The organism is Streptomyces sp. NPDC007901, assembly GCF_042959465.1.
Lineage (GTDB): Bacteria > Actinomycetota > Actinomycetes > Streptomycetales > Streptomycetaceae > Streptomyces.
On record NZ_JBIBKW010000036.1, the window covers coordinates 1 to 56,625 of the forward strand.

Annotated in this window: 50 protein-coding genes and 7 pseudogenes (1 of these 57 only partly in view); 30 read left to right on the top strand and 27 right to left on the bottom strand. The window is 69.3% G+C overall.

The window, feature by feature from the left end:
* Positions 1-131: 131 nt before the first annotated feature.
* Positions 132-320: pseudogene (locus tag ACFZDK_RS51925) on the top strand (IS256 family transposase); the annotation flags it as partial.
* Positions 317-892, top strand: a complete 576-nt coding sequence (locus ACFZDK_RS51930) for a GNAT family N-acetyltransferase (RefSeq protein WP_390985387.1) — start codon at positions 317-319, stop codon at positions 890-892. The pseudogene ACFZDK_RS51925 and the gene ACFZDK_RS51930, both read left to right, overlap by 4 nt.
* 152 nt (positions 893-1,044) lie before the next feature.
* Here ACFZDK_RS51930 and ACFZDK_RS51935 read toward each other — a convergent pair whose 3' ends face one another.
* Complete coding sequence (locus ACFZDK_RS51935) at positions 1,045-1,584, bottom strand: hypothetical protein (RefSeq protein ID WP_390985389.1); 540 nt, start codon at positions 1,582-1,584, stop codon at positions 1,045-1,047.
* A 672-nt stretch (positions 1,585-2,256) separates the two neighbouring features.
* On the opposite strand from ACFZDK_RS51935, the gene ACFZDK_RS51940 reads away from it, so the two are divergent.
* Complete coding sequence (locus ACFZDK_RS51940) at positions 2,257-2,760, top strand: N-acetyltransferase (protein ID WP_283461651.1); 504 nt, start codon at positions 2,257-2,259, stop codon at positions 2,758-2,760.
* 1,107 nt (positions 2,761-3,867) lie between these two features.
* Here ACFZDK_RS51940 and ACFZDK_RS51945 read toward each other — a convergent pair.
* A complete protein-coding gene (locus ACFZDK_RS51945; RefSeq protein WP_390985392.1) occupies positions 3,868-5,127 on the bottom strand; it encodes an MFS transporter in 1,260 nt (419 codons plus the stop codon).
* Positions 5,128-5,260: 133 nt separating this feature from the next.
* Between ACFZDK_RS51945 and ACFZDK_RS51950 the strand changes: the two genes are divergently transcribed.
* From ACFZDK_RS51950 to ACFZDK_RS51970, 5 genes and pseudogenes are all read left to right on the top strand, one after another.
* Positions 5,261-6,481 (top strand): ISAs1 family transposase, encoded by a 1,221-nt coding sequence (locus ACFZDK_RS51950; protein WP_390985394.1) that lies wholly within the window; start codon positions 5,261-5,263, stop codon positions 6,479-6,481.
* A gap of 682 nt (positions 6,482-7,163) precedes the next feature.
* Positions 7,164-7,997: a calcium-binding protein gene (locus tag ACFZDK_RS51955; RefSeq protein WP_390985397.1), complete on the top strand. Its 834-nt coding sequence runs from the start codon at positions 7,164-7,166 to the stop codon at positions 7,995-7,997.
* A 969-nt stretch (positions 7,998-8,966) separates the two neighbouring features.
* Positions 8,967-9,092 carry a hypothetical protein gene (locus ACFZDK_RS51960; RefSeq protein ID WP_390985400.1) on the top strand — a complete coding sequence of 42 codons (126 nt, stop codon included), beginning with the start codon at positions 8,967-8,969 and terminating at the stop codon, positions 9,090-9,092.
* Between the two features lie 617 nt (positions 9,093-9,709).
* Positions 9,710-9,976 (top strand): annotated as a pseudogene (locus tag ACFZDK_RS51965) (tetratricopeptide repeat protein); the annotation flags it as partial.
* A 36-nt stretch (positions 9,977-10,012) separates the two neighbouring features.
* Positions 10,013-10,513, top strand: a complete 501-nt coding sequence (locus ACFZDK_RS51970; protein WP_390985402.1) for an NUDIX domain-containing protein — start codon at positions 10,013-10,015, stop codon at positions 10,511-10,513.
* A 109-nt stretch (positions 10,514-10,622) separates the two neighbouring features.
* Here the strand turns inward: ACFZDK_RS51970 and ACFZDK_RS51975 are convergent.
* The 3 genes and pseudogenes from ACFZDK_RS51975 to ACFZDK_RS51985 all read right to left on the bottom strand — a co-directional run.
* Positions 10,623-10,946: pseudogene (locus ACFZDK_RS51975) on the bottom strand (transposase); the annotation flags it as partial.
* A pseudogene (locus ACFZDK_RS51980) lies at positions 10,933-13,578 on the bottom strand (sugar-binding protein); the annotation flags it as partial. The pseudogenes ACFZDK_RS51975 and ACFZDK_RS51980, both read right to left, overlap by 14 nt.
* A 95-nt stretch (positions 13,579-13,673) precedes the next feature.
* Entirely contained in the window at positions 13,674-13,994 is a 321-nt protein-coding gene (locus ACFZDK_RS51985) for a hypothetical protein (protein WP_390985404.1), read from the bottom strand.
* A gap of 129 nt (positions 13,995-14,123) precedes the next feature.
* On the opposite strand from ACFZDK_RS51985, the gene ACFZDK_RS51990 reads away from it, so the two are divergent.
* On the top strand, positions 14,124-14,342 hold the full coding sequence (locus ACFZDK_RS51990) for a hypothetical protein (RefSeq protein WP_390985406.1): 219 nt from the start codon (positions 14,124-14,126) through the stop codon (positions 14,340-14,342).
* 713 nt (positions 14,343-15,055) lie between these two features.
* Here the strand turns inward: ACFZDK_RS51990 and ACFZDK_RS51995 are convergent.
* Positions 15,056-15,550: a hypothetical protein gene (locus ACFZDK_RS51995; protein WP_390985408.1), complete on the bottom strand. Its 495-nt coding sequence runs from the start codon at positions 15,548-15,550 to the stop codon at positions 15,056-15,058.
* A 120-nt stretch (positions 15,551-15,670) separates the two neighbouring features.
* Positions 15,671-16,348 carry a transcriptional repressor LexA gene (lexA, locus tag ACFZDK_RS52000; protein WP_390985411.1) on the bottom strand — a complete coding sequence of 226 codons (678 nt, stop codon included), beginning with the start codon at positions 16,346-16,348 and terminating at the stop codon, positions 15,671-15,673.
* Positions 16,349-16,814: 466 nt separating this feature from the next.
* On the opposite strand from lexA, the gene ACFZDK_RS52005 reads away from it, so the two are divergent.
* The 3 genes from ACFZDK_RS52005 to ACFZDK_RS52015 all read left to right on the top strand — a co-directional run bounded on the left by ACFZDK_RS52005 (position 16,815) and on the right by ACFZDK_RS52015 (position 19,580).
* Positions 16,815-16,967 carry a hypothetical protein gene (locus ACFZDK_RS52005; protein ID WP_390985414.1) on the top strand — a complete coding sequence of 51 codons (153 nt, stop codon included), beginning with the start codon at positions 16,815-16,817 and terminating at the stop codon, positions 16,965-16,967.
* Positions 16,968-17,414: 447 nt separating this feature from the next.
* Positions 17,415-18,077, top strand: a complete 663-nt coding sequence (locus ACFZDK_RS52010; protein WP_390985416.1) for a hypothetical protein — start codon at positions 17,415-17,417, stop codon at positions 18,075-18,077.
* Between the two features lie 501 nt (positions 18,078-18,578).
* Positions 18,579-19,580 carry a DUF6215 domain-containing protein gene (locus tag ACFZDK_RS52015; protein WP_390985419.1) on the top strand — a complete coding sequence of 334 codons (1,002 nt, stop codon included), beginning with the start codon at positions 18,579-18,581 and terminating at the stop codon, positions 19,578-19,580.
* Between the two features lie 89 nt (positions 19,581-19,669).
* Here the strand turns inward: ACFZDK_RS52015 and ACFZDK_RS52020 are convergent, their stop codons facing one another.
* The 6 genes and pseudogenes from ACFZDK_RS52020 to ACFZDK_RS52045 form a co-directional block, all read right to left on the bottom strand.
* Positions 19,670-20,335 carry a DUF3566 domain-containing protein gene (locus ACFZDK_RS52020; RefSeq protein ID WP_390985422.1) on the bottom strand — a complete coding sequence of 222 codons (666 nt, stop codon included), beginning with the start codon at positions 20,333-20,335 and terminating at the stop codon, positions 19,670-19,672.
* A gap of 472 nt (positions 20,336-20,807) precedes the next feature.
* Positions 20,808-21,111, bottom strand: a pseudogene (locus tag ACFZDK_RS52025) (GNAT family N-acetyltransferase); the annotation flags it as partial.
* A 132-nt stretch (positions 21,112-21,243) separates the two neighbouring features.
* Positions 21,244-22,101, bottom strand: a complete 858-nt coding sequence (locus ACFZDK_RS52030; protein WP_390985424.1) for a dioxygenase — start codon at positions 22,099-22,101, stop codon at positions 21,244-21,246.
* Positions 22,102-22,159: 58 nt separating this feature from the next.
* On the bottom strand, positions 22,160-23,002 hold the full coding sequence (locus ACFZDK_RS52035) for a citryl-CoA lyase (protein WP_390985426.1): 843 nt from the start codon (positions 23,000-23,002) through the stop codon (positions 22,160-22,162).
* Positions 22,995-24,185, bottom strand: a complete 1,191-nt coding sequence (locus ACFZDK_RS52040; protein WP_390985506.1) for a CoA transferase — start codon at positions 24,183-24,185, stop codon at positions 22,995-22,997. The genes ACFZDK_RS52035 and ACFZDK_RS52040 overlap by 8 nt, the downstream gene beginning before the upstream one ends.
* 72 nt (positions 24,186-24,257) lie before the next feature.
* Positions 24,258-25,079: an IclR family transcriptional regulator C-terminal domain-containing protein gene (locus ACFZDK_RS52045; RefSeq protein ID WP_390985429.1), complete on the bottom strand. Its 822-nt coding sequence runs from the start codon at positions 25,077-25,079 to the stop codon at positions 24,258-24,260.
* A 274-nt stretch (positions 25,080-25,353) separates the two neighbouring features.
* On the opposite strand from ACFZDK_RS52045, the gene ACFZDK_RS52050 reads away from it, so the two are divergent.
* Positions 25,354-26,802: an amidohydrolase family protein gene (locus tag ACFZDK_RS52050; protein ID WP_390985432.1), complete on the top strand. Its 1,449-nt coding sequence runs from the start codon at positions 25,354-25,356 to the stop codon at positions 26,800-26,802.
* Positions 26,803-27,242: 440 nt separating this feature from the next.
* Here ACFZDK_RS52050 and ACFZDK_RS52055 read toward each other — a convergent pair whose 3' ends face one another.
* Positions 27,243-28,967: a tannase/feruloyl esterase family alpha/beta hydrolase gene (locus tag ACFZDK_RS52055; RefSeq protein WP_390985434.1), complete on the bottom strand. Its 1,725-nt coding sequence runs from the start codon at positions 28,965-28,967 to the stop codon at positions 27,243-27,245.
* Positions 28,968-29,386: 419 nt separating this feature from the next.
* On the opposite strand from ACFZDK_RS52055, the gene ACFZDK_RS52060 reads away from it, so the two are divergent.
* On the top strand, positions 29,387-30,352 hold the full coding sequence (locus ACFZDK_RS52060) for a DUF1152 domain-containing protein (protein ID WP_390985437.1): 966 nt from the start codon (positions 29,387-29,389) through the stop codon (positions 30,350-30,352).
* Positions 30,353-30,377: 25 nt separating this feature from the next.
* On the opposite strand, the gene ACFZDK_RS52065 is transcribed toward ACFZDK_RS52060, so the two are convergent.
* From ACFZDK_RS52065 to ACFZDK_RS52075, 3 genes are all read right to left on the bottom strand, one after another.
* The gene (locus ACFZDK_RS52065) at positions 30,378-31,010 is read right to left on the bottom strand and encodes a methyltransferase domain-containing protein (protein ID WP_390985509.1); all 633 of its coding nucleotides are present in this window, start codon (positions 31,008-31,010) and stop codon (positions 30,378-30,380) included.
* Positions 30,920-31,528 (bottom strand): hypothetical protein, encoded by a 609-nt coding sequence (locus ACFZDK_RS52070; protein WP_390985514.1) that lies wholly within the window; start codon positions 31,526-31,528, stop codon positions 30,920-30,922. Before ACFZDK_RS52070 ends, ACFZDK_RS52065 begins: the two co-directional genes overlap by 91 nt.
* Before the next feature lie 245 nt (positions 31,529-31,773).
* Positions 31,774-32,589: an SAM-dependent methyltransferase gene (locus ACFZDK_RS52075; protein ID WP_390985511.1), complete on the bottom strand. Its 816-nt coding sequence runs from the start codon at positions 32,587-32,589 to the stop codon at positions 31,774-31,776.
* A gap of 344 nt (positions 32,590-32,933) precedes the next feature.
* Here ACFZDK_RS52075 and ACFZDK_RS52080 point away from each other — a divergent pair, with 344 nt between their 5' ends.
* Positions 32,934-34,040: a hypothetical protein gene (locus ACFZDK_RS52080; protein ID WP_390985439.1), complete on the top strand. Its 1,107-nt coding sequence runs from the start codon at positions 32,934-32,936 to the stop codon at positions 34,038-34,040.
* 272 nt (positions 34,041-34,312) lie between these two features.
* On the opposite strand, the gene ACFZDK_RS52085 is transcribed toward ACFZDK_RS52080, so the two are convergent.
* Positions 34,313-34,993: an SMI1/KNR4 family protein gene (locus ACFZDK_RS52085; protein WP_390985442.1), complete on the bottom strand. Its 681-nt coding sequence runs from the start codon at positions 34,991-34,993 to the stop codon at positions 34,313-34,315.
* Between the two features lie 493 nt (positions 34,994-35,486).
* Here ACFZDK_RS52085 and ACFZDK_RS52090 point away from each other — a divergent pair, with 493 nt between their 5' ends.
* Positions 35,487-35,762, top strand: coding sequence for a hypothetical protein (locus ACFZDK_RS52090; protein WP_390985444.1), 276 nt, complete (start codon positions 35,487-35,489; stop codon positions 35,760-35,762).
* A gap of 13 nt (positions 35,763-35,775) precedes the next feature.
* Here the strand turns inward: ACFZDK_RS52090 and ACFZDK_RS52095 are convergent, their stop codons facing one another.
* Positions 35,776-36,333 carry a hypothetical protein gene (locus tag ACFZDK_RS52095; RefSeq protein ID WP_390985447.1) on the bottom strand — a complete coding sequence of 186 codons (558 nt, stop codon included), beginning with the start codon at positions 36,331-36,333 and terminating at the stop codon, positions 35,776-35,778.
* Positions 36,334-36,446: 113 nt separating this feature from the next.
* On the opposite strand from ACFZDK_RS52095, the gene ACFZDK_RS52100 reads away from it, so the two are divergent.
* Positions 36,447-37,136 (top strand): TetR family transcriptional regulator, encoded by a 690-nt coding sequence (locus ACFZDK_RS52100; RefSeq protein ID WP_390985450.1) that lies wholly within the window; start codon positions 36,447-36,449, stop codon positions 37,134-37,136.
* A gap of 205 nt (positions 37,137-37,341) precedes the next feature.
* On the opposite strand, the gene ACFZDK_RS52105 is transcribed toward ACFZDK_RS52100, so the two are convergent.
* The 3 genes and pseudogenes from ACFZDK_RS52105 to ACFZDK_RS52115 form a co-directional block, all read right to left on the bottom strand.
* Positions 37,342-37,563, bottom strand: a complete 222-nt coding sequence (locus ACFZDK_RS52105) for a hypothetical protein (RefSeq protein WP_390985453.1) — start codon at positions 37,561-37,563, stop codon at positions 37,342-37,344.
* A gap of 538 nt (positions 37,564-38,101) precedes the next feature.
* Positions 38,102-38,904, bottom strand: a pseudogene (locus tag ACFZDK_RS52110) (maleylpyruvate isomerase family mycothiol-dependent enzyme); the annotation flags it as partial.
* A 267-nt stretch (positions 38,905-39,171) separates the two neighbouring features.
* Positions 39,172-40,221, bottom strand: coding sequence for an EamA family transporter (locus ACFZDK_RS52115; RefSeq protein ID WP_390985455.1), 1,050 nt, complete (start codon positions 40,219-40,221; stop codon positions 39,172-39,174).
* 128 nt (positions 40,222-40,349) lie between these two features.
* On the opposite strand from ACFZDK_RS52115, the gene ACFZDK_RS52120 reads away from it, so the two are divergent.
* Positions 40,350-41,270 (top strand): LysR substrate-binding domain-containing protein, encoded by a 921-nt coding sequence (locus ACFZDK_RS52120; protein WP_390985458.1) that lies wholly within the window; start codon positions 40,350-40,352, stop codon positions 41,268-41,270.
* 350 nt (positions 41,271-41,620) lie between these two features.
* Here ACFZDK_RS52120 and ACFZDK_RS52125 read toward each other — a convergent pair whose 3' ends face one another.
* The gene (locus tag ACFZDK_RS52125; protein ID WP_390985460.1) at positions 41,621-42,001 is read right to left on the bottom strand and encodes a winged helix-turn-helix transcriptional regulator; all 381 of its coding nucleotides are present in this window, start codon (positions 41,999-42,001) and stop codon (positions 41,621-41,623) included.
* Between the two features lie 142 nt (positions 42,002-42,143).
* Between ACFZDK_RS52125 and ACFZDK_RS52130 the strand changes: the two genes are divergently transcribed.
* On the top strand, positions 42,144-42,551 hold the full coding sequence (locus tag ACFZDK_RS52130) for a Rid family hydrolase (RefSeq protein WP_390985463.1): 408 nt from the start codon (positions 42,144-42,146) through the stop codon (positions 42,549-42,551).
* Between the two features lie 592 nt (positions 42,552-43,143).
* On the top strand, positions 43,144-44,172 hold the full coding sequence (locus ACFZDK_RS52135; protein WP_390985465.1) for an NAD-dependent epimerase/dehydratase family protein: 1,029 nt from the start codon (positions 43,144-43,146) through the stop codon (positions 44,170-44,172).
* On the opposite strand, the gene ACFZDK_RS52140 is transcribed toward ACFZDK_RS52135, so the two are convergent.
* Positions 44,169-45,407 (bottom strand): RNA-guided endonuclease TnpB family protein, encoded by a 1,239-nt coding sequence (locus ACFZDK_RS52140; protein ID WP_390985468.1) that lies wholly within the window; start codon positions 45,405-45,407, stop codon positions 44,169-44,171. The two genes, ACFZDK_RS52135 and ACFZDK_RS52140, sit on opposite strands and share 4 nt — an antisense overlap.
* 185 nt (positions 45,408-45,592) lie before the next feature.
* On the opposite strand from ACFZDK_RS52140, the gene ACFZDK_RS52145 reads away from it, so the two are divergent.
* From ACFZDK_RS52145 to ACFZDK_RS52155, 3 genes and pseudogenes are all read left to right on the top strand, one after another.
* Positions 45,593-46,405 carry a helix-turn-helix domain-containing protein gene (locus tag ACFZDK_RS52145; protein ID WP_390985470.1) on the top strand — a complete coding sequence of 271 codons (813 nt, stop codon included), beginning with the start codon at positions 45,593-45,595 and terminating at the stop codon, positions 46,403-46,405.
* Positions 46,406-46,644: 239 nt separating this feature from the next.
* A pseudogene (locus ACFZDK_RS52150) lies at positions 46,645-46,815 on the top strand (transposase family protein); the annotation flags it as partial.
* A gap of 208 nt (positions 46,816-47,023) precedes the next feature.
* Positions 47,024-47,221, top strand: coding sequence for a hypothetical protein (locus ACFZDK_RS52155; protein ID WP_390985517.1), 198 nt, complete (start codon positions 47,024-47,026; stop codon positions 47,219-47,221).
* 406 nt (positions 47,222-47,627) lie between these two features.
* Here the strand turns inward: ACFZDK_RS52155 and ACFZDK_RS52160 are convergent, their stop codons facing one another.
* The gene (locus tag ACFZDK_RS52160; protein ID WP_390985473.1) at positions 47,628-48,539 is read right to left on the bottom strand and encodes a LysR substrate-binding domain-containing protein; all 912 of its coding nucleotides are present in this window, start codon (positions 48,537-48,539) and stop codon (positions 47,628-47,630) included.
* 198 nt (positions 48,540-48,737) lie between these two features.
* Here ACFZDK_RS52160 and ACFZDK_RS52165 point away from each other — a divergent pair, with 198 nt between their 5' ends.
* The 6 genes from ACFZDK_RS52165 (at position 48,738) to ACFZDK_RS52190 (ending at position 53,814) form a co-directional block, all read left to right on the top strand.
* Positions 48,738-49,472 carry an SDR family oxidoreductase gene (locus tag ACFZDK_RS52165; RefSeq protein ID WP_390985476.1) on the top strand — a complete coding sequence of 245 codons (735 nt, stop codon included), beginning with the start codon at positions 48,738-48,740 and terminating at the stop codon, positions 49,470-49,472.
* Positions 49,473-49,670: 198 nt separating this feature from the next.
* A complete protein-coding gene (locus tag ACFZDK_RS52170) occupies positions 49,671-50,294 on the top strand; it encodes an NAD(P)-binding domain-containing protein (protein ID WP_390985479.1) in 624 nt (207 codons plus the stop codon).
* 152 nt (positions 50,295-50,446) lie between these two features.
* The gene (locus tag ACFZDK_RS52175) at positions 50,447-50,644 is read left to right on the top strand and encodes a hypothetical protein (protein ID WP_390985482.1); all 198 of its coding nucleotides are present in this window, start codon (positions 50,447-50,449) and stop codon (positions 50,642-50,644) included.
* Between the two features lie 52 nt (positions 50,645-50,696).
* Entirely contained in the window at positions 50,697-51,638 is a 942-nt protein-coding gene (locus ACFZDK_RS52180; protein ID WP_390985485.1) for an NAD-dependent epimerase/dehydratase family protein, read from the top strand.
* Positions 51,639-52,251: 613 nt separating this feature from the next.
* A complete protein-coding gene (locus tag ACFZDK_RS52185; RefSeq protein ID WP_390985488.1) occupies positions 52,252-52,617 on the top strand; it encodes an NAD(P)-binding domain-containing protein in 366 nt (121 codons plus the stop codon).
* 75 nt (positions 52,618-52,692) lie between these two features.
* Positions 52,693-53,814, top strand: coding sequence for an IS630 family transposase (locus tag ACFZDK_RS52190; RefSeq protein ID WP_390985490.1), 1,122 nt, complete (start codon positions 52,693-52,695; stop codon positions 53,812-53,814).
* Positions 53,815-53,837: 23 nt separating this feature from the next.
* Here the strand turns inward: ACFZDK_RS52190 and ACFZDK_RS52195 are convergent, their stop codons facing one another.
* Complete coding sequence (locus ACFZDK_RS52195) at positions 53,838-54,899, bottom strand: saccharopine dehydrogenase NADP-binding domain-containing protein (protein WP_390985493.1); 1,062 nt, start codon at positions 54,897-54,899, stop codon at positions 53,838-53,840.
* 125 nt (positions 54,900-55,024) lie between these two features.
* On the opposite strand from ACFZDK_RS52195, the gene ACFZDK_RS52200 reads away from it, so the two are divergent.
* Positions 55,025-56,008 (top strand): cupin domain-containing protein, encoded by a 984-nt coding sequence (locus tag ACFZDK_RS52200; protein ID WP_390985496.1) that lies wholly within the window; start codon positions 55,025-55,027, stop codon positions 56,006-56,008.
* A 544-nt stretch (positions 56,009-56,552) separates the two neighbouring features.
* Here the strand turns inward: ACFZDK_RS52200 and ACFZDK_RS52205 are convergent.
* Positions 56,553-56,625: the end of a nuclear transport factor 2 family protein gene (locus ACFZDK_RS52205; protein WP_390985498.1), read on the bottom strand. Its footprint extends 284 nt past the window's final position; the window shows 73 of its 357 coding nt (coding positions 285-357); the start codon falls outside the window, past its right edge; it ends in the stop codon at positions 56,553-56,555.

Here is a 56,625-nt window from a genome sequence, read left to right on the forward strand (position 1 = left end):
GGGCCCGTTCTCTCATGCCCGCGACCGCACCCGAACCTCAGTCCAGACGACCACCCGCTGCCGCTCGAACAAGATCCGGTTTGCCACAACGCACTAAGTTCTCGGCGCCACACCCTCAACTGCGAAGAGCCGTCCAACTCCGCACCAAGGTCACCCGCGGCGCCGGCAGCCCGGCCGCAGCACTCGCGATGGTGTTCAAGCTCGTCGGATCGGCCCAGGCCCGCTGGCGCGCAATCCGCGGAGCCCACCTCGTCGCCCTGGTCCGCTCAGGCGCCAAGTTCGAGAACGGCGTCCTCGTCGAACGCGAAGGGGCAGCATGAGCCGGCCCTCGCAGACGCAGTCGAACAGCCCGGACATGCGGCTGCACCCCTTGACCGAGACCGGGGCGCACCAGATCGAGCACTGGTTCGACCACCCCGAGGTCCACAGGCGCCTGGGCGGCCGGTCCTGGATCCACCGTCAGCTGCGGCTGATCAGCCAGCACCCCTGCACCGCCTTCCGCGGCGCGATGGTGCTGCGCTCCCACGGATGGATCGGCCTGGATCAGGCCGGGACACCGGTCGCGTTCATCGGCGGCGACGTCTATGACCGCTGGGTCCGCTACCACGGCGAAGGCCCCGAGGGCCCCATCCTGTCCGACACCGACCCCAGGCTCGCCATGGGCCTGGCCTACCTGGTCGACCCCGACCGGTGGCGGCACGGATACGGCCGCTCCGCCCTCCAAGCCGTCCTCGCCCACCCCGACGTCGGCGATGTCCAGACGTTCTTCTGCGGGATCGACGCCGACAACCACGCCAGTCGCAACTGCGCCGAATCCGCCGGCTTCACCCTCCCCGACCTCGAACCAGACCACGAAGCGATGCTCTACTACCGCCGCACCCGACCAAGTTGATCACCGAGAACACGCTGATCCACAACTATTGACAATTACTCGGCATGGTGAAGCGTGAGAGTGATCCGGTTTCCCGTTCGGTTGGGCGTCAATGGACGGGCAGCCGAACGGCAGTGAAGGACCTTTTGGGCGGCGGCCGTCGGGACAGCGAGTCATGAGGGTGTCGGACTGACAGGGGCGTCGGCGCTGGCGATGAGGTGCTCCGCATCGGGGAGGAAGACCTTGAGGTCGGCTTGGTCTCTCCCTTCGATCCCGATGGCGAACAGATGGTTCGTGCCTCCGTATCTCACGTCGGACAGGTAGAGCCGTAGCACCGCAGGCTCGGCGATGCCATAGACGTTGTCTCCAGAGTTCGGCCAGGTCAGAAAGTCTACGCAGGCCCGCACCGGGCAGTCGGAGGCCTCATTCACCGCCTTGCTGGAGATTGCGATATCGACCAGCTTCGCAGGGAGAGCGTCGGTACCGATCGTGTCGCTCCGGGGTTTGGAGACCTGTAGGTTCGGGCGGGTTGTGAGCCACGCCATCAGCCCCGATGCCGTGCTGGGCACTCCGGCGGCACGTTTCCGGTCCTTGCCTACCGGGATGAGGTCGGACCAGAACAGGACCCGGTGCAGATCCCAACTGCCGTCCGGCGCCGTGGAGAACTCGACGGGTTGGTCCTCATGGCTCTCCCACCGCCCTGTGAAGGTCACCGTCAGTTGCCCGTTGAAGAAGTGTGACGTCCGATATGGGCCCGCAGGCAGGCTTCCGGGATCCGAACCCCCCGAGAGGCACTCCGGGGCGCAGCCTGGGATCCCCGCCGATGCGGCAGCCGTGGCCGTCGGAGTTCTGGATGCACCACCCGAGTTGCCCGAGCCACTGGAGCTGCCGCATCCGGCGACGAGGATTGCGGAGAGCGGGACCGCGAGGAGCTTGAGAGCGGATTTCACGGCAGACCCCCATTTTGATCCGACGCCTAGATCGGCCTAAATGCTCCCAGAATCTGATGCACCGGCATAGGCGAAAGCGCAGGCGGTGCACCGGCATTGCTGCGACGGCAGCCAGGTCGGGGGCTGTCAAGCGGTCAACGATCCGTGTGACTGATCCGTGTTTCCTCTTTTCGCAGCTCACGCGGGCTTCGAGGGCGGCAGCACGGTGATCCAGGTCGCGATCCGCATCCGGGCTTCGGCGCGGGTCGCGAAGGCATGCCGGTGGACGTACTCGACCTTGAGCACGCTGTTGCCATACCGATCATGGAGTCTGTCGATCGAACGGGACTCTCGATCGGGTGATCGCGGGCCCTGCCCGGCATGAGAGCAGAGCCTGGCGGTATGCGGGCAATATCCAGGGGAGCGGACGGCCGTGCGCTGCCACGGTCGGGCGCCATGAGCTGGCTTCCCGATGACTTCGTCCACCCCGTCCTGGTACCGCTGCCGGGCGGTGGTCATCACCTGCGGCCGATCCGGGAGGTGGACACCCCGCTCGACTATCCGGCTGTGATGGGTTCGCGCGAGCGGCTGTGGACCATCTTCGGCCCGGCCTGGGGCTGGCCCGCGGACACCATGACCTACGAGGCCGACCAGGCCGACCTTTTGCGGCACGAGAAGGAGATCGCCGCGCACCAGTCCTTCAACTACGCGCTGTTCGACGCGGCGGAGACAGTTCTGCTCGGCTGTGTCTACATCGACCCGCCGGAGAGGGCCGGCGCGGACGGCGAGATCTCCTGGTGGGTGGTGGACGAGCTGGTGGGCAGCAAGGTCGAGCAGGCCCTCGACGCGCTGGTGCCGCAGTGGATCGCCGCCGACTGGCCGTTCGAGCAGCCGCGCTTCCTCGGCCGTGAGATCTCCTGGTCGGACTGGCTCGCCCTGCCGCAGCATCCCGACACGTAAGGGGTTGTTGCCCGTACCGATCTCGAAGGCTGTCGGTCGAGCGGGAGCTCGATCGGGTGACTGCGGCGGTTTGCGCGCGTGGCAGCAGGGCCTCCTGGTAGCTCGGGGGTGCGATCCCATTCCGAGTGGTTCCCGGAGGCCCTGTTGTCTTTGTTGTAGGTGCCCGGGCACGTTGACTTCAACTCGCCCGCCGTGTCGTGCGATTGCCTCGCGCATGCGTCGGCAACGCGGCCGACCATCCGGACCGGGTGCGCCGGTATCCGTCGGACATGACGGACACTGAATGCCCCCGGCGCCTCCAGGAGGAGCCACCCGCGCTCCGCCAGGCGCCGGGCTTTCGACCGCAGCCCCTCGACCTTCGCCGACGTCGCCCCAAGGCCCGGCTCCACCGCGATCTCCTTGGCCCGAAGCGGTCCGTGACCCGTGGATCGCTGCTGTTCCAGCACGCCCAGAATGCGCTGATACCCGGCGCCACAACCGTCACCGGCAGCCCTTCCCGCCAGGGCGGCACCCTCGAGCCCGGCACCGGCGCGAGCGACAGCACCGCTTTCTCCTCGGCCTCGGTCCCGGCGGTGGTCTCGGCGGTGGTCTCGGCAGCCGAGGCCGCCAGGGCCTCGACCAGCTCTTCCCGCGCGATCACCCACCGGTCCAGCTCGATCTCGGCGGCCTCCAACACCTCAGCCAGCCGGGCGGCTTCCTCCCGTAGTCCTTCCAGCCGCACACGGCCGCTGTCTCCCGCTCCTCCGGCATTCCCAGCACCGACGCCATCGCGCACCCCTCGCTCACGGAGCGGAAACAAGACGCCGGATGCCTCTCTCATTCCGAGCTACACCATGCCTGACCAGCAGAAATCAACAGATCACGTTCGGTTGAGATACGGCTTCTGAGATCAGGCGGCCCGCTGATGAGGCTCTCTGGATCTCCCCACCGGGTGATCGGGTGGGTCTCGGAGTTGCTCGGCTTGGCTCCCCGGGCAGATTCACGCTGGCCCTCGGACGGCAGTCACAGGGGCAGGTGTGATGCGTGCTCGGCGCAAATGCGAGGACGCGGGTTCAGTCCTTGTCCGAGAGCTGGGCACCACCGCAGGCGGTCTGTTCGTTCAGCCGCTCAGCCTGGTGCGGCCGCCGGGGACTCTGCGTGCCGAAATCCTGGCAGGGTCAGGCACAGGAGGGCTGCGGCGGCGGTCGTGGCGGCGAAGGCGCCTACCGCCCAGGCGCCGGACATGTGCTGGATGATCAGGCCGGCGATCAGTGGCGCCAGTGCCGCCAGCGCGGTGGCCGCCATCACCACGGTGCTGATGACTCGGCCGCGCATTTCCTCCGGCGCGCTGCGAAGCACCACGGCAACGAGCGCGGCGTTCGCGGCCGGTGCGAGCAGCAGCGCCAGGGCGACCGGCGCCGCCACCAGCGGTGACGGGATGAGCAAGGCCGCAGCGCCGAACAGCAGGGCCCCGGCCACGGTGATGGTGGTGGCCAGGGTCGCCAGGCGCATGCGCCCTTGCAGCCGGGGTGCGACCACGGCGCCCAGCAGCCCGCCGGCCGCGATGGCTGCCTGCACCAGGCCGATCACCGCGGCGGAGGTACCGCGCTGTCGCATCGCGAGGGTGATGCTGAAGATCACGCCGCTGAAGGCGAAGTTCAGCAGGGGTGTCTGGATCAGCGCCGCGCGCAGAATGGGCACCTGCCAGACGACCCGCAGGCCATCGGTCACCTCGCGCCACAACGCCTTGCGCTCGGCCTCGTTCTGCGGGCGGAACCGCCCGCGGATCCGGCTCACCGTGCCGAACGAGATGGCGAAGGAGACGGCGTCGGCCAGGAACGGGACGGCCCGGCCCACCCCGAACAGCACCCCGCCGAGCGCCGGGCCGGCCAGGCTGGCACCGTACGTCCGGGCTTCGGTGGCCGCCCACGCCTGCTCGAGTTGCCCGTCCGGCACGATTGCCGGCAGCGCGGCGGCGGCGGACGGGTCGAAGATGGCACCGGCAGCCCCCTCGATCAGGCTTACGGCCAGGACCACCGGCCAGGATGCGAAATCCAGCACGATCAGGATGCCGAGCAGAGCCAGCAGGACGGCGCGCACTACGTCGCAGATGATCATCGTCCGTCGCCGGTCGAACCGGTCCGACAGCGCCCCGGCGGGCAGCTGCAGGCAGAGCAGGGTAATGGCCCGCACCGTGCCGACCACCCCGGCGAGCACCACCGAGTGGGTCAGGGCCAGGATGAGCAGCGGGTAGGCGATCCCGCTGATCTGCGTGCCGGTATCGGACAGCAACTGGCCGATCCACAGCATCCGGAAGCCCTTGTTGCGCCGGAGCGGAACCTGTCCTGGCACATCGGTGGCTATCTCGATTCCGCTGGCGTCGCTCACCCTTAATACGATATGCGCCGAGGTCGTCACCCAGGTGTCGGATCTTGGACAGGGGGCCGGGTAAACGTCGAAGGGCGCGACCATCCATGATCACGTTGATTCCACTCAGCATGATCATGAAGGCCGCGCCCGCATGCCATCCTGCCCGACCCTGCCCACGTCCCGCCGACTTGCCAAGCAACACGGCCTCGCTGCCGAGGAGTTGTGCACGCCCGAAAGGCTCCCCGCGCTGCTGGACGCGGTCCGTACCGTCCCCGATCCGCGCAGGGCGCATCTGGTCGCCCACCCCTGGCCGATGCTGCTCGGCCTGGTCGCCTGTGCCCTGCTGTGCGGCGTGCGCTCGGTACGCGGGGTGATCCGCTGGGCGAGCGGCCAGGGCGCCGGCATCCTCGCCGCCCTTGAACTCCCCGCCGGCGACCCGGGCAAACTGCCGGTGGCCACCACACTCACCCGCGCGCCGGCCCGGGTGGACGCCGACCTGCTGGACGCCGCCGTCGGTGCGTTCGTGCAGGCCCATACCGCCGACCCGCTGGCCGGTATCGCCAGGGATCCGGTGCTGCGGTTGGCCGCGGACGGCAAGACGGTGCGCGGCGCCCGCGACAGCGAGGGCCTGCAGCTGCACCTGCTCGGCGTCTACCAGGTCGACCCGGGCGTGATGCTCGCCCAGCGGGAGATGCGCCACAAGCCGCACGAGACGGTGCACTTCACCGCCGCGCTCGACCTGATCGCCGACATCACCGGCGCGATCGTCACCGCCGATGCCCTGCACACCGTCGCCGGCCATGCCCACTACCTTCACCGACGCGGCGCCTTCGGCCTCTTCCCCGTCAAGGAGAACCGTTCCACCCCGTTCGCGCAGTTGGACGCCCTCGACTGGGACGAGACCACCAACCCGCACATCACCGTGCACCGCACCGAGGAGACCAACTCAGGCCGCCACGAAATCAGGATCGTGCGCGTGCAGCCCCTCGCGCCAGGGCAGGCGAACTTCCCGCACGCCCCCCGGGCCCTGCTCGTCGAGCAGTACACCACCGGACGCGGCGACGGAAAGATCCACGCGGATGCCGAACTCGGCATCACCACTGCCCGGCTCGACGTCGCCGACACCGCCGCCCTCGCCCGCTGCATCCGCGGCCAGTGGGCCATCGAGGCACAGCACTTCGTCCGCGACGTGACCTTCGGTGAGGACGCCTGCCGCGCCCGCACCGCCAGCCTGCCCAGGGCCCTCGCAACCTTCCGCAGCCTGGCGATCAGCCTCGCCCACCTCGCCGGGTGGACGAACAACGCCGCCGCTCACGACCACTACCGCAACCACCCCGCCGACGCCCTACGCGAACTCGGTCTCACCGGATGAGCACGCATCACGCCTGGCCCCCCAGGTGGCGTACCGACCGCGTGGAAGGCATGCGGTGTGACGTGGCAGTACGTCCAGTCCTCCTTCCGCCCCGACGGTCTTCACCGCGGCCCGTACGGCGATCGTCAAGAGCTGTGGTTCGGGTGACGCGTGATCAGCCAGCGACGGCTTCTGGGCGCTCAACCAGGACGCCGTATTCGAACGTGGCGTCCGCCCGGACCGGGGCGACGAGGTGGGCGCCGGTGACCGTGCGCCAGCGGGTGTGGGCGGACTCGACGAGCTTGAAACACCATCGCGAGGGCCGCGGCCGGGCTGCCGGCGTCGCAGGTGGGCGCCAGGGTGCCGTCGACGACGAGGAACACCCTGTTACCGCGGTCGTCCTCGATCCAGTAGTCCTCACCGAAGCCGAGGAGCCCGTCGCGTAGCTGGAATCTCATGACCCACCGCTCCGGCCGCCGCCCCGAAACGCCGCCGGTAGGCCGACGGGCTGAGCCCGGTCCGGCGACGACGGGACGCGCCCCCGCCATCCGCCGGGCCGAGAGGTGTCCTGAAGGTGAACTTCACGTGTGTGTAGGGAAGTTGACCAACCAAACAGGTGTGCCCCGAGTCTGATCCTGCACAACCAGCGCTTCACGTTCCTCTCGGAGGTCTCGCCATGCTCTCTCGTCCAGCCAGTCGCCGGGTGACACGCGCCGTCTCAGCGGCGACGGCGGTTCTCGGTACAGCCCTGGCCGTTCCGCTCAGCCTGGCCGGCACCGCGGACGCAGCGCCGGCGTCGGCCACCGCCGCGGTCAACCAGAACGACTGGCAGCTCGTCTACAAGGCCGCCCCCGGCCAGACCAACAAGGCCACCGTCACTGCGTCGCTCACCTCGGACCGCACCGGCATCACCTACCTGATCGACGACGTCGTCCCGATCAGCGCGGGCCACGACTGCGCCTACCCGGTAAGCGCGGACCACACGAAGGTCTCCTGCACGGTCACCTTCGTGGACAGCCAGGATCCGTACCCCGCCCTGGTCACGGACCTCGGCGACCGCAACGACACGCTCGCGTACGACAACGCCACCGACCAGATCTACTTCTACGCCGAGATCTCGCTGGGCGCCGGCAACGACAAGGCGACCGACTCGGGACGTCTCGACGGCGCCTACGTCTCGGGTGACGCCGGTAACGACACGATCACCGTGGGCAAGGAGGGCCTGGCGTGGGGTGGTGACGGCAACGACACGATCAACGCGAGCGGCGGCGACAACATCGTGCAGGGCGGCAAGGGCGACGACACGCTGCACGGCGGCTCCGGAGCCCAGAATCTGTCCGGCGACGACGGCAAGGACACGATCACCGGCGGAACCGGCGCCGACACCCTGAACGGAGGCAAGGGCAACGACGTCCTGTACGGCAACAGCGGCGACGACAAGCTGTACGGCAACAGCGGGAACGACAAGCTGTACGGCGGCGCGGGCAGGGACACGCTCTCCGGCGGCCCCGGTTCGGATGTGGTCCACCAGGACTGACAAACTCGCCAGGGCAGGCGGGCGGTGGCGGTGGCGGGTGGCACCCTTGATGACCGCTTCCACAGGGTCATGGCGGAGCAGTGGCCGGCCCACTTTCGCGTTCGATCTCGTGCGACTGTCCGGGACGGATACGACCAGGTGGCCGTACCGGCGGCGCAGGGCCGCGCTGGAGTCGGTGTACGCCGCGCGGAGGTCGTCCGCGAGTGGCTGACGTGGGCGTCGGTCGGCATGAGGCGTCTACGAGCCGTCGGTCAGGGGCTGGTTGAAGTACAAGGTGCGCGAGACGGCCGAGGCGATCGTGGGTGCGGTGACCGGCCCGGTGGCGGCTCCCCGCAGTCTGCTGCTCGGCAGGTACGACGATCACGGACGCCTTCAGTACACCGGCCGCACCGTCAACCTCGCCCGGACGGCCAGCAGCGCGTTCGCCGGCCTGCTTACTCCGGCCCGGCGCGGCCACCCCCGGGCGGGCTGGTCGTTCTCCGCCGGACGGGGCAGCCGGGCAGACGCTGAACGTCACGCTGGTGGAAGTCGGCGTCGATGTCGCCCGCGCCGCCTCCGGCCGTTGGCACCACCCCGCACGCTGGCACCGCGCCCGCCCCGACCTCCAGCCCACTGACATCCCCCCGCCTGACGTCACCGCACTGACGTCGGCGCAGCGCGGCGGCACCGGCCGACGCACGAGCCACACCAGCGGCGCCCGATCCCCTCCCGCGCCGCCCTGGTCCTTTCCCACCCACCCACTTGTCTGTTCTTCCTGCTGTGGGACGTGGACTCGGGGGCGTAGAGGGGATGTCGGCCTCCCGACCATGGTCGGACCAGCATGGTGACCTGCGGTTCCACGGACAGGCCGCGGACGGTTGTCGGCGGGGTTGTCGGCGAGGATGCGGGCCTGGTCCACGGAGGCGTTGCCGCTTCGTGACCGCGGTCGGGCCTTCGTGGTCGGGGTTCTGGTCGGGGCCGGCTGCTGCTGTGACCGGTACGCGCGGCGCCCGGCAAGGACGGTGCCGCACCGGACGGGAAGCGAGCAGATCCGTGATGATCGGCGTGGACGCGGGCAGCGGGGACCGGCTGGCGCTGGGCGTGCTGACCCAGTAGCGGATGGCTACCACTGGCCAGATGCACCGGGTGATTGCCCCCGAGGTGCGCATCGAGCAGACCCGGCGGCGGCTGGCCCGGCCGCGCGTGGCGGGGCTGGTCGATCGCATCACCCTGCCGCAGGCCGGGCGGCCCGGGTGTGGTTCCCCACCTCGTACGGCGTGCAGTTCGCCTGTGAGTGGCCCGAGCTGCGCGGGCACCGGCCGTCCAGGACCATGTCCGATCCGACCGCCGTGCGGCTTAGGGCCGGCCGGACCCATGGTCGGCGTCGCACACCGAACATCGCGGGAACCAGGCCCGAGGGGATGACGGGCGGTGCGACGTCCGAGCGACGGGAGCGGTGGCTCCACGGGTTCGTGGCCATGAACTCCTGGAGCCACCTCTCTGCGTGGCATACGGACTCAGCGCCTGCCGAGGCTTTGGGCAGTGTCGTGGTCGGCATAGAGGCTGCTGCGATCACTCGCATCGGCCTGGATCAGTTGAGGGCTGGCGTCGACGCCCGGGTCCGCCAGTGTTCCTACCGCCCGCGCTCGCCTCTTTTTCCGCGCACGCATCCACGTGGCTGCCGCAGACGCTACCGCGGCAGTGATCAGCTGCGCGGGCAACTGCGGCAGTCCCATGCCCTGACACGCTGGGACCCCCAAAAGTACAAGCGGGTCCACGCACTGACCTACGCCGATCTGGGCGACAGTCTCGCCGCCCAGGCCCGCGCGGGCAAGGCCGCAGCCGCATGGGCTCAGGCTGTGGCGCTGATGGAAGGCATGGCCTCCGACCGCACTCGCAAAGGGATCACCTCGCTCCGCTCGACCCTTGCCGTCCACCAGGGCCGCAAAGTGCCCGGAGCCGCCGAACTCGCCCACCGCGCGCGCCAGGCACTGGCCTAAGCTGCCCACCAACCGGCCGGCGAAGGGACCCCAGTCGTGGTTCAGCGGACAACCGACGACCAGCCCAAATCCCTGCCCCCGGCAGTCGACTCCATGACCCTGCTGGTCGCCGCCGTCATCGTCCACGACAAAGCCACCGACCGGGTCGTCCTCCTCCAGCGCAGCCACAACGCCAAGTTCGCCCAGGGCATGTGGGACCTTCCCGTCGGCAAGAGCGAGCCCGGCGAGCCGATCACCGAAACCGCGGTACGCGAGTTGTACGAGGAAACCGGCCTGACCGTGAAACCCGAGTCCCTCCAGGTCGCCCACATCATCCACGGCGCCTGGGGCGTCGAAGCACCCAACGGCTTTCTCACCGTCGTCTTCGCCGCACACGAATGGAGCGGCGAACCCGAAAACCGCGAACCCTGCAAACACACCCAAGTGCGGTGGGTCGACGCGAACGCCCTCCCCGAAGACTTCGTCGACACCACCGCCAGTGCTCTGCGGCGCTACCTCACCAGCGGCCCACAAGTGTCCCTGGCCGGCTGGCAGTAGCGGCCGTACGCCCCAGCAATCGGTGGCGGTGCTGCAACGTTGGTGCGGCAGCCAGACCTGCGGCTGGCTTCGGGGGTGTCAATTTTCAGGCTGATCTGGTTGTTGATGGTCAGTTGTTGCTCGGGGTCAGGCGGCCTTCGAAGGCGATCTGGAACGCGTTGAGAGGTGCTTTCCAGCGCATGGTCCACCGCTTGCGGCCCTTCCCGGTCGGGTCCAGGCTCATCAGCGCCATGTAGATGCACTTGAGGGCGGCGGCCTCGTTGGGGAAGTGCCCGCGGGCCCGAACGGCCCTGCGGATGCGGGCGTTGACGCTCTCGATCGCGTTCGTGCTGCAGATGACCTTGCGGATCTCGACGTCGAAGGAGAGGAAGGGCACGAACTCGGCCCAGGCGTCCGACCACAGCTTCACGATCGCCGGATACGCGCGCGCCCATCAGGGTGAGTCCGGAGAGTGTCTCGCCGGAGCGTTGCTGGGCGCCGAGCCAGCCGTAGCGTGCGGGCACGCTGCTGGCGCGGACGTTGCCGTATTCGTCGGTGTCCTGGACGGTGGGAGCCTTGCTGGTGTCCAGCGGGAGCTGGACGGAGATGTCGCCGTGGATGTCGCTGAGCTGCAGAACGGTGCCGCCGGTCTTGCTGGTGGTAGCGGCGATGCCGCCACCGAGCGACTCCACGTAGCGGGTCACGTTGCCCTGGCTGTCCTCCGTGATCCACGCGGGGCTGTCGCAGCCGCAGTCATAGTGGTTGACCTTGGACTCCGTGGTGCCCCAGGTGCCGCCGCTGCTGGTCTCGACGGTCCAGGAGCGGAGGCGCTGGGTGCCGTCGAGCTGCCAGGTCTGTCGCTTGGTGCCGACGGTCTCCTGGCGGATCAGGTCGTTGTTGTAGTAGGCGAGGGTCACACCGCCCGGCTGGGCGGTGGTGCGGCCGAAGGCGTCGTAGGTGTAGCCGGTGTCGACCTGACGGTCGGCGCTGTCGTAGGAGTAGTTGGTGGTGGTGCCTCCCGAGGTGGGGCAGTTCGTCCCGGGGGTACCGGTGGCGCTGGTGAGACTCTTGCGGTTGGAGCGTGCGTCGAAGGTGTAGGTGCGCTTGGTGCACACCGTCTCGGCAGTGTCCTCGACGGAGGTCAGGCGGCCGATCGCGTCGTAACGGTAGTTCTGCCCGGTGATCTGCGCGTCTGAGATGACCTGGCCGTGGATGGAGCGGGTGACGGTGTCGGACTGCACGAGAGTGCCGTCGCTGTCGCGGGTGTAGGTCCGCTCCAGTGCGTTGCCGTCCGCGTCGAGGGTCTGGGCCAGGGTGTAGCCGCCGGGCAGCTCTTCCTCAGTGAGGTTGCCGTCCGCGTCGTATGAGGCGAGGAACGTACCGGCGACCGAGTCGACCACCTTGGTGGCCAGGCCCCGGGGTTCGGCGGTGTGGTCGTAGGTGAAGTTCACCGTGGACGGGATGTTGTTGCTGCGCTTGACCTGGCGGTCGAGCAGGTCGTACTCGGTGGTGGTGGTGCCACCGTCCGCGTCGGTGTACGAGATGACGCGGCCGAGCTTGTCGTAGCCGGTGGTGATGGTGCCGTCGGTCGGCGAGACGGTCCTGGTCGGCCGGCCGGTGGCCGTGTCGTAGGTGGTGCTGGCCTCCGGTGCGGCTGTGCCGACGCCGCCGGTGATCTTCACTGAGGTGGTGCGGCCGGCATTGTCGGTACCGATGGTGGTGGTTCGGGTCGAGCTGTTCGCGGTCTCGGATGTCTTGGCCGGGTTCCCCCACCAGTCGTATTCGGTGGTCTTGGCCGGCAGTTGTGTCGGGTTGGAACCGCCGCCGGTGATCGCCCCGGCCGGACCGGTCGAGCACACCAGGTCGGCCCACTCGGGGCGGCCGGCACAGGTGCCGGTGCCGCTCGCGGACCAGTACGTGGTCACCCGGCTGGTGGCGTCGGTGCCGCCGGCGCCGGGCGCAATGCGCTTGGTCTCACGGCCCTGTGCGTCGTATTCGACCGTGGTGGTGATCGCCAGGCCGCCCGGGTCTTCCACGGTCTTGGTCTGCAGGCCCTTGGCCCAGTCGTAGGCCGTCTGAACAGCACGGGTCTCGCCCTGGACGCCCGGGTGCTCACGGACCTCGGCGCCGGTGGTGACCTTGGTGAGCTGGTCCCGGATGACGGCGCTGCCGTCGGTCGGACGCCCCTCGTCGTAGTCGTGGACCGTCCAGGCCCGCGCCGTCACCGAGGCGCCGGCGGCGGCCAGCGTGGTGGTGCCGGATTTCAGGTCTGCGGCCAGGTCGACCCGGCGCAGCGGGCCGAACTCCTCCAGCAGGCGGGTGCCCTTGCCGCTGAAGGTACGGGTGGTGGACAGCAGCTGGGCGCGTTCGGCGGTCGGCAGGGCCGCGATGCCCAGGTCGCTACGGGCCGCGGAGCCAGCGGCACTGGTGCCGATGGCCACGTCGCGGTTGGCGGGAGTCAGTTCGCGCACGGTGTTGCCGAACTGGTCGTACTCGGTGGTGGCGATGTGCCCGCCGGGGGCGGCGGTGTTCACCGTGCGGCCGGAGGCGTCCAGGTGGTGGAGGGTGGCTCGCTTGTAGTCGGCGGCGGTCAGTGCGCTGCCGGCGTTCGAGGCGGGCACGGCGTCCGCCGGGAAGATCGCGGTCGCGTCCGTGGGCGCTTCCCTCTGCCCCCATGCCTTGACGCTGGACGAGCCCATGCTGTTCGGGGCTGCGGTGCCGGTCAGCGGTACGTCGTAGACCACGGACGTGACCGCCTCGCCGGACACGGTGTCCGCGCTGCCTTGCGCGAGCGCCGGGCGGGATGCCTTGAGCAGCATGCCCTCGCCGGCCGCGCTGCTGGAGCCGGCCTTTCCGTAGGTGAAGGTCCACGGCAGTTCGCCAGGCGGGGTCAGCCTGGTGACCCGGCCGCTGCTGTCGTAGGCGTACTCGGTCTTCAGTGACGGCGAGATCTGCGGGTGCCATGCCTGGCGCAGTCGCGCGGAGCCGTCGTACAGGTACATCTGCACCGACTTGGAGGTGGCCGTGGTGGCGCCGGGCGCTGTCGACCACAGACGGATCTCCTTCACCTGCCCGGAGATGTCACCGTGTTGCCGCCCCCGGCCGGGCCCCCCTGGCCAGCTGTCCAAGATCGCCGCCGCGCCCACCTGAACTTCCCGACCACCCACGGCCGCCGAGACGGCTACAACACCCAGCGCCCTGGCGACAAGTGCTGCGGCAAACGCAGCAACTTGCAGCGCACGCCCAGCTGGAGATCCTCCACCAGGTCCCGGACGGATTCGGCGCCTATCCCGGCCGCACCGAGCTGGTCCTCGAAGCCGGGATACCCGTAGCCGACCAGTTCGACGGCAGCGGTCGCGTCCGGGACGGCCAAGTCGGCATCGCGGACGACCTCGGGACCGAGACGCGCGGCCTCCGCGCGGGCCAACGTGCCGCCGGGCGCCGCGACCACGAGCGCGACGGTGACCACGGCGGCCGGGGTGAGCGCGGGGTGCAAGAGCAAGGCGACGGGCTCGTGCCGACTTTAGGAGCTGTCCGGTCGATCACGGTCTCGACTGCCCCGGGACCTGAGTTGCCCGGTCCAGAGGATGGCTGCTGACCAGGTGCTGGCAGGCTTTACGATCAGTCAGTGATGGATACCCCGACGCATTGGACCGTGCGCCATTTCTCGCAGGCCAACCCCGCCGGCCCTGGCTGCGACAGCGTTCCGGCTCTCCTGCGACGGCTGGCAGACGCCATCGAGGCGTTGGGCCCGGCGGAGATCCAGCACGTGGTGATCGAGTCAGAGCCGACCGAGCACGGCCCTTGGCGGTCGGGCACCGTCTACTTTCACCTGCCGGAGGACGAATGAGGACTGATCCTGACGCTCACGAGCGGAGCCAGATCACCAGTGCCGCGGCGGTGGCGGTGCCGAGGTAGACATAGCGTCGCTTGCCGTAGCGAGTGGCCACGGTCCGGTGCCGCTTCAGTCGATTGATGGCCCGTTCAACGGTGTTGCGCTTCTTGTGGTGCTCTTCACCGAAGCCCGGTGGGCGTCCGCCGCGAACCCTTGCGTAGGCGGGCGGCCTGGCTGTCAGTCTTCTCCCGGATGGTGTGCCGGATGCGAAGCCGGCGGGGTGCACCTCATACCATCGGCCTCCGTCTGCGGCCCTCCCGCGCGACACCGCCCCGCATCGCGTTGCTGCCGGTGTGACCGCACCACCGGCTTCCGCGGCGCCGACACCTGACAGGAAGTCCGCAGCGCCCAGTCCACTGCCCCGGGAACCCCAACCTCCCGGGGCTCGTCGGCCCCACGTTCACACCGGGATCGGGGCAGGGGCCGTATCTCTCGCGAGTGCAGCGGAGCACGGCGGCGCCGCTCGACCCAGTTCTTCGCCACTGCACCGGTTCGGACCGCCGCCGATGCCGAGCACCCGGTCATCGCGAGATGGAAGCGGAAGTCCAAGGGAAGAAATGATCAAGGAGTCATGTAGGGCCGGAGTCATGTACGGCAGGGCTCCTCTCGGGCTTGCGCGGATCCGAATCCCCGCCGGGCCTTGGGCCGTCTCGGTCCTCAAGCAGCAGTCATTGCTGACCGATCTGTCGCGAAAGACCCTCGAAGAACTCCTCAAGACCGGCCGCAGCGAGGTCGAACTGGCTGGACCACGAGGCGGTGGTCGACCTCCAGACCCGCCCTGAGCCTGCAAGTGCGAACAGATGGCCGCCGCCGTCGCTGGCGAAGACCAGGGCAGGTTCTTCCCCGTCGATCCGGACGGACCCGTAGGCGCGGAAGTGGTCCGCGACCAGCGACGCTGGATGGACGAAGCAGCCGCTCTCCACATCGGGGAAGGAGACCTCGGCGATCACCCAGTACATCGTTGTCAGGTCCGAGGGAATCGGTGTCAGCGCCACGAGCGCATCGGTGGCCTCACGGCTCGCGTCCGTAGCGAGCACGACGACGTTGCTGTCCGGCTCGAAGCCATACCGTGCGCGGAACGACTGCATCAGCTTCACGAGCTCCGTGTCCGCCCGCTCGCACCACCCCTGCAGCCACTCGGCATCAAGCCGTTCGTCAGCCAACACCGCTCCCTGCCGCATCGGCCTCGGACCCCGCAGGAGCACTTGCGCAGTTCCGGTCAGAGCCGTCTCCCACCATCCGCCCGTCCGCTGGATCACGGCGCGCAGGCACCGTGGTTGCGGTCACAGCAGGCGGAGCACGCCGACGACCTTGCCGAGGATCCGTGCCTCGTCGCCGGGGATCGGCTGGTACGACGGATTGCGCGGCATGAGCCACACCCGCCCGTCGCCTTCTTGCCGACGCAGGACCTTCACGGTGGCCTCGTCGTCCAGCAGCGCGGCGACGATGTCTCCGTGGTCTGCGCTGTCCTGGCGCTTCACGGTGACGATGTCGCCGTCGCAGATCGCCGCGTCGATCATGGAGTCGCCGGAGACGGTCAGGGCGAAGACTTCGCCGTCGCCGACGATCTGCCGGGGCAGGGCGTAGACGTCCTCGACCATCTCCTCGGCGAGCAGCGGGGCACCGGCTGCGATGGTCCCGACGAGCGGGACCTCGACGGCGGCGTCGCTTCTGTCGCTCAGATCGGGTGCCCATGTGGGCCTGACCTGGTAAGCGCGCGGGGTGTGCGGGTCGCGGTAGATGACGCCCTTGTTCTCCAGCGCCAACAGCTGGTGGGCGACCGAGGACGTGCTGGCGAGGTGTACGGCCTGGCCGATCTCCCGCATGGACGGCGGGTATCCCTGCCGGGCGACCGTTTCGGCGATGTAGCGAACGATCGCCTCCTGGCGGCTCGTCAGCTTTCCGTCCGTGGTCTGCGGGCCTGGGGGCCGGCCCCGGCGCGGGGTCATGCTGTCGTTCATGCCGGCGCCTCCGTATCCGCGTGTTCGCACAAGATCCGCTGGCGCGAGCCTAACCCGCCGCCCCCGGTAAATAAAACACTCTTTCGGGTAGTGCGCGGGGTGAGCTGATCACGGCCCTGCGGCTTCGAGTGCTGGGCACGGACCCATCGAGCGCCGAGGCGTTGGTCCTTCAGGGGATGAACGTCGCCTCCGTTGCTTGGAGTTGGGTTCGTCTCGTCCCAGCGGCGCCGGGACGAGACGAACCCAACAGCCGCTCATCTGGCGTGCCCGACATGCGGAACTGCTTCTCGGTGCGTCCGCGGTGGAAGCGGGGCCCTGGTGGCTTGTCGGGTCGAGGCTGTGCGTGCCGGAGTGCCTGCGCCTGAGGCCTGCCGAAGGGCCTCGCCGGTGTGGGGTCGGAGCGGTGCACGAGTAGCCCCGGGCGCAAAGCTGCCGTGTGCACCGGCCGTTGCCGTGTCTACCACGCGTGCCAGAGCTCACCGTGACGGTGGCGGACCGGGGGGACGTCTACGTCGTCAAGGTCGTGGCCTGCGTGATGCAGTCCGCGGATCCGTTGGACTTCGAGTCGGCCCCGGAGCCGGGCACGACGTTCAGCCGTAGCGATCTCTGCGGAGAATGAGCCCCTTCTACAGGAGAGCACCAGCGGCTGCCAGGAAGTGACGCGGCGCAGCGTCTTCGTCGGAGCAGGGCGACGACCTTCGCGGGCGGCTTGGGCCAGTTCGGCGTGTGTGTAGCGCAGGTCGTACAGGAACATGGACTCCGACGCGCCGTCCTGGACGCGGAGTCGCCAGGGAGTCGTGCGAACAGTCCTGGACATCGAGAGCCTCCGTAGGGCCCTCTGGGCTCTCCAGAGGTACCTACGGCGGGTGCGAAGTGGTGAGCACAGCTCAGCCCCTCCCCCTCGTCGGTGAACGATCCAGCAGCAGCACAGTAGTCGCGCAGAGGAGTAGGGCCGAGTCGTTTACTGGCCCCCGTCCCCCCTCGTCGTCACGCACCCCTGCTCCTGCGCTCCTGATCGGTGCGGCACAATCGCGGTCAACGGGTGGGCAACGGTGGGAGTGGGAACGTGGGGCTTTTTGGCTCACGAGGTCGACGTGAGGGCATACCGAACGAGCCGGCACTACTGGCTGCGGCTGCCGAGAATCCTGGTGGCAGTGTCGCCGAGATCGACCCGACATATATCGACGACCCGAACGGCTACGTACCTCCCGAGGCAGTCCGCGGCGCGTGGTTGGTGGACAGCAGCGGGAAACTGACAGGTGAGTACCAGGAGAATCCCCGTCACGGGGTGCCCCAGGACGACTTCGGCAAACTCACCGATCCTGATCACTGGCTGGGCTGGCTCGGCGACGATCCCGCGGCCGCCGTCCGGAAGGGCATCGAAGAGTCCTTGCGCGCCCAAGTGGCAGACGCGGTGGTCGAATGGGTCAAGATCCTTGAAACACCTCGGTTTCTCACGGGTGGGCGTCGACATACCGAGGACAAACAGGTCATGTTGGTCACCCGCGCGGCACTCGCCGCGCCGTTTGCGTTGTCCGTGCGCACGGCGCGGCACGGGCGTTCCATCCTCCTGGGGGTGTTCTCCTGGGTGGCGGTGAATCTCTCATCGCCCGAAGTCCGCAAGGATCGGCACTGGTTCGACCTGGGCGCCGGGCTGGACTGGGCCGGTGAACGGCTTGAGGAGCGGATCTACGAGATCGGCGGCGAGGAAGGCACCGCCGAGCGGTAGAGCGGCGGCCACCGGCCTGGCTCCCGGCCCCGCCCGTTCGGGTGTCCGTCGCATGGCCCACGACGCCGGCCCAGCCGGTCGAGCACCGTCACAGTGGCGTGCCGAGGGAGGCACGCACGCCTCCACGCGGTCGCGGGCAACGCCGGCCAGGGCGTGCCTGATCGGGGGTCTGTGCGGAGCGCCGGCGAACCAGCCGCCGACTGCGCTCGGGGGTTCCTCGCCCTCGCAACCGCGGGCTGGTCCGGTTCAGCCAAGTGCGACAACGGCCACCGGAGTTCGCCGCTGCCGTCGACGACCGGGAGAGCCGGTGCCGCGCCCGTTTCGTCGCGGTCTGCGCAGCCGGCGATGCCCTGTACGAGCGATCTCTGGAAGAGGCCGTGCCGGTGCGATCACGTGCTGGGATCCCCGGCTTGGCGGCTCTTGCTTCGGCAGGCACTGCACGTGCCCGGAACTGTGGCTTCCACCACGGCGCATGTGGTCTTGATCTGCTGTGATCACCGGGTGCTCGGTCTCCTCCTCCGTCTTCTGCCGTTCTGGGTCCGTGAGCCCCTGCTCATCATGCTCGGGTCCGTTCTCGGCGTACGCCTCATGTATCTCGCCGTCCGCGATCACGACTGGGCCGTGGCCGGTTTCGGCGTTGTGTTCCTCGTGTTCACCGCGGTACGCGTCCACGCAGTGGTACGAGCCCTGCGCGCACGCCGGAACCCGAGTCCGGCGCCCTCCGCGGACGCGGCGGCCGTCGTCGCTGCTCCCCAGGTCCCGACCACCGGAGCCGTACCACGTCCCGGGCCGGTCACTCCGGAGAAGGAGCCCAACGCATGGGGCCAGGCCTTCGCGGCCGTGGCCGTGATCGGGGCACTCGCGGGCGTGCTGTGGGTGGCCCCACACGTGCTGCCGTCGGACGACACCACACCGCAAGCCGCCTCGTGCCCGGGCGGGGAGAACGAGCAGTTGCCGAAGGCCTACAAACGGACACCCCGGCCTGTGACCGGTGAGGAACTGTGCACGGCGCTCAACCGGCCGGAGCTCGCCCAGCTTCTCGGAACGCCCGGAGAGATCGCGACCTCTGCTTCGGGCACGAACGACACCGCCGCTCTCACCGATGGGAAGGTCGCCCAACCAGAGGCCCAGGTCGCATTCGACACGTACACCGTGAACGTCTCGGCCACGTACAACAAGCTCACGACCGACCAGTACGTGAAGCTGATGAACTACGGGGACGAGACGGACATCAAGACGCTTTCGGTTCTCGGCCGGCCCGCGGTCCTCTCCTCGGATCACACCATGAAGATCGAGATCAATCTCGGGAGCGGCACATCCGGCGGACCGGTCGAACAGGGTCCCCTGGCCAGGACGCTGTCCGTGGCCCTGGACCGCCATGACCGGGGCGGCTACTGCGAAATCACCGTGTGGAGCACATCCGGAGCCCTCCCGAACGACAGCGCCCTCCTCGACATCGCCGAGAGGGTTCTCCCGGGGATCCCCGAACCGCCTGTGCGATGAGACGCCGGCCCTTGTTCGCGCTCGTATGTCCTCGCGCGTACGGCCATGGTGCGTGTCGTCGCCCGGTCCGGTCTGCTCGGGGACGGAGCTCAAGTCCGGGACTGCCGCCTCTGAGGGCGGTCTTCGGCCTCGGCCGAGAGCGGGGGCGAGTCGCCATGACGTCGACGGGAAAAGCGCTCACGCACACGGGAGTTGACCGGGAGGAAGACGTCCAGACGCCGCCGGGCCAGGGCATGCAGCCGCGTCATGAGCTGCAGGGCCTCAGCGGCCGGTGTCGGATCGGTCAGATCGTCGGTGAGGGCCACTTCGACGCCGCCGCTGAACCGCGCGGTGTAGTTGTACATGAAGCTGCACAGGCACCCCAGGGCGGTGCCCAGGACGATCTCCAGCGTGACGACCCCGATGGCGGTGACCATCGTCTCCCACGGTGTCGGCCACTGGCCCGGGGCCACGACCTGCAACATCAGCGATGTGACGAGGGCGGTGCCGAGCACGCACACCCCCAGGCCGGTCAGGAAGAAGAAGCTCATCAGCGTGACCGACCAGGGGTTGGTCTCGGATATCCGCAGGTGGGTGGGGCGGCCCGGCGGACCGTGCGGGAGGGTGCGATCGGAGGTGGGCGGCGCGGTCTCCGGTGATCCGAGCGGGGGTGCTGTCGGAATGGGCGGCGTCGGTGCCGTCACGGCGCGGGACGCGATCCTCGGCGCCCGCTTACGGGGTGTGCTGCGGGTCCTGCTGCGCTTGGTTCGGCTCATGTCCGCTCCCTGGCTCTGCCCCCACCTGCGACGTTATGTGCATGTCGTCAGCCGCGCATCCCTGGCGATGACGGTGAGTGAGCAGGATCGCGTCGACCCTCAGCGACGCCTCGCCGCCCGGCCATGCCTCCGTACGACATGAGGTCACCCCGTCGGCCTACAGGGGCCCAGAGGACAAGGCTTCTCCTACCATTCGGGCTGACCGCTGTCCGAGCTGCCGGCCAGGGCGGGCTGAGCCCGGCGGGAGGGCCGCTCACCGCGCGGTCGGCTGTCTCCGACCTGGTTCCGACTGGACTGGTGTGACCGTCGGGGTGTGAGCAACGCCGAGATCGCGCGCTCACACCGTGCTCTCCTGCTCAAGGTCGCCATGCAGACCGACCGCTGGGCGGCGATCGGCCTTTCGGCCGGCGATCTGATCAGGACCAGAGTGAAGACGCAGCCGTGCTTCCCACTGGGCCTGCCGCCCAGGGTTGGAGGGCGTGACCGGGGCCCGCAGGCCGAGCCACTGCTCGGCGTCCCACGCCCGGAACCGCTCCACTTCGGCGAACCCCAGCTTCACCGCGAGTCGCATCGGGCCCACGGCGGCGGTCTGGGTAGCAAGCATCACCGGCTCACCGAGATCCCCACGCCCGCGGCAGGAACAGGTGGCCGAGAGCGGCCTTCCCCACAGCAGCCGGGCGACGGTGCTGCTTGGCTCTCCTGAGCAGAATCTGACCGATCATCACCCCGTCGAGATCGACGACGAAGCTCCCGGGCCACCGTTCGGGCACCTCGGGCGACGCCGGCAGCCCAGACATGTCAGCCGGCCAATCAGCAGGCTCAGCAGCGATCAGGACTCGCGGACCCGCGTGACTTCGTGTCCTGGCGAGTCGTTTGAGGGATCCCCTCCGCGGTCGACCGTCCGCTGGTCAGCCGGGCTGCAGGATGAAGTCGTACTCGGCTTGCAGGTACGGCACTTCAATCTTGCTGCCGTCAGGGGCGGCGCCTGCCGGCCGTTCGGCGAAAGAGGTGATCAACGCGTCCTTGGTACCGAAGACGACGTCGGATTCCAGGTACTCGCCGCCCTCCTGGAACAAGTGGGTGATCAGCTTGCGGTAGTCGGGTTCGTCGATGAGGAAGTGGACATGTGCGGGCCGGAAGTAGCTGATGTCCGTCTTGCGCATCAGGTCGCCGACGGGGCCGTCCATGGGGATGGCGTAACCGCGCGGCGCGATGGTGCGGATGCAGTACGTGCCGTCCTCACAGGTACGGTACTTGGCCCGAAGACGGGCCTCGTCGACCTCGGGGAGCTGGGCTTCGTAGGCGCCGTCGGCATCGGCCTGCCAGACGTCGAGCACGGCGCCCGGGACCGGCCTGCCCTCGATGTCCGTCACCTTGCCGGTGAAGAACAGCGGTGTGCCTTCGATGCCGTCCGACATGTCGAAGCCGTAGGGTACGGTCGGCGAGCCGTCGACGTGGAACGGCCCGAGCACCGTGGCGGGGGTCGCCTGCGGCGCGAACCTGTTGTTCAGCTGCACGACAAGGGTGCTCAGTCCGAGCACGTCAGAGGTGAGGATCAACTCCTGTCGCTTGTCGTCGCAGGTCTGGCCGGCCGCGGTCAGCCACTCGATCGCGGCCATCCACTCGTCCTCGGTGAGCCGCACCTCACGCGCGAACTCGTGCAGATGACGGACCAGCACGGTCAGGAGCTCGCCCAGCCGCGGGGAGTGCGCAGTGGCCCAGCGCTGGACGGCCAGCTCGGTGATGTTGTCCTCGTCGACGAACACGGTTGCGGCTCCTTGGTCTGCGGGCGATTGCGGTGCAGGGCGTGCGACGGTCGCGGGGTCAGTCCTCGCGCCGTCCTTCCACGAGGGGCTTCGGGGCGTAAGGGACCGGCGGGACGGGGGTGTTGTTGAGGTCGACGGACAGGAAGACGTCCTGTGCGACCGGGTGGCGCAGTTCCTCGGCGAGCTGACCGATCAGCCCGGCGGTACGGGCCAGCAGCGCGAAGCCGCGCAGCAGCGGCAGCGGGAGACCGAGGTCCGCGAGGGCGGCACCGCAGACGCCCGCTCCGTTGAGGGGAAGTGTTCTGTTCAGCACGGTCGGGTGGACTCGGCCGATGGCGGCGAACAGGTGCAGGTGCGGTCCGAAGACGCCCTCCTCCTGTGCGATGCGCATCAGTCGCGGTGTACGGGGGTCGCCCTCCTTGTGTACGTGGTGCCCCAGGCCGGGGACGAATTTCCCCAGCGCGCGCTGCTCCCGGACCGTGCGCAGGGCGAGCTCGTCCCAGCCCGCCTCGTGGGTGGGCAGGGCACCGTCGAGGGACTCCAGTACGTCGTGCAGGAAGCGGCCCGTGTCCTCGGTGACGCCCAGGAAGCGGGAGCCGCCGCCGAGCAGGCCGGCGGCGAGGGCGCCCTGGACCGAGTCCGGTGCGGAGAGGTAGGTCAGACGGGTGACGATGGCCGTGGGGGTGAAGCCGTGATCGGCCAGCGCGGCGAGCACGGCCTCGAAGACCCGTGTCTCGCCGGGGGTGGGCCGCCGCTGGGTGGCGAGCCAGAACGCGAGTTCGCCGAAGCCGACCGAGCCCATGATGTCCTCGGCCAGGTCGTGCCCGAGCAGGGTGATGGTCTTCAGGCCGGAAGCACCCAGTGCAGTGGGGTAAGCGGGGCGGGGTGCCGGCTCAGCCATGGTCGGCCTCCTCGGCTCCGGACACCCACTTGCGCAACTCCTCGCCGTGTTCGTCGAGTTCAGGTGGTGGCAGCCGGTAGGCGGCGGGAGTCGCGGAGAAACGGATCGGATGCCGGGTGGTGGGCACCGCACGGTCCCCCTCCCCCACGGTGACGACCGGGTCGAGTCCGAAGCGCTCGGCCATGGCGAACCCGCCGTCGATGGTGTTGATCGGTCCGCTCGGTACGCCGGCCTCCACCAGCGCCTCGAACCATTCGGTGGCGCCGCGCGTGACCAGCCTCTCGACCAGCAACGGCCGCAGCTGCTCACGGTGGGCGGTGCGGTCGGCGTTGCGGGCGAACCGCGGGTCGTCGGCGACCTCCGCTATGCCGAGTACTTCACACAGCTTGCGGAACTGGCCGTCGTTGGCGGCGGTCACGATCAGGTCGTTGTCGGCGGTGGGCAAAGGCTCGTAGGGGAAGACGCTGGGATGGGCGTTGCCCATCCGGTACGGCACGGTGCCGCCGGCGACGTAGGCCGAGCTGTGGTTGACCAGTCCGGTCAGGGCCGAGGACAGCAGGTTCACCTCGACGAGCTGGCCCGCGCCCGTGGCGTCCCGGTGCCGCAGTGCCGCGAGAATGCCGATCGCGGCGTGGTTGCCGGCCATGACGTCGAACACGGATATCCCGGCCCGGTAGGGCGGCCCGTCCGGGTCGCCCGTCAGGCTCATGAGCCCGGAGATGGCCTGCACCATGAGGTCGTAGCCGGGGACGTGGCGGCCGGGCCCGGCGCCGAAGCCGGTGATCGACGTGTAGACCAGGCCCGGGTTGTCCCGGCGGAGCGACTCGAAGTCCAGTCCGTACTTGGCCATGCCGCCGGGCTTGAGGTTCTCGATCAGGACGTCCGCCCGGCGGGCGAGCTTCCGGGCGACCTCGGCGTCGGCCTCGTCACGCAGGTCGAGGGCGATCGAACGCTTCCCCCGGTTGATCCCCAGGTAGTAGGTCGAGACCTCGCCGCGGGTCGGGGGCGTCCAGGTCCGGGTGTCGTCGCCGTTCGGTCCCTCGACCTTGACCACGTCGGCCCCCAGGTCGGCGAGCAGCATCGTGGCGTACGGCCCGGCGAGAATCCGCGAGAAGTCCGCGACCAGCACCCCGGAGAGCGGTGCCGCGGTGCCCTGCCGAGCAGGCTTGGTGCCCTGTGACATCATTCTCGCCTCCCTGTCCGCACAGCGGACGATCGTCCGGAAGGCGATTCTGTGTCCTGTACGGAGAAGGCGTCAAGACTTCACGCCCATGCCCGCCGGACGGACGACGTGCGGTGCGGACTCCAGCCGGGCGAAGTCCACGCTGATCTCGCCGGCGGCCTGCAGGAGGAGCGGCAGGTAGTCATTGAGCAGCACCTCCATCGAGGTCTCGGCGGCATGCGCGTTGACGTTGACGCTCGCGACGACCCGGCCCGAGCCGTCCCGCAGGGGGGCTGCCACCGAACGGATGCCCTTGGCCAGCTGCTCGTCGGTCATCGCCCACCCCCTCGCGCGCACTTCACGCAGCTCCGCCTCCCACTCGGCCCGGTCCGGGCGCCACACGGACTCCAGTCCGGAGCGGCTGGGCTCGGCGAGGATGCGGGCCACGTCGTCGGGCGGCAGGGCGGCCAGCAGGACCTTGCCCAGCGAGGTGGGCAGCGCGGGGAAACGGGTGCCGATCTGCACGGCGAGGGTCACGATCTTGGGCACCGAGACCCGTGCGACGTAGACGATGTCCGAGCCGTCGAGCTGTGCGATCGAGCAGGACTCGTTCGTGCGCTCGACCAGCCACTCCAGGTGCGGACGGGCCACGTCCCACAGCCCCATCGAGCGGACGTAGGCGACGCCGAGGTCCAGGACGTGCGGTGTCAGGGCAAAACCGCCGGCCTGCGGGCGTACGTATCCCAGTTCGGCCAGGGTGAGCAGGATCCGGCGCGCGGTGGGCCTGGCCAGTCCCGTCGCGGTCGCCACATCGGTCAAGGTCATCACGGGCTGCCGGGACTGGAAGGCAGTGATGACCTCCAGGCCTCGGGCCAGCGCCTCGATGAAATCGGGCCCGGTTCCTTCACGCGGCATGGTGGCTCCTCCTGGATGTCTTCGAATGCACTGTGCATGTGTCCGCCTGGCGGACGATCCATTGCAGGCACTCTACGCAGGAAAGTTGGCTCTTGTGTCCATGATCCGGCGTCAATGGCTTTCATCTGGCCGCACAGCGGACACTGGCCATCAAAACTGGGTGGAGTTCGGAATACGCGCAGTATTGACAGCGATCGGCGGCCTGATGACCATCAGACAGCAGCAACCGGCCGCTATACGGACACTCGTCCGGTGCAGAGTGGGAGATTCAGTGATGCGCCAGTCCACCCCATTCCAGGCGGGACACCCCGTCGTCTTCCGCGGCGGCACGGTGCTGCCCATGGACCGCGCGCGACGGGTGCTCACCGACACCGACGTGCTCGTGACCGGAGACCGGATCACCGCGGTCGGCCCGCGGCTCGCCGTCCCGGAGGGCACGACGGAAATCGATGCGTCCGGCGGCATCGTGATGCCCGGCATGATCGACACGCATCGGCACATGTGGCAGACGGCGATGCGGGGTTACGGCGCCGACTGGACCCTGACCCAGTATTTCGTCTGGTACTACCTCGCACACGGCAAGACCTTCCGACCGGAGGACGTGCACGCCGGAAACCTCCTGGCCGGCGTCGAAGCGCTGGACGCCGGGGTGACCACGGTCGTCGACTGGTCACACGGGCTGCAGACGGTGGCCCACGCGGACGCGGCCGTGGACGCGCTCCAGTCGGTGCCCGGACGGTTCGTTCTCGCCTACGGCAACATCCAGCAGGCTCCGGCGGAATGGACCGCGGCACCGGAGTTCCGGGACTTCGTGCGCCGCCGCATCACCGGCGACGACATGCTGGGCTTCCAACTCGCCTTCGATGTCACCGGGGACCCCGCCTTCCCCGAGAAGCCGGCCTTCGAGGTGGCCCGTGACCTCGGCGTCGGTGTCACCACCCACGCCGGCGTCTGGGGCGCCACCAACGACGACGGCATCCGGCTGATGCACGAGCACGGATTCATGAACCCTGAGACGGTCTACGTACACGCCTCCACCCTGTCGGCCGACTCCTACCACCGCATCGCGGCCACCGGCGGCTCCATCTCGGTTTCCACGGAGAGCGAGCAGAGCGCCGGCCAGGGCTATCCCACGACCTGGGCGATCCGCTCCCACGGCATCCCCGTCTCCCTCTCGATGGACACGAGCGTGTGGTGGAGCGGCGACCTGTTCTCCGCCATGCGCACCACCCTGGGCGCCGACCGCGCGCGCGAGCACCTGGAGGCCCACGCCGGCGGCGAGACCGTCACCCACTGCGCGCTGCGCGCCGACCAGGTGGTGGAGTGGGCGACGCTCGGCGGTGCCAGGGCACTCGGCCGCGAGCAGGATCTGGGCAGCATAGAGGCGGGCAAGAAGGCCGACCTCGTACTGTTGAAGAACGACCACTCGCCGGTCTCGTTCCCGGTCCTCAATCCCTACGGCCATGTGGCATTCCAGGCCCAGCGCGGCGACGTGCACACCGTGGTCGTCGACGGCCGGGTGGTCAAGCACGAGCACCGACTGCTCGGCGTCGACCTGGCTGCGGTGCGGCGCACGGTCGAGCAGACCGTGGAACACCTGCGGTCGGCCATGGGCGAGGAAGCATGGGTGAAGGGCATGAACCCGGACGTCCCCGAGACGAAGGTGCTCGACAACCCCTACACGTACACCGACTACCGCAGCGCCTCGACGCACAGCCACTGAACCGGCTCAGCCGGCGCGACCTCGCCTCGGCTGCAGCTGCCTCCCGCGGCACAGTTCACAACGCCAAGTCCGCCGCCTCCGCCCGTTCTCCCGCCGTCCTCGACGCCTGCCTCGATGCGCGCCGAGCTCCCGATCACGCACGCCACGACGCACACAACCACGCTCCTTCACAAGGACGCCTCGCTCGCCGAGAGCATGCGAAGGGGAAAATCGGGAACGGGTGGCCGGGCCCCTGCTGGACATCGTGCTGGCGCTGCTACGCGACGGACTCCTGCCGCGCTCCCCGGTCCCGGCCGGTCACTCGGAGTCGTACCAGAGACGAACGAGCTCGCCGTCGGCACCGCAACTCGGCATAGCCACGGGCCCGCCCCTCGGAAGGAAGGGCGGGCCGCACGCGGCAACGGCGGATGTACGGGGCCGGGCCGGCCGACGAGGTCAGGTCAGGCCTTGCCCTTGCTGATCACCCACGTGCCGTGGATCCAGGTGCCGACCTGCTCGTAGCCGGAGCGGAAGGAACCGAGCCAGTCCAGGGTCAGGTTCGCCTCGGCCGTGGACTTGACCGAGGTGTAGCTGGAGGGGTCGTCGGCCGAACCGCCCGTGGTCTTCTTGGCGATGGCCGGGAAGGGGTACGTGGGCCGGGACGAGGTGACCTTGCCTGTGCTGTCGACCGTCGAAGTCAGCAGGCCGGCCGGGGCCTTGCCCTGGGTGACCCAGTCGGTGATCGTGGTCAGCGCGTCCAGCTTGTCCGGGCCCTGACCGCCGCCGCAGTGGGCGACGCCGGGGAGCAGGAACAGCCGGGCGAAGCTCGTGGTGGCCGCCTCGCCACCCATGGCCTTCTCAACTGCCTTGTAATAGGCCATCGTTCCGACCGCCGGGATGTGCTGGTCGCCCAGGCCGTGCCAGAGGATCAGCTTGCCGCCGGCCTTCTTGAAGGCGGTGAGGTCGGGGTCGGTGGCGTCGTAGATGCCCGCGCCCAGCTCCATGACCTTCTTGTAGTAGGCGGCCGTGAACTTGACGTCCTTGTAAGTGAGGGCGGGCTGCGGGCCGTCGAAGATCTGGTAGCGCAGGGTCTCGCGCACGAAGTTCTGGTCACCGGTGGTGCCGGTCGCCGTCGTGGGCACGATGATGCCGGCCCAGTTCAGTTCCGAGCCGCGCAACTGGTAGCCCGGGTAGAGGAGTCGGCCGTGCTCGTCGGTCGGGCCTGAGTAGATGCGGCGCAGCGTGGTGACCTGGTCGGCGGTCAGGCAGTAGTCGTCGGACGTCGAGGTCTGCCCGGCCTTGCACCGGATGCTCGCCGGGTCCCAGGTGCAGGCCAGAGGGTCGGCGATGATGCCGTCGGCCGGGGCGTCGCAGCCCTTGAGGGCGGCCGCGTGGATCGGGGCGAGGTCGGCCGTGGTGAGGGTGGCGGGGCCGCCGTCGAGGTACACGGACTGGGCGGTCCAGGCGTGCGAGAAGGTGTTCAGAGCGGTGAAGTTGTTGGCGGGGGCGCCGGCGACGATGCCGTCGAAGTCGGTCGGGTAGCGCTGGGCCTCGGTCAGTGCCTGGTGGCCGCCCTGCGAGCAGCCGTCGAAGTAGGAGTGCGTGGCCGCCCGGCCGTAGTACTGCTTGACCAGGACCTTGGCGACCTGAGCGAGCAGGTGGTCGGACTTGTAGCCGAAGTCCGCGCGCAGGCTCAGGTCCGTGGAGAACAGGCCGCCGCCCTGGGAGTGGCCCTCGTCGCTGGAGCCCACCGCGAAGGCACCGTCCGTCAACGGGACGCAGCCGTACGACGCGGCGGCATTACCGGTGTTGACGCTGCCGCACAGGCCGCCGCAGCCCAGCTGCAGGTAGTTCGCCTGCCAGCCCGTGTCGGGCAAACGCAGCTCGAAGTGGATCTGTGGGGCGATCACACCCTGCACATCGCAGTACCCCCAGTTGCCGAGGGTGTTGCTGCTCGCGGCGACCTCCGCGGCCGAGCCGACCTCGAACGGCACCCCGGGCACGGCGGCGGCCAGGTCGAGGGACGTCACGCCCGAACACGTCATCGCCGGAGCGATGCCGGAGGTGGTCGTGGCCGCGTTGACCGCTGCGGCGGAACCGGAGGTGTACGCGCTGCCGGGCGTCGCGCCGGCGAGGGCGATGCTCACCCCGGTCAGGAGGGCGAGGGCGGCGGCCAGGGTGGCCATGAAAGCGGTGGACTTCCACCGGCACCATCTGGGGAGCATACGCATACTCGGTCTCCGTTCGATCGCTGAGCCGAGGCGAGTGGCCGTCGCAGCGGTGCGCGGGGCGTCCCGTTCGGACTGCCTGTCCCGGAGCACACCGCCATACCTCGCGGCCCCCACCCGGCCCCTGGCAACTGCGGCTTCACAGGGGCGGTACGGCGAGGACCGTAGTCCCGCGATCTAGAGGGGCGCAAGATTAGTCAACGAAATCGTTGACGATTCTCGGCCGGAGGGGCAGACGGCTCCGCCGACGCCGGACGGACCCCGCACTGTCAACCCGCGCGACGCGCAATCTGAGGATTCACGGCAAGCACAGTGAGTACCGCAGGTCCTGTTGCGGCGAGTGAGAAGCGAACACGCCCTCCTGCTGGCGTCCTGCGGTGATCTCTTTGGGGGAACCAGCGTTCTTCACCCGCCTGCGCGACGCGCGACGCGTGCTCATCGCCGGTGCCGGCGGCGGATTCGACGTGTACGCCGGGCTGCCGCTCGCGCTCGCGTTGCGGTCGGCGGGCAAGGAGGTGCACCTCGCCAACCTGTCCTTCGCCGACCTCTACGGCCTGGACCTCGATGTGTGGGTGGACCAGGACGTCGCGGCCGTCGGGCCCGACACGCCCCTGCGTGGCGACTACTTCCCCGAACGGACGCTCACCCAGTGGCTCGCGACGCAGGATCTGCCGTCGACCGTGTACGCGTTCCCGAGCATCGGGGCCGGTCCGCTGCGGGCCGCCTACCGGACGCTGATCACGCATCTCGGCGGTGTCGACGCGGTCGTGCTGGTGGACGGCGGGACCGACATCCTGATGCGCGGCGACGAACACGGTCTCGGCACCCCGCAGGAGGACATGGCGAGCCTGGCCGCCGTGAGCGGGCTCGACGAGGTCCCGCACCGGCTGGTGGCCTGCCTCGGCTTCGGAGTGGACGCGTACCACGGCGTGAACCACTCGCTCGTCCTGGAGAACCTGGCCGCCCTGGACCGGGACGGCGCCTGTCTCGGCGCGTTCTCGCTGCCCGGGGCGGCGCGCGAGGGCGCGCTGTATCTCGACGCGGTGGCGCATGCCCAGCGCCACACCGCGAGCCACCCGAGCATCGTGAACGGATCCGTCGCCGCCGCCGTGCGGGGTGACTTCGGCGACGTCCGGTTCACGGAGCGGACCAAGGGCGGCGAGTTGTTCATCAACCCGCTGATGGCCCTGTACTTCTGCGTGGACCTGCCCGGACTGGCCCGCCGCAACCTCTACCTCGGCCTGCTGGAACGGACCTCGCTGATGCGGCAGGTGAACTCCGTGATCGAGGAGTTCCGCACCACGCTGCCCCGCCAGCGACCACCACGGGCATTCCCGCACTGACGATCCTCAGCTCTTCCCCGTGCCTTCAGCTCTTCCCTGTGTCTTCGAGTTGGAAGTGCCAGATGACCGCGACCGGGGACTCGTCGAGGGCCGCGGCCGAAGCCTCCGGGCACCAGTGCAGGAGGTCCCAGGACATATGTGCCGGGAGCGGGTCCGGGGCGGTGTCGGGGGTGAGGGAGCGACGCGGGCGTCGGGGCTCCTCGCAGTGCCGGACCCGGAACCCGAGTGGGAGGGCCGCGGCGAGGTAGGCACTGAGCGGGCGGTGGTACTCGGTGAGGAGGGACGGGCGGCCGTCCGGGCCGGGACGGCGGGGCAGTGTCGGCCTGAGGTAGGACGCCAGCAGGTGGGCGTCGGAGATCACCAGGTGTCCGCCGGGGCGCAGGACGCGCGCGAACTCGGCCAGCACGGGGGCCAGGTCGGGGACGTGGGTCAGGGCGAGCGTGCAGAGGACGGTGTCGACCGCGTCGTCGGGAACCGGCAGCCGGTGCAGGTCGGCCTGATGGAAGTGGACGTCCGGCAGGCGCTCGCGGGCCTTGGCGAGCATCTCCGGTGAGGCGTCCACGCCGATCACCTGGTGGCCGAGCTGGTGCAGGTAGGCGGTGTGACGGCCGGTGCCGCAGGCCGCGTCCAGGGCCGTGCCGATGGGCAGGCCGTCCAGGACGCGTCGGACGACCGGCTCTTCGACTCGATCATCTGGTTGCCGGGGGCGTCGTAGTGCGGCGCCCAGGCCCGGTAGACGTCGACGGTGCTGATCGTGCCCTCGATCGCCGTCACTCCTTCGGCATGGGCGAGGGCGGGCGTGTCCAACATCGTCCGGATCTCGGCGAGCCGGGCCTCGACGAACACCTGGTCGGCGCTCCCCTCCTGGAAGCCGCGCAGCAGAGCGGCGCCCTCGATGGCCAGTAGAAATCCCAGGGGGCTCAGGTAAGTCACCCCAGGGACGGTACGGATACCCGCTCCGCGGGCTCCACCGGTTTTCCGGCCCTTCGGACAACCGTCGTCGGTGACGGTGTGCCGGGCGGACACGCGGAGCAGGGCGGCCGGCCGCTGCCCGAGGTCGCTGACCGAAGCCCGCGTCAAGGCTGTTGCGGTGCGTACGGCGCCGGCGATGGCGTCCTCCGGGTCGAGGCCGCACAGGTCGGTGAGCGTGAAGAGGGCCTTGGCGCTGACGACCACGGCGAGGTCGCGCTTGAGCTGGGCGAACGCCTCCGGATTCGTCGCCCCCAGCGTGCCTTCCAGGGGGGCAGCGCATGGTCGATCAGGCCGAAGCGGATACCGGGGCGCGCGGAGATCGCCGCGGGCCGGGAGATGGTAGCCGAGATCATCGCACGTACCGATCCCTGGCGGGCGGAGTGGCTTGCCGGCCGTGGGCGGATCGCGGGGAAGCGACTGGCAGGAGTTGCGTGTTCGCCCCGGACGACCTAGCGGCGGACCGCCGAGATCAGTCCGCCGGGCCGCTCCTCGTGCCGCGGCGGGGTGTTGATCGGGCGGCCGTAGGCGGCGGCGCGCTCGCGCAGGGTGTGGGTGTCGGCGTCCCAGCCGTGCCCGGCCAGCCAAGCGACCGGGTCGTCGGGCATCTCCGAGACCCACATGGACGCCGCGGATCCCGGCTCGGCGTCCGCGCCGAAGCGCTCGATCACGCCGCGCGAGCCCAACGTCAGGCCCATCCGACTGCCCGGCGCCGACTGCGCGCCGATGCGGGCCAGCAGTAGCTCCACCGCGTCCTCGCGGAGATAGATGAGCAGCCCCTCGGCGATCCACGCGGTCGGCTCGGCCGGGTCGTGCCCCGCGGCGGACAGCGCGCCGGGCCAGTCCTCACGTAGGTCCACCGGGACGGTGATCCGCTCGCAGCGCGCGACGGCCCGCTCCTGGCGCAGCACCGAGGCCTTGAAGTCCAGCGGAACGGCGGTGTCGACCTCGAACAGCCGGGTGCCCTCGGGCCAGTCCATCCGGAAGGCCCGGCTGTCCATGCCGGCCCCGAGCAGCACGACCTGCCGGACCCCGGACGCAGAGGCCTCCTGCAACAGCTCGTCGAGGAACTTCGTCCTGATGACGATGGAGAACGCCACGCCCAGCCAGCGGCGGCGCGCCGCCTCGTCATCGGGCAGCGGCGGCGAGGAGGGCCACAGGCCGCCGGCGGCGGCGAAGGCCTTTGCCAGTGGGTCGCGGAACAGCGCGTTCTCGCGCGCGGTCTCCAACGCCCGTACTCTGGCCACCCCCACGGCCGTGGCCCACACTCCCGACGGCCGCACCCGCTCCTGCTCATCAGTCACCACGCCAGCCTAGGTGATCGATTTGGATGATTGCGGGCTGGCGATCACGTCGTCCAGCGGGCGGTGACCCTGACAAGCCGGCTGCCCTGCACTGAAAGTCGCAATCACGCATATAGCGTCCACAACACGTTCAATGACCTACCGTCTGATCTGGAACATCCTCACACCGCTGCGACTGATGACCCATCGGCTTCGCTCACGAGAATGAGCAGCAGACACCGGGTGCCGGTCCCTCAGTGGATGAGAAAACATGTTGGCTGACTGCCTGTGAGCTGCGAGGATGCGAGTGTTTCCGAGGCGGAGGACATTTGTTCGTTTTCGTGTGTGCGGGATGCGGCGCCGAGTTGACCATCCCGCTGTCCCAGGTATCACTGCCGGTCCACGCCCGTCAGAAGTACGGGAACGGAATCCAGCTGCCGGTGCTCATGCAGTCAGGGACGTTCGCCGTGGACCCGGACCCCTGGGGAGGGCCGTGGCGGATGTGGGACGAGATCCGCGCGGGTGAGGCGGAGGCACGCGGCATCTACGCGCCGGTCTACGCCCTGTCCGACAGCACGCCCGGGGCGAGTGTCATCGCGCCCGGTGATATCCGTGGCACCCGCCTGATCCCGGAGAAGCGCGGCGGTGCCTGCTGTGGCCTCGACGGAGCCGACGGCCCCAACATGGCCTGCGAGGCATGCGACCTTCCCGTGGCGACCAGGGTCGACGACTGCTCGCTCTGGCAGGTAGTCCGGCTCAGCCCGGACGCCGTACGCCGCGTCCCCGTTGACGGGACCCACGCTGTGCCCGCTTCCTGGGCGGAGCTGGCGGAGAACGGGGAGAAAACACCCCCTTTCGAGCCGATCGCCACGTGGGGAGGACGGTCCGGGTCGAACCACTACTGGTCGTGGAACCCGCGGTGGGAGGCGGCGGCCGGCCATGCGCTCGCCCACCTGCTGGTCGCCTCCCAAGGGCATCCGGTGACGGTCCCGGGCGGTCTGACCGCGGATGTTTTCCAACGCTCGCTCGACACCCTGCTGCCCGCAGGCCCCCCGAAGCGGCGCGCAGTCCTGGCCGGACCGGGTCAGCCTTCCCCGGACGCGGGCGTCGACATCCTCCTCGTACCGGTCCATCCCCAGACAGGTCAGACCTGGAGCCCCGCGGGCCCGACTGCGCCGGCATACCTGGTGCCACTGCCGCTGGGCGTGTGGCTGTGGCTGGTCTCTCCCCAGCCGTACTTGCCGGTCCCCGCGTCGGGCCGACTACCCCAGGACGTCCTCCGTGACGACCCGCTCCCGCTGCTCCCCAACTACCTGTTCCGGGCGGACGGGAGAACGTTCCAGCACACCTTGGTCCGGCTGCCGGCCGTTCGCAGCCCGTGGCTTCGCACGATCACCGAGAACCTCACGAAGGGCACCCCAGCCGGGCTCTTCTGACCGTCCGGCAATCGAAGAACGCCAGGCTCTCGCGCTCCGCCATCACGCGCGCCGCGACCGCCTTCGCCGCCGTCCCCACCTCGCCACCATCATCGCCGGAACAGTGCGGGGGAAGACCCACCAGAAAACGGCTGGGCATCGGGGCCGTCGGCACAGCCGCCCGAGCGCAGGACCTCAGCATCCCCGCTCCGCCGTGCGTAAGCAGGTGTGACTGAGCACCCGATTCCGCCCTTTCGGCCAGCCACGTTGCTCAGCAGCACAGAGTGTCGGGCCTACGACGCCGACGAGGCTGTGTGCTCGGCTTTCTGCAGCCAGTCGGTATACCAGCGGGCGAACCTCACGGGCGTACCGTCCTCGGCGAGGAGCGGGGCGAGGTCGACGTCGTCCACCCGGCAGTCGGACCAGATCGTTCCGCGGTGGCTGCCGCTGATGATCAGCCACTCCCGCTGAGCGCAACCCAGATGGGAGATCACGATCGCGCCGACGGTGCGCTCCGGGGCGAACATGGCCGCTCCCCACCGCTCGTCCCACGCCTCCATGGCGTCGTCGAAGTCCTCGATGTCATCGAAGTTCTCCTCCTCGGGGCACTGGGCGAGGAGTTCCTCGAGTAGCTTGGGGTCGGGGCCCTGGTCAGGAAACGGCTCGGCAAGCCTCGACAGGTCGACCATCTCCGCGCCGTCACCTTCCCAACTCCAGCGGTCCTGCACGCGCCGAACGGGGAACAGGCCGTGCGCAGGACCAGCGCCACCTGCACCCACGTGAAGCAGGAAGGACCGGTACTCCTCCGGCAGTTGCACGCCTATCTGAGCCTCGAGTTCGGCAAGCTCACCCTGGGTGAGCGGGTCCTCCACGACCCACTTGTGCCCCAACGACCCGAATACCTGGCTGCCCGCAGGTCCTGCAGCCGCCGCCTCGACCCGCTGTCGTATTCCCACCCACTGCTGATCGGTCATGAGCCCAGACGGTACGTGCCGCCCCTGACATCCGGGATGCCGGGTCCTCGAACACCGCGGGAAGCAGTCTGGCACCGCAGATCTCCCGGCACATCACGCACACCGGCCAACTGAGCACGCAGAGGTCAAACAGGGTCGGTGGGCGCAGGTCGGGAGGCCCGGCCGGTTTCAGCCGGCGTGCCGCGTCGAGCAGTGGAGTGGAGGCGGTCAACTCGCCACCGGCCCGGAACCGACGTCGGGGGTGGACAGCACCGGGCCGGGCCGAGCGCCGCACGTGCCCGCCGGCCCAGGCCGCCGGCCCGCTCCGTTGGGCACCTCCCGCAGTACCAAGGCGGCCGGCCGGGCGCCTACCAGGTCCGGGCGAACGGCCGGCATGCACGGTGACCCCGACCGCCCGGCCTCACCACTCCCCCATGCCCGCGATGCTGAAGGCCGTCGGCAGTGGTCAGTGACCGAGGCTAGAAGCTGCGCCGACTGCGGCGCCGCGGAAGCCATGCCATTCAGGACAGCCTGGGAGTTGCACTTCGCCCCGCTGGTTCGGTCGATCGGCCGCCGGGCCACCGGCATGGGGCTGTCCGACCAGGACGTCGGCACCGAGGTGCTCCTCCAGGACACCTTTCATCAGGCACTGCGCGTCTGGGACGCCGGCAGGATCCCCGCGCCTGGCTCTGCGCCGTGGCCCGGCGTCGCCTCGCCCGGTGCGCCCCAGGCGATGGTCCGGGGCGCCCTGCTGTGTGCACCAGAGGGTGCTTCATGCCTTCGGCGGTGAGCCGCCCGCCTGGTCAGAACCTGGGGGCCGAGCGGGACAGGCGGATCGCCGAGACGAGGAAGAAGATCCCGCCGAGAGTGGCATAGCCGGCGAGGGCGGTCAGCGAGGGGGCGTCCTGCGAAGCGCTTCGGATGAAGCTCGCACCGGCCAGCACCGAGATACCGCCGCTGAGGATCATGGCCCACTGGCCGCCCATCGGCCGGCGCGCGACGCCCACGAGGAGCTGCACGAGGCCGGAGACGACCGCCCACGCGCCCCATACCCGCAGCACGTCGGCGACGCCCGAGGCGCCGGCGACCGCGACGCCGACGGCGGCGAGCAGGCTGACGGCCATGTTGGCGTACAGGCCCCTGACCGGCCCGGCGGCGCGCGCCGACCTGGCGTCGACGACGGCCGCGACCACGTCGAAGGCGGGATAGAGGAACAGCAGCAGCCTGGCCGCGACGGTGAGCTCGGAGCCGGACACCAGCAGGAGTGCGGCCCACGCGATGGCGAAGGCGAAGCGGATGACGTACAGCCGGCGCAGGGCGGGCGTGGCGCCGACGGACTCGGCGGAGGCGGTGGATGCCATGGGGTTCTCCAGTCACTGCGGAACACAGAGAGAACGCTCTCTCTTGTTTTGCAGACTGGCACACCTGTTCCGCGAAAACAAGAGAGAGCGTTCTACCCGCTAACATGGGTGACATGACAAAGACGGAAGCCGGCACAGGCACCGGCAGGCGAGTCTCCGAGGCCCGGGAACGGCTCCTGAGGACCGCCGGGCAGCTCTTCTACGCGGAGGGCATCCACACGGTGGGCGTCGACCGTCTGGTCGCCGAGTCGAAGGTCACCAACGCCACCTTCTACCGCCACTTCCGAAGCAAGGAAGACCTCGCCGTCGCCTACATCGGAAGCGTCGACCAGGCGATCCGCGCACAGATCGACTCCCTGACGGCCGCGGACCTGCCGGCCGACGGCATCCTGCGGGGCATCGGTGCGTCCCTGGTCGAGCAGATCCGCTCACCGGGTTACCGCGGATGCGCCTTCCTCAACGCGGCAGCGGAATTCCCCGATCCCGACCACCCGGTCCACCGTGCCGTCGTGCAGCACCGCGAGTGGTTCCTGCAGACGATCACCGGACTCTTCGCCGAGATCACAACCGTGCAGGCCGAGCACGCCGGGCAGCACTTCGTCATGCTCCGCGACGGCGCGATGAGCGCCGGCTACCTCGGCGACCCCGTCCCGGCCGGCGAGACCCTGCTGCGCGGCATCGAAGGACTGCTGCGAATCCACGCCGCCCGCGGGCTCGACGAGCACGCCGGCTCCACACCCGGCCAGGCCCCCTCGGCGGCCACGACGGTCTCCGACATCGAGTGCTCGCCGCCCGGCGCGTAACCGCGGCCTGGGCACGAACAGCCACGTTGAGCGCCGAACAGGCCGAGGCACGGCCTGCTGCCGGAATGGAAGGCGCACAAAAGTCCACGGCTGCGTGCGGACCGCAGGGGCCGGCTGGGCGGACTCGACATGAAACGACCCCCGGTCGCACCCTTCGTCACTTCCGCAGGTCCCGTTTCGTCGGCACCTCCCTCAAGGTCGGGGTTCAGAAGCAGGCGCTCACTGCACAGCCGGCCAGCTGCGGCATGTCCGCCAGGCGCAGAATCGCGGTGTGCTGCTGAGCGAGCCGTTGACCGGGCAAGGCCTTGGATCGGACGCGGGTCACGGTGGTGACGCCAGTGGCGAGGTCGCAGAAGGACCTGTCCTGCGCCTCGCGGGTCTTCGCGTGGGTCACCACCAGGTCACCGAGGAACTGGCAGAAGTCCACGGGATGAGGGTCTGCACGTACTCCAGGGCAGCGTCGGCGGCCTGCTCCAGGTAGATGAACCGAGGCCAGGCGCAGGTGGCGGTGGAGCCGGCCGCTAGAGCGAAGTCGCCGTCCAGCGGGGCTCGGTCCCGGACGCGCGACCGCGACAGTGACAGGCGGCTCGGCCAGCACCTCGGCGACTGTCACACGAGCATGCGCAGGACGCCGAAGTGCCCGTTCCCCCTCATCGAGGGCGGCCTGCACCCGCTCAGCCTCCTCCCGCAGTCGCGCCGCCTCTTCCCGGACCTGCCTCTCCCAGGCCTCCAGCAGACCGATTGCCCATCTCTCCCGCCGCCAGACAGAGTTCACGCCCCCAGCCCGAACCAAACGATCACATTCGGAAAACAGATGCCGTCTCAGAGCACATGCGGCCGGGCCGGCGCCGGTGAACCGTCTGCAGGCGGTGCCGAGTTCCGGCAGACCCGGCGAAGCTGAGCATTCGTGCCCCCCGTTCGGCCCGGAGCGCAGCACGTGGCGCACCTTTGCGTCCTACTCCTCCGGCGCGGAGCAGTTCGAACAGACCTGCGTCTCCTTCGATCCGTACGGAGTCCGCCGGGATACCGTATTAGAGGAAGAGGACCAGCTCACTGACCGTGCCTCTGACAGAGGCACCGGCGGCGTCCGGGCCTTCGCCGGTAACCGTGGTAGGCAGACGGGCGGGCCGTGCGCCGGCCCCGTCGACCGTGAGGCGCCAGGAGTAGCCCTCGGTGGCATGGAAGTCGAAGGCAGTGGGCTTGTGCGGCCAGGCGGCCGTCGTCGCGCAGCAGGTGGACAGGAACTCGTCGACGCCGTCGAGTGCCACCTCCACCGACAGCGGCTGCGAAGCGCCCAGGGCGACCTGAGCGCCGTAGGTGTGCACCGCGCTCTCCTGTACCCGGTGCCGGGCGACGCCACCGGAGTTCCGCGGCGAGTGCGACGTACCCCACCACGTCCAGCAACTGCGATCCTCGCCCGCCTCGCGCAACGCGCTCAGCAGCAGCTGGGTCGACTCGGCCAACCAGGCCAGCAGGGCGTCACGCTCCCGCGGCGCAGCGCCTACGGCCCGCTCGGCAGCGGCCTCGGCCGGTGGAGCGTCAGCAGGTCCCGCGCCGGCGATGGCAGCCCAGAAGCGGTCCCCACCACCCAGGTGCCGCACCAGATCGAACAGCGTCCACTCGGGGCAGGTCGGCACCTGCACGTCGAGGCTGGGGACCGAGGCGACCGCGGCACGGAAGGCGGTCGACCGTTCGTCAATCAGCCGCCGCAGGGCAGAGAACTCAAGTGTCATTGCCGCAACGGGTATCTGTCACCGTGCCCCGGCAACCGGACAGCGAATTTCGCAGCCCATGCAGCGACCGCGCGGCCGGGCTGCACACCCCGGCTGATCCATGCACCGCCCCCGCCCCGCTCGCGACTCCCCCTGCAACCGATCCGCCATCATGATCCAACCGGCGCGCCGGACATCCCGCCCGCCCACGTCGTCAGGCCTTCCGGCGGGTCGACCGGGCACGGGCCCCGCGTTCGCGCACATCCTCGTGCCCGGCGCGGCCCGGCGCGGCAGGCACTCGAGTCGTACCGCGCGGCCTGGGCTCAAGTGAGCCCGAGGCCACCGGTCTTGTCCACGCCGGGGCGCGGGGCGCCGGACAGGCAGTCCTCCAGGGCGGGTTCGGTGCCGACAGGGCGGAGGTCCGGGGCAAGTCCGGAGCCTGCCGGCTCCCCGGCGGCCGCCACGGCTTCCACGGGCGCCGTGGTCGTCGCCTGCCTTCGGGTCATCCCCACACCCAACAACACCACCGCCATGCCCAGCACCACCCGGATGCTCAGGTCCTCGCCCAGGACAACGGCTCCCAGCAGTACGGACACCACCGGCAGCAGGTAGCCGACCACGGCGGCGTTGGTCGCGCCCTCGTCGTTGATGATCCGGTAGGTGAGGTGGAAGGTGGCCGCGGTGCAGAACACGCTGAGGGCGACTGCCGCGACGATGACCGTCGGGCCGGGGTCGATCGCGTCCAGACCGCCGATCGGCACCGCGAGGGCGGTCAGCCCGCTCGCGGCGAGGAGTTGGGCGGCGGAGAGCGAGAGCGTGGGCGTGCCTCGGCGGACCAGGGTGCGGCCCATGTACGTGAACGCGACGGCGTAGCTGGCGGCGGCGCCCAGGATCGCGAGGGCACCCCAGCCGGTGGCCCCGGTCGTCTGCCAGGGGGCGAAGATGACGATCGTGCCGGTGAAGCCGAGCAGCAGCCCTGCCAGCCGGACGGGCCGCAGCCCGCGCTCCGAGCCGAGGGCGAGACCGAGGATGATCGACCAGAGCGGGGTCGTGGCGTTCAGGACGCCCGCGAGCCCGGAGTCGACGGTCTGCTGGCCCACGCTGAACAACGCGAACGGCAGGGCGTTGCAGAAGAAGGCCGCGACGACGATGTGCCGCCAGACGGCGACGCCCGTCGGCAGCCGGTGCCCCGTCGCATAGCAGGCGACGAGGAGGACGAGCGCGCCGAGGGCACAGCGCGCGAACGTGACCTGGAGCGGGGAGAGCCCGCGCAGCGCCAGCTCGATCCAGAGGAAGGTCGAACCCCACAGCAGGGCGAGCACGGCCACCCGCACGCCGCCCCACAGTGCCCGCGTGCCGCCGGTGTCGGTCATGGCGTTTCTCCGTTCTCGTTGTCTCGTCGGGTGGTTGTCTCGTCCTGGCCTGCGACTCCTACGACGGTGCCCCAGTCGAGCTTTGAGAACAAGCAAACGCTTCTACCCATACCGTTAAGCTGTACTACATGCTTGATGTGAGGCGACTTCAGGTCCTGCGCGCGGTGGTCACCAGCGGCACGGTCACCGCCGCCGCGGCCCACCTCGGCTACACGCCGTCCGCCGTCAGCCAGCAGGTGGCGGCGCTGGAGAAACAGGCCGGTACCGCGCTGCTGGAGCGGGTCGGACGCGGGGTGCGCCCTACTGCGGCCGGGCTGCTGCTCACCGAGCACGCGGCGCTGATCAGTACGGCGCTCGCCCAGGCGGAGACCGCGCTCGCCGACCTCCGCGCCGGGCGCACCGGCCGGCTGTCGGTCCGCTACTTCGCCACCGCCGGCTCGACCCTGATGGCGCCGGCCCTGGCCGGACTCCGCGCCCAGCACCCCGGCGTCCGCGTCGACCTCGAACTCACCGACCCGGAGGACCCGTTCCAGGAGGTGGCACGAGGCCGGGCCGATCTGGCCGTGGTTGTCGCGGCACAGGACCGCATGGGCGACGGCTTCCAGCTCGTCCACCTTCTTGACGACCCGTACGCGGCCGTACTGCCACTCGGACACCCTCTCGCCGGGAAGGAGATGATCGAACTGCACGAGTTGTCCGGTGAGCAGTGGGTGGGCAGCGAGCCCCCCGGTCCCTGCCTCCAGCCCGTCATCGACTCCTGCGCGGCGGCCGGCTTCAGCCCCGACTTCGTCATCCAGAGCGAGGACTACGCCACGGCGCAGGGCTTCGTCGCGGCCGGCCTCGGCGTCGGTCTGATGCCGCGGCTCGGGCTGCGCAACCAGCACCCCGGTGTCGTCGTACGCCCGGTCCGCAACCCCGAACCGGTCCGGGTGATCTCGGCTGCCGTCCGAAAGACCGCCCTCGGCCAACCGGCCCTGCGCAGCCTGCTGGACGCATTGCGGGACGCGGCCAGCACCGCCGACCCTGACGATGAGCACCGGTCGCCATGACCGCGGCCCGCGGGGCACGGGCCGGCGGCGGGGGCGTGAAAGGCGCGGCCAGGCGCCGTACACCCCGGGGCATGACGAGTACGGCGGTCAAGGCGACCACACCGACGAAAATCTCCTCACCGTGCTGCCGGGCGCCGACCCGCACCCGACCGCAGTCCGCCAACCGCTCGGACTCCACCCAGCAGGGGCGTCCATCTCGTCGTAGCCACCGAAACTCAGCGCCGTCTGAGCCACCTCAGCTGATCCACTCGACGGAGCACGCCAGTTGGCCGCTTCGAGCATCACCGCCATCGACCCGGTGAACCACCTGGGGTGGGGCGGCCGGTGGATCTTCCCGCGCGCTGCAGGCGTCAAGCATCGAAGCGGCGGCGGGCGGTCTCGATGTGACCGAGGTAGGTGTGGGTCCAGTCGCACATTCCGTCGACGGTTGCGCGCAGACCCTGGCCCGGTTCGGTGAGGGTGTATTCGACCCGGGGTGGCACCGTGGGGTGGACGGTGCGCTCGACGAGGCCGTTGCGCTCCAGCATGCGCAGGTTCTGGGTGAGCATCTTGTGGCTGATGCCCTCGATCTCATTCCGCAGTTCGCTGAAGCGCAGGGTGCCCTCACCGAGGGTCTCGATGATCAGGAACGCCCACTTGTTGGCAACGTCGGAGAAGATCTCCCGCGCCAACGAATCCGCGCGTCTCAAGTCCGCTTCGTCCGGTGAGCCGCTGAACTGCTTGGTCACCATCAGGTTCCCCAGTCACTGAAAAGTGCTTTCTTCCACGTCAGCGTTCACTCTCCTACGGTTTCCGAGTAACCACAAGAGAGTGAGAGCGCCCTGATCGCGTGGACGCGAGCCCACGGGCACTCATGACAAGGAGACAGACAGCATGGCTATCACCATGGTGAACCCCAGCGGATTGCCCAAGATCGATGTCTACCGGCAGGTGTCGATCGCATCCGGGTCGAAGCTGGTCTTCATCGCCGGGCAGGTCGCCTGGGACGCCGACGGAGTCACCGTGGGCGAAGGCGACCTCGCCGCTCAGGTCGAGCAGTGTTACCTCAACATCGGCTCCGCCCTGGCCGAGGCCGGGGGCTCCTTCGGCGATGTTGCGAAACTGACCTTCTATGTCGTCGACTGGACCCCCGACAAGATGCCCCCGCTCCTGGAAGGCATATCCCGGGCGGCCGCGAAGCTGGGAGTCACCCCGGTCCCGCCGACCACCCTGATAGGCGTCGCAGCACTGGACATCCCCGACCATCTGGTCGAGATCGAAGCCACCGCAATCCTCGACTGAACAGCTGCCCCGTGCCCACCGGGCACGGAATGGCCTGCCAATGGAGAAGTCAAGCTGTGTCGGGGACCGGATTTCCGTGATCAGTCGAACCAGACGACGAGTCGCACGTGTTCGGGTCCATGTGGCTCGGCAAGCGTCCGCATCACGTCCCAGACCGGCGCCCAGTGGGTCCCGGCCCGGCGACCGTGCTGCGGCTGCGCGTGCCGGAGCGATCGGTTTCGCCCCAGTCGGCGGCTGCCAACTCGGCCCATTCGGTCCACGTTGTTCCGTGTGGGTCCTGTGGCCGGCCCCATGCGGTGAACGCGGCCCGCAGCCCGTCCTAGGCGTCGTCCGGCAGACCCAGTGCTCAGTCGTCCTCGCGGTGGGCCCGATGCGGCGGATATGGCCCTCCATGCCCCAGCTCAGCCGTGTTGGTGATGCGTGATCGAACGGCAGGCAGATGTGGCTCGCAGCGATAGTTGGCCAGCCGCAGTGCCACTTGGCCACATGACTGGTGGGGAGAACCGACGACACGGCCGTCATGCCTGTCCCTGCGGGTACCAGTAACAGCAGGATCTGGAACCAAGCGGTCGTGCACGGTGATCCTGCCGTCATGGCACACGTACTCGTTACTGGTGGGACCGGCTTCCTGGGCTCCCACACGATCGCGCGGCTCTTGACGTCGGGGCACAAGGTCACGACCACGCTGCGCTCGCTGAAGCGGCAACCTGACGTCGAAAAGATGCTCTCCGTGGCGGAGGCGCCGGGGCGGGAGGGGGTCTCCTACGTCGAGGCGGACCTGGCCTCCGACGCCGGCTGGGACCGGGCCGCAGCGGGAGCTGACTATGTTCTGCACATCGCTTCGCCGTTCCCCAACTCCCGTCCGAAGGACGAGAACGAGCTGATTGTCCCGGCCCGCGACGGTGCGCTGCGGGTGCTGCGGGCCGCGCGGGACGCCGATGTCAGGCGCGTGGTCCTGACGTCCTCGTTCGCCGCGGTCGGCTACGGCCACGGCCCGACGGACCGGGTCTTCACGGAAGCCGACTGGACGAGCCTGGACGGGCCCGGCGTGACCCCGTACGTCAGGTCGAAGGCTGTCGCCGAGCGCGCGGCGTGGGACTTCATCGCCGCCGAGGGCAACGGTCTGGAACTCACCTCGATCAACCCGGTCGGGATCTTCGGTCCGGTACTCGGTTCCGACTACTCCAGCTCGATCCGCATCATCCACGCGATGCTCACCGGTGCCATGCGTGCCGCACCGCCGATCTGGACCAATACGGTCGACGTCCGGGACGTCGCCGACCTGCACATCAAGGCGATGACCTCGCCGGTTGCCGCCGGGCAGCGGTACCTGGCACTGGCGGGCGAGCCGATCTCCTTCGAGCAGATCGCGTTCGCCCTCCGCTCCCGGCTGGGCGAAGCGGCTGCGAAGGCCCCCACCCGGTCGGCCCCCGCCTGGATGCTGCGGCTGCTGTCCACGGTCAGCCCGCAGCTGCGCGAGACGGTCCCGCAGCTGGGCGTGGTCCGCCGGGCCGACAATGCCAAGGCCCGTGAGCACCTGGGCTGGGCACCGCGCTCGAACGAGGAGAGTGTGGTCGCGAGTGCGCGCAGTCTGGTCCGGCTCGGCCTGCTCGCCGACTAGCGTCGAAGGTTGACTTCCTCCCCCGCCTGAAGGCGGGGGATTCCAGCGGTCGCCCGCTGGGTTTCCTGCTTCACCGACGACTGCCCCGTGCGGGAGGACTCCCGTTGAGGTCTTACACCGTCTCCACAGGCAGACGCCGCCAGCCCGGCGGCCAGGATGTTGCGCGCTGCGTTCACATCGCGGTCATGCACGGCGCCGCAGTCGCACGTCCACTCACGCACGTTCAGCGGCATCTTCGCCGCGACCGTGCCGCAGGCTCCGCACAGCTTCGAGCTGGGGAACCAGCGGTCGATCACGACGAGTTCGCGGCCGTACCAGGCACACTTGTACTCCAGCATGGAGCGCAGTTCCGTCCACGCCGTGTCGGAGATGGCGCGCGCGAGCTTGCCGTTCTTCAGCAGGTTGCGGACGGTGAGGTCCTCGATCACGACCGTTTGGTTCTCACGGACGAGCCGAGTCGAGAGTTTATGCAGGAAGTCCCGGCGCCGGTCGGCGATCCGCGCGTGCACGCGGGCGACCTTGCGGCGGGCCTTCTCCCGGTTCGCCGAGCCCTTCGCCTTCTGCGACAACTCACGCTGCGCGCGGGCCAGCCGGGCACGGTCAGGCCGCTCATGCCGGGGGTTGGTGATCTTCTCTCCGGTGGACAGGGTCACCAGGGACGTGATCCCGGCGTCCAGGCCGACCACGTTGGTAGTGGCACGGGCCGGGGCGGTGGTGTCTTCGCACAGCAGGGACACGAACCAGCGCCCGGCGCTGTCGCGGGACACGGTCACCGTGGTCGGCTCCGCCTCTTCGGGGAGGGGACGCGACCAGCGGATGTCCAACGGCTCGTCCATCTTCGCCAGCGTCAGCTTCCCGTCGCGCCACTTGAAGGCGCTGCGGGTGTACTCGGCCGACGCGCGGGACTTCTTGCGGCTCTTGTAATGGGGGTACTTGGCGCGCTTGGCGAAGAAGTTCTGGAACGCTGCCTGAAGATGCCGCAGCGCCTGCTGAAGGGGAACGGAGGACACCTCCGTCAGGAAGGCCAGTTCCTCGGTCTTCTTCCACTGCGTCAGCGCGGCGGACGACTGCACGTAGGAGATCCGGCGCCGCTCGCCGTACCAGGCCCGGGTGCGCTCCTCCAGCGCCTTGTTGTAGACGAGGCGGACGCAGCCGAACGTGCGCGACAGCTCGGCTGCCTGCTCGTCCGTGGGGTAGAAACGGTACTTGAACGCCCGCTTGACCTGCCGCGTCACGCCTCACAGACTATCAGATTCCGTGTGAGCGGCGGTTGTCGGTCGGTGGCCGGTGCAAGCCGGTCCGCCCTGGCGGCGAACCGGCTTTCCCTGCCCTGCTCCGCAGGAGCTTCGTTTCTCCCCCGCAAGCGGGAGGTACCCCCACCCCGGCCTGAAGGCCGGGGTATCCACGAAGGACAGACCCGATGAACGACATGGCGGACACCCTCGGCCACTTCCTGCGGGCCCGGCGGGAACAGCTCAGCCCTCAGGAGGCCGGCCTGCCCGCCGGAGAGCGCCGCCGTGTTCCGGGGCTGCGCCGGGAGGAGGTTGCCCACCTCGCCGGCATCAGCCCCGAGTACTACCTGCGCCTGGAGCAGGGCCGCAACCAGCATCCCTCCGACCAGATCCTCGAGAGCCTGGCTGCGGCGCTGCAACTCGATGACGACGCCGTCGCCTACCTGCACCGCCTCGCCCACCCCACGCCCCCGGCCCGGCGACGCCGTCCCCGCTCCCAGACCGGCCAGGCCGCCCTCCAGCCCCTGCTCGACGGCTGGCCCCTCACACCCGCCTATGCCCAGGGGACAGCCGGCCGCGTCGTCGCCGCCAACCGCCTGGCTGTGGCCTTGTGTCCGTTCTTCGCCGTGGGGAGCAACCCCCTGCGAGCCGTGTTCCTCGAGCCCGAGATGCGCAGCCTCTATCCCCAGTGGGACGACGTGACCGCCAAAGCCGTCTCCGGACTTCGCGCGACCCTCAGCATCGACGACGCCGATCCCGAACTCCTGGAGACCATCGGCGAGCTGACGGTCGCCAGCGAACGCTTCCGCACGCTGTGGGCCAGACGGGAAGTGCGCCGCCGCGCCGCCGGCTACACGCGGTTCAACCATCCCTTGGTCGGGCAGCTTGAACTGCACTACGAGAAGCTCCTCAGGCCAGAGGCACAGCAACTCCTTGTCGTCTACCACGCCGACCAGGGCTCGCCCAGCGCCGAGCGCCTGCAACTGCTCACCAGCCTCTGAACCCGGGCACTGGGGCCAGGCACTGACAGCACGCCTCGTCCGGACTCGGCACCGAAGCCGAGACCGCGGTGGCCGACTTCCGCTGAAGGGCACAGCAGACGCGCAGGCCCGGATACCGGTGAACATGGAGTGTCGAATTCACCGATCACCACAGCGGAAGACCGTGCCTGACGCGTCATCATCGCCCATCCCCGCCGGGCTTCTTGGCCAACTCGCCAGTTCCGATCCGGCCCGTCCCGATGACCTGCCCGGGCCTGCTGGACCGGCTGCGCCGCCTGCCCGACCCGCGCCGCCTGCGGGGCCGACGCCACCCGCTGTCGTACGTCCTGACCCTGGCCGCCTACGCGTTCCTGGCCGGAGCGAAGTCCCTGACCACCATCGCAGAGTGGGCCGCCAACGCCCCTGACCAGCTCCTTCTACGGCGCGAGGCCGCGCTGCGCGATCCGGACCGGCTCTGGAGGGCCTACCGGGCCCCAGCGAGACGACCGTGCGCCGGGGCGCCGGGTACTGCAACGCGTCGACGGCGACGCCCTCTCCGCAGCGATCAGCGGCTGGCTCACCGCCCTTGCGGACGCCTCCCGCGCGGCCGACGAAGACGAGCACCCGCCGTCCGGCCCGGTGGGGGCAGCAGTCGCGGTGGACGGCAAGTCCCTGCGCGGCGCGATCCGCGCCGACAGCCGCCGCGTCCATCTGCTGTCCGCGCTGCGCGACGACGGCATCGTGCTCGCCCAGCGTGAGGTCGACGCCAAGAGCAATGAGATCACCGCGTACCGACCGCAGCTGGAGCCGCTGGACCTGACCGGCGCGGTGTGGTGACTTTCGACGCACTGCGGACCCAGACCGACCATGCGAAGTTCCTGGCGGAACCTGGCCACGACGCGCTCCGCCTGGCGGGGCAGGACGACCTCGCCGAGGGCCTGCGCCGCCGCGGAAGGGACATGATTCGGCCGCCGACAACCCTCGGACTCACGTGATCATTCCCGGCCGATCACGAGAATGACGGAGCCCTGTCGTATCGCCAGCCAACCGGAAATCAGGCAAAACTCCAGCTCAGAATTCCATGCAGACGAGCCACACCATTTTCATTGTTTTACAGACAACCGCGCGCGATGATACCGATTCTCTTTGTGCGCCAAAATCTCCTCCGGCTCCGAGCTCAATGTCTTCGCCACTACCGTGGCCACGTGTCCTTGGCTGGTGCTGTTGTTGCCGGCCGAGCTGCTCAACCGTGCTTTGAAACGGCATCGCTTCCGAGCTGCCACATTTCATAGTTTCCGCATTCTGCCGTGATCTCGGCCGTTGCCTGAGCCGCGGAAAAGAAGTCGTCGACCAACGGCGAGGTGCGCGATTCCGTCACAGCGAGGCAGACTTGGTCGGGCGTCAGATCCGGGATGGGTACATAGCTGACTTCTGGATGTGAGTAGAACACGGTCGCCGAACGGGCCAGAAACGAGATGCCCCGGCCGGCCGCGACGTGCTCGAGTGTCTCGTCCACCCCGCGCACCAGGTACCCGGCGTTGGGGTGCGGGCGTCTGGTGGGCTGGGTGCTGGTGTCGGCATGCCAGACCAGCGGCTCGCCGGCCAGGTCGGCCTCGGTGATCTGCTCCCGGCCGGCCAGTCGGTGGCCGGCGGGCAGCACCGCCAGCCGCGGCTCGGTGTACAGCGGGGTGACGCGCAGGCCGGCCTCGTCGATGGGCAGTCGCACATAGCCGACGTCGATGCGGCCGTCGAGCAACATCGCGGCCTGGTCGTCCCATTCGATGCGCTGCACGTCCACGAGGACGTCCGGGTGCCGGTCGGCGAACAGCCGTACCGCCGGGGTGACCGCGATGCCTGCCCGGAAGCCGACCATGAGCCGCCGGCTGCCCCTCGCGGCCACGGTCACCCGGCGGCGGACCGCGTGCGCGGAGGCCAGCAGTGGGCCGGCGTCGGCCAGCAGTTGTCGGCCCGCGTCGGTCAGAGCCACACCGTGGCGATCCCTGGTGAACAGCGAGGCGCCGAGATCCTGCTCCAGCGCGCGGATCTGGCGGCTGAGCACCGGCTGGGCGATGTGCAGCTCATCGGCGGCGCGGCCGAAGTGCAGCCTGTCGGCGACGGCGACGAAGTAGCGCAGCTTACGCAGGTCCAGATCCATGGAGCCTCCCGGTCCGGTGATGCCTTCAGGGTATCACCGCGACTGAAAGAGGTCTTGGACAGCCATTCAGGAAAATGGCATCTTGAATAGACACCCGATGGGGCCAGAGTAAATTCGGCGCGGGAATTCAACTTCGGCGCTCGGCTGCAAGGCCCGTATTGAACTGTTTCGGATACTCGGTAATTCAATGGAGTGATCGTGGGAAAGCTCGATGGCAAGGTGGCGGTGATCACCGGCGGATCCACCGGCATGGCACTGGCCGGCGCCAAGCTGTTCGTCGAGGAAGGAGCGCACGTCTTCATCCAGGCTCGGCGGCAGGAAGCACTGGACGACGCCGTCAAACTGATCGGCGGCAATGTCACCGCCGTCCAGGGTGACGCGGCCGAACTGGACGACCTGGACCGCTTGTACGACACCGTCAAGCGGGAAAAGGGCTCGATCGACGTGCTGTGGGCCAGCGCCGGGACGGGTGAACCCGCCGTCCTCGGCGAGATCAGCGAGGAGCAGTTCCACCGCGCCTTCTGGCTCAACGCGCGCGGCACCCTGTTCACCGTGCAGAAGGCACTGCCGCTGATCAACGACAACGGCTCGATCTTCATGACCGGATCCAACGCCTCCCTCGGCGCCTTCCCCGGCTGGAGCCTCTACGCGGGAAGCAAAGCCGTCCAGCAGGCCTGGGCCCGCGTCTGGCTCAACGAACTGCGCGACCGCAAGATCCGGGTCAACGTCCTGACCCCCGGCCAGGTCGCCACCGCCAAACAGGAAGAACTGTTCGACGAGGCGACCAAGGCCGCATTCGAGTCCCTCATCCCCCGCGGAAAGATGGGCCGCCCCGAAGAGATCGCCACCGTCGCCCTGTTCCTCGCCTCCGACGACTCCAGCTACGTCAACGGCCTGGAACTGGTCGCCGACGGCGGCACCACCGCCATCTGAACCACACACCAGGAATGCCGCCCTCTTTTTTTGGAATGGCGGCAGGTTCACCCATCCCGATCTGCCGGCGGAAGACGAGCCGGAAGTGCCGGGAAAGGCGCCGCAGTCGGCCCAGAAACGTCGCGGCCGATGCCCTGCGCCTGACCCGGCACGAACGAGACAGAGCGACACCTCGAGAACAGGAAGAGAGCACAGCTCATGAGCAGCATCACCCTCATCGGTACGGGGAACATGGCCCGTACCATCGGCACGCTCGCGGTGGCGGGCGGCAACACCGTCGAGGTCATGGGACGCGATCAGTCCAAGGCCGATGACCTGGCCAAGACTCTGGGCGGCGGCGCGACGGCGGGCAAGTGGGGCGCCGTCCCGGCCGGGGACATCGTCATCACGGCCCTGTTGTACGACGGTGTCGTTCCGGTCGTCGCCGAGTACGCAGACGCGCTCGCGGGCAAGGTCATCGTCGACATCAGCAACCCCTTCAACGCCACGTTCGACGGACTGGCCCACAGCGAGGAGACCTCGATCGCGCAGGAAGCCGCCAAGGTGGCCCCGGCCGGCGCCAGCGTGGTGAAGGCGTTCAACACCATCTTCCGTAACGTCCTGGAGAAGGGCCGGCCCAACGTCTTCATCGCCGGCGACGATGCGCAGGCCAAGGCGGGCGTGGCGGCATTCGTCGAGAGCCTCGGGCTGCGCCCGCTGGACGTCGGCGGCCTGAAGATGGCGCACTGGCTGGAAGGAGCGGGCTTGATCACGATGGGCCTTGCCGGCAACGGGGTTGGCCACTGGGACTTCGCCCTCGGCGTCAACGAGTTCACTGGCTGAGCCCCGGGGCCGAGCCGTCGGCGAACAGGACGCCGTGCGCCCTGACAATGGTTGATGGATCACCGACTCGCTGATCCCGACCATGGGAATCACGGAACCGAGCTTCATCGCGAGAGTCTCCTCGGGCAGGATCGTTCGGCCGCTCCTGGGACGTGTTCATCGCCGGCGACGACGCGCAGGCCAAGGCGGGCGTGGCGGCATTCACGGAGAGCCTGGGACAACGCCCGATGGACACCGGGCAACTGCCCGTGGCGCGGGCGCTGGAGAACGCCGGCCTGGTGGAGCTGGGCCTCGTCGCCTACTCCGCCAGGCACACCAACTTCCTCCTCGGCGTCAGCACTTTCAGCTGAGCACACCCGCACCACCACGTCTCGCGCCACATCACGCACAAGGAGCAGCAGCATGCGCGTTCTGGTCACTGGCGGGACCGGCCATTCCGGTTCACACATCATCGCCGAGCTCATCGCCGCCGGGCACGAGGTGACCGGCCTGGCCCGGTCGGACACGGCCGCGGCGGCGGTGTCCGCGCTCGGCGCGAAGGCGCGCCGCGGCGACCTCCTGGATCTCGACGGGCTCAAGGAGGCAGCCGCGGACTCGGACGGCGTCATCCACGTCGCCCACAGGCAGGACCTGCTTCCGTCCGGCGGGATGGACGCCGTGGCCGCCGCGGAGCTCCCCATCGTGCTCGCGTACGGCGAGGCACTCGCGGGAACCGGAAAGCCGCTGGTAGCGGCGGGAAGCATAGGCTCGCCCGGGAACGGGGGGAACCTGGGCCGGCCGGCAACCGAGGAGGACCCGGCCCTTCCCGCCGGCGATGAGCACAAGGGCACCCTGCGGGCTCGTAACGTCGTGGAAGCCGCCGTAGTCGGCCTCGCCGAGCGGGGAGTGCGGTCTTCGGTCGTACGGATTCCCACCATCATGCACAGCACGACCGATGCCGGCTTCCTCCCCACGCTGATCGCGATCGCGAAGGAGAAGGGCTTCGCCGGCTACCCCGCGGACGGCGCGAACTTGTGGGGCGCCGTGCACGTCCGCGATGCCGCCTCGGTGTTCCGCCTGGCCCTGGAGAAGGGTCCGGCCGGCAGATATTGGCACGCGGTCGAGGACGGGGGTATCCCGTTCCGCGAGATCGCCGAGGCCATTGGCAGCCGTCTGGGCCTGCCCGCCATCAGCGTTCCCGCGGACGAGCTGATGCTCCCGGGATATTTCGGGTTCCTCACGGCTGTGGTCACGCTGGACCTCCCGGCGTCCAGCCTCATCACCCGCCGGACCCTCGGCTGGGAGCCCACTCAGCCCGGCCTGCTCGCCGATCTGGGCAACGGCCATTACTTCCCTGCCAGTTGACGGCAGGGGCGCGAATGCGGGTCCGGCAAATTCCAGGAATACGTCTCTTCCGGAGGGAGCCGAGAATATTGGAGGCGCTTGGCTGGTGACTGTTCGATACCGTTGGCGGCATACGAGCGGATGGCGAGCCGGCGCAGCATTCGGTTGCCTCATGACGACTGAACCTGCAACCGTTACCGGCCTGATCGGAGATGAGCGGCGGCTGGTGGATTCTTGTTGAGGGCCCGGTGGGGACAGACTCCTCCTGGGAGCAGGTCCGCACGATACCGGTCGATGGTGGCCGGGACGAGGCCGTTGCGCAGGCCGCCGAGGTAACACGCACCTGCAGCGATACCGGTGGGGAGGCGCGGGAGCCCGGGGCGTACGGCCGACGGGTGTTCCGGACCGCGGAGACGAACTGGCTCGTGGAGGTTGGTCGCTCGGCCTGGCATGACGGTTGGAAGACCCCTTCCACGTTCAAGACCCCCATCCGAATCTCCGTCGCGGAGTTGGACTACGAGCGCGAAACCCCGATCGCGGAGCCCCCAGCCAAGAGCAAATTACAGCGTGCGCTGGGTAGAAGCTGACGCGTCGTTGGGTGAGGTCCGTACAGGCTGGCGGACCGTTCGATTTCATGGGTTCGCTCATCAGCCTCCCGAAGGTGTGGGTTCTCGTGAACAAAGCCACGACTGTGGGATCCACCGGAAGCGGACACATCGGCAGTGCCATCGCACGGCTCGCCATCGAGGCCGGGCACCAGGCCGTGCTCAGCAATTCGCGCGATCCCGAAACGCTCGCGGACACGGCCGCGGAACCGGGGCCGCTGGGGGCCGCGGCGACGAGCGGGGAGGCCGCGGCGGCCGGTGACATTGTCGTGGTCACGGTGCCGGTCAAGGCCTTCCCCGACTTGCACGCCGCCCCACTGGCCGACAGGACGGTCATCGATACGTGCAGCTATAGCCCCGAGCGCGACGGGCCCATCCTCGAGCTAGTGCTGTGACCGCATAGGTTCGCCGGGGTGGCGATCGTGGCGGTTGGATGTGGGATGAGGTCCGATCCGACCGTTGGAGGCGCGGTGGCCGAGCCTGTCTGTGTGCGCAGACTGACCGACGAGGAAGGGCAGCGTCTGCAGCAGATCGTGCGCCGGGGCAGCACCAACTCGGTGCGCTATCGGCGCGCGATGATGCTGTTGGCCTCGGTCAGCGGGAACCGGGTGCCGGTGATCGCGCAGCTGGTACAGGCCGACGGGGACACCGTCCGGGACGTCATCCACCGGTTCAACAAGATCGGCCTGGCCTGCCCGGACCCTCGATGGGCGGGAGGCCGTCCCCGCCAACTCAGCCCTGACGACGAGGACTTCGTCGTTCGGGCGGCCACGACCCGCCCCACCAAGCTCGGCCAGCCATTCACCCGCTGGTCACTGCGCAAACTCGTGGCATACCTGCGGAAAGTCCACGGCCGGGTGATCCGCATCGGCCGCGAGGCGTTACGCGGCCTGCTCGCCCGCCGCGGTGTCACCTTCCAGCGCACCAAGACATGGAAGGAATCACCCGACCCGGACCGCGAGGTGAAGCTGGACCGGATCGAGGAGGTCCTGGACCGCTTCCCCGACCGGGTGTTCGCCTTCGACGAGTTCGGACCGCTCGGGATCCGGCCCACCGCGGGCTCGGGCTGGGCCGAACGGAAACATCCCGAGCGAGTGCCGGCCACCTACCACCGCACGCACGGGGTGCGCTACTTCCACGGCTGCTACTCGGTCGGCGAGGACCGCCTGTGGGGCGTCAACCACCGCAGGAAAGGTGCCGTGAACACGCTGGCCGCGCTGAAGTCGATCCGTGCCGCCCGGCCCGACGGCGCACCCATCTACGTGATCATGGACAACCTGTCCGCCCACAAGGGCGCCGACATCCGCTGCTGGGCGAAGAAGAACAAGGTCGAGTTGTGCTTCACTCCGACCTACGCCTCCTGGGCGAACCCGATTGAGGCGCACTTCGGGCCGCTGCGGCAGTTCACCATCGCCAACTCGAACCACGCCAACCACACCGTGCAGACCCGGGCCCTGCACGCTTACCTGCGGTGGCGCAACGCCAATGCCCGCCACCGCGACGTCCTGGCCGCCGAACGCAGGGAACGGGCCCGCATCCGCAGCGAGAAGGGCATCCGCTGGGGCGGACGCCCCCTCAAAGCCGTAGCCTGACGTAGCTCGGCGAGCCTATGCGGTCACAGCACATGGCGGGCATCGACTCTCCACTGCACGCCGTGCTGGACGAGGAACTCCAGGAAGTCGGCTGGTGAGTAGGCCTGGGCCGGGGCAAGGACCCCAGGCTTGGCACCGTCTGCAACGAGCCGACGCGCGCTTTCGACCGCGATGACCGCTGTGCTTCCCTGCATGTCGATGCCGTGAACGACGCCGCGAGCGTACCGGCCGTCCTCGCTTGTCGCCTCAACAACGATGATCCAGCGCGCAGTGCGGCGGCTGTCCGCGGGCGGTCCCTCGGGAATGCTGTCGATGAGCGCGGGGGTGATGTCGGCAAATGCGGCCGCAAGTTCCGCACGGACCACACCCTCGACCCGGCGTGCCGCGACGTGGCGGGGAACCGTGACCACCGCCGGAAGAGGGAACTTCGCCACCGGCACCGGGTCGGGGCCGTCCGGAAAGGTGAGTGCCGTACGCCGTGCGGCGATATCGGGATGCCAGCGGCCGTCTTCGTAGCCGAGGCCGCCGCCGGTGAAGGTGTCGATGTTCTCCAGCGCCGACCGGAGAGTGCCGCGGGACGGCATCGCGCCACTGCGGACCAGCTCCAGGCCGATGACGAGTTCCCGTACAGGACGGACACGTTCGGCTACGAGGTGAGCGAGCAGGTCGCTGGGCAGGCCGTCGTCGTTGGCGCCCGGGACGACTGTCACCCCGGCCGCCTTGGCTGGCGCGGCGAAGGCGCTGAAGATCCGATCGAGGTGGCGCTGTTCACCAGCGATGTCGACGTAATGACACCCAGCGGCGATGGCGGCCCGCACGACCGCTTCGCCGGACAGAACGAACGGGCCCGCGCAGTTGATGACCGCGGCACAGTCCTGGAAGGCATGGACGAGTGCGGTGTGGTCCCCGGACACGGCGCGCCGTATTGCGGCGCCGTCGACTGCGGCAAGTCCAGCTCGGGCGGCTGCCTCGCCGAGGCGATCGACGTTCCGGCCGACCAGCACCGTCTCGATGTCCCGCCGGGCCAACTCGGCGACGACGAGCTTGCCGGTGTAACCACCGGCGCCGTATACCGCGATCCGCATGCCCGATGTCCCTTCGACGACCTCTGAAGACAGCGTATGGCTCTTGGGCGAGACGGCTAATTCGTCAGCGTCTCCTCTGCATACGTGATCGTCTCGGATGCCGAGGATCCGGATACGCTGGCCGAATGGACCTGCTCAGTGACGCGATCGCCGCCATGCGCATGGGGCGGCCGCACTACGCGCGCACCGAGCGGCACGCGCCGTGGGCCGTACGCCACAGGCCCTTCGCCGGTGCCGGCTTCCACCTCATCCTGGAGGGCAGGAGCTGGCTGATCCCTCCGGACGGCGAACCAATCGAACTCCAGGCCGGAGACGTTGCCTTCCTCCCCCACGGCAGTGCCCACTCCGTGACCGGTGATCCCGCCATGCCGGTGGCCGACCTCCCCTCCTCGCCGCTCGACGATCCCCACCAAGACGATCACCCCGACGGCGCCGGGGCGGGGGCCCGGACCGTGATGCTCTGCGGCGCCTACCTCATGGACCGGACCCGGCCCCACCCACTACTACGGGAGTTCCCGGAGCTCGTTCACCTGCCGGTTCGCCTCGGACAGCACTCGTCACTGCGCGGAGCCACCGAACTCCTCGCGACCGAACTGGCAGAGCCCCGTCTCGGCAGTGACGCCCTGCTGCCCGCACTTCTCGACGCCCTGTTGCTGTACGTGATGCGGGCCTGGCTCGATGAGCGGCCCCGGCACGATGCAACCACCGGCTGGACCGCGGCCCTGCACGACCCGGCCATCCACGCCGCGCTCCAGGGCATTCACCGCGCCCCGCACCGGCCATGGACGGTGGAAGAGCTGGGAGCACTGGCCGGGTTGTCCCGAGCGGCATTCGCACGGCGGTTCACCACCTTGGTGGGTCAGCCACCGCTGTCGTACCTGACCTGGTGGCGCATGACCACCGCAGCCCGGCTCCTCCGCGAATCCGATGCTCCGCTGAAGACTGTGGCCAACCGGATCGGATACACATCCGAGTTCGCGTTCAGCACGGCCTTCAAGCGGGAACACGGCCTGACCCCCGGCGCCTACCGACGCCAGACGACATCCGCAGATCTTGAAACCACGGGCGCCGACACCGGATCCGGCGAACCTATGCGGTCACAGCACTAGACAGCAAGTCGCTCACCTCAAGCGAGCTGCTGCTGCGGTACGTCCCGGACGCCATGCTCGTAAAAGCATTCAAGAACATCTTCTTCCAGCACCTGCTGTCACTCGCCCGCCCGGCGGGAGCGGCCGAGCGCTCGCTCGTACCTGCCGATCGCCGGGGACCCCGCGTCGGCGAAGGTCGCGGTGACCGAACTCGTCGAATCCATGGGGCAAAGCGTGGTGGACGCGGGGCGGTTGGCCGACAGTTGGCGGCAGGCGACGGGTACGCAGGGCCAGCCGGTCGGCGAGGACGCCATCCGCGCGGCATTGGCCGGCGCAGCGCGGTAGCCGCAGGCTCGCGCGGGCCACGGTATGGTTCGGCCGCGTTGTGGCCCCGTCCGGTAGGGGTGATCACGCAGAACTCGTCGCCGTCCGGATCCGCCAGGGGAAGTCCCTTCACGAGGGCTACATGTACCTCGTCTTGACGGTGTCCACCCTTCTGGTAGCCGTCCCAGCACTCATACCCTAGAGATCCGGAGCAATCGTCAAGAGTTGTGGATCAGCATCGTCAGGGAGTGTTCCGGCGGTAGGTCCACATCTCGGCCATCTGACCGTCGAGGAGTCGGATCAGCCAGATGAGA

Excerpts from the sequence above, each read along its gene's own strand:
- ACFZDK_RS52120 (WP_390985458.1), top strand. The coding sequence starts at position 40,350 with ATGCTTGATGTGAGGCGACTTCAGGTCCTGCGCGCGGTGGTCACCAGC.
- ACFZDK_RS52180 (WP_390985485.1), top strand. The coding sequence starts at position 50,697 with ATGCGCGTTCTGGTCACTGGCGGGACCGGCCATTCCGGTTCACACATC.
- ACFZDK_RS52125 (WP_390985460.1), bottom strand. The coding sequence starts at position 42,001 with ATGGTGACCAAGCAGTTCAGCGGCTCACCGGACGAAGCGGACTTGAGA.
- ACFZDK_RS51940 (WP_283461651.1), top strand. The coding sequence starts at position 2,257 with ATGAGCTGGCTTCCCGATGACTTCGTCCACCCCGTCCTGGTACCGCTG.
- ACFZDK_RS52160 (WP_390985473.1), bottom strand. The coding sequence starts at position 48,539 with ATGGATCTGGACCTGCGTAAGCTGCGCTACTTCGTCGCCGTCGCCGAC.
- ACFZDK_RS52130 (WP_390985463.1), top strand. The coding sequence starts at position 42,144 with ATGGCTATCACCATGGTGAACCCCAGCGGATTGCCCAAGATCGATGTC.
- ACFZDK_RS52100 (WP_390985450.1), top strand. The coding sequence starts at position 36,447 with ATGACAAAGACGGAAGCCGGCACAGGCACCGGCAGGCGAGTCTCCGAG.
- ACFZDK_RS52020 (WP_390985422.1), bottom strand. The coding sequence starts at position 20,335 with ATGAGCCGAACCAAGCGCAGCAGGACCCGCAGCACACCCCGTAAGCGG.
- ACFZDK_RS52090 (WP_390985444.1), top strand. The coding sequence starts at position 35,487 with ATGCCATTCAGGACAGCCTGGGAGTTGCACTTCGCCCCGCTGGTTCGG.
- ACFZDK_RS52055 (WP_390985434.1), bottom strand. The coding sequence starts at position 28,967 with ATGGCCACCCTGGCCGCCGCCCTCGCCCTCCTGACCGGGGTGAGCATC.
- ACFZDK_RS52095 (WP_390985447.1), bottom strand. The coding sequence starts at position 36,333 with ATGGCATCCACCGCCTCCGCCGAGTCCGTCGGCGCCACGCCCGCCCTG.
- ACFZDK_RS52135 (WP_390985465.1), top strand. The coding sequence starts at position 43,144 with ATGGCACACGTACTCGTTACTGGTGGGACCGGCTTCCTGGGCTCCCAC.
- ACFZDK_RS52050 (WP_390985432.1), top strand. The coding sequence starts at position 25,354 with ATGCGCCAGTCCACCCCATTCCAGGCGGGACACCCCGTCGTCTTCCGC.
- ACFZDK_RS51990 (WP_390985406.1), top strand. The coding sequence starts at position 14,124 with ATGGATACCCCGACGCATTGGACCGTGCGCCATTTCTCGCAGGCCAAC.
- ACFZDK_RS52085 (WP_390985442.1), bottom strand. The coding sequence starts at position 34,993 with ATGACCGATCAGCAGTGGGTGGGAATACGACAGCGGGTCGAGGCGGCG.
- ACFZDK_RS52200 (WP_390985496.1), top strand. The coding sequence starts at position 55,025 with ATGGACCTGCTCAGTGACGCGATCGCCGCCATGCGCATGGGGCGGCCG.
- lexA (WP_390985411.1), bottom strand. The coding sequence starts at position 16,348 with ATGAACGACAGCATGACCCCGCGCCGGGGCCGGCCCCCAGGCCCGCAG.
- ACFZDK_RS52185 (WP_390985488.1), top strand. The coding sequence starts at position 52,252 with ATGGGTTCGCTCATCAGCCTCCCGAAGGTGTGGGTTCTCGTGAACAAA.
- ACFZDK_RS52195 (WP_390985493.1), bottom strand. The coding sequence starts at position 54,899 with ATGCGGATCGCGGTATACGGCGCCGGTGGTTACACCGGCAAGCTCGTC.
- ACFZDK_RS52170 (WP_390985479.1), top strand. The coding sequence starts at position 49,671 with ATGAGCAGCATCACCCTCATCGGTACGGGGAACATGGCCCGTACCATC.
- ACFZDK_RS52035 (WP_390985426.1), bottom strand. The coding sequence starts at position 23,002 with ATGGCTGAGCCGGCACCCCGCCCCGCTTACCCCACTGCACTGGGTGCT.
- ACFZDK_RS51930 (WP_390985387.1), top strand. The coding sequence starts at position 317 with ATGAGCCGGCCCTCGCAGACGCAGTCGAACAGCCCGGACATGCGGCTG.
- ACFZDK_RS52145 (WP_390985470.1), top strand. The coding sequence starts at position 45,593 with ATGAACGACATGGCGGACACCCTCGGCCACTTCCTGCGGGCCCGGCGG.
- ACFZDK_RS52115 (WP_390985455.1), bottom strand. The coding sequence starts at position 40,221 with ATGACCGACACCGGCGGCACGCGGGCACTGTGGGGCGGCGTGCGGGTG.
- ACFZDK_RS52045 (WP_390985429.1), bottom strand. The coding sequence starts at position 25,079 with ATGCCGCGTGAAGGAACCGGGCCCGATTTCATCGAGGCGCTGGCCCGA.
- ACFZDK_RS51950 (WP_390985394.1), top strand. The coding sequence starts at position 5,261 with ATGCCATCCTGCCCGACCCTGCCCACGTCCCGCCGACTTGCCAAGCAA.
- ACFZDK_RS52040 (WP_390985506.1), bottom strand. The coding sequence starts at position 24,185 with ATGTCACAGGGCACCAAGCCTGCTCGGCAGGGCACCGCGGCACCGCTC.